Here is a 57,671-nt window from a genome sequence, read left to right as displayed (position 1 = left end):
GTTTCAGCTATGATGACCTCTATTTCTATCACACGAGAAAAAGAATTAGGCACTATGGAGATTCTTTTAGTTTCTCCATTAAAACCATTTCAAGTAATTATTGGAAAAGTATTTCCTTATATTTTTCTTTCCATAATCAATGCAATCGTAATATTAACATTAGGCTATTTTGTATTCAAAATGCCTATAAATGGAAGTATCTTTTTGTTAGCTTTTGAAAGTATATTATTTATCATTTCTGCTCTTTCATTGGGGATATTAATTTCTACCGTTTCTAATTCTCAACAAACCGCAATGATGTTATCATTAATGGGTTTGATGCTACCAGTAATTATTCTATCAGGATTTATATTTCCAATAAATAGTATGCCTTTACCCATGCAAGTAATCAGTAACATCATACCTGCAAAATGGTTCATTATTATTGTAAAAGCCATTATGCTCAAAGGTGTCGGAATTCAATATATATGGAAAGAAACCCTTATATTAATAGGGATGACTGTGTTTTTTATAACATTGAGCATCAAAAAATATAAAATTAGACTAGAATAATAATAGTATCACTGTAAAGGTTTAAAAACAGTCATTGGGATATAAAAATAAATTATGAAAACAATATTATTCATCATACAAAAAGAATTCAAGCAAATTTTTAGAAATAAAAGCATGCTTCAACTTATATTTATATTACCCATTTTGCAATTATTGATTTTGTCAAATGCAGCTACATTCGATGTTAAAAATATTGCGATAACCTTTGTTGACAATGACCAAAGTCGGGAATCAAGAGATTTAATAAATTCGTTTAAATCCTCAACCTATTTTAAAGTTACAGAACCCTATTTTTCTGAAAAAGAAGCTATCCAAGAAATGCAAAAAGGAAAAACCGACATTATTGTAAATATTCCAATTCACTTCAATCGTAACCTTCAAAAAGACCAAAAAACAAGCATTTTAGTTAGTATTAATGCTATAGACGCAGCAACAGCGGGTGTTGAAAATGTATATGTAACACAAATTATAAATACATACAATCAAAACATTCAAATGCAGTCCAACTATTTTTCAGGAAACAAAGAAATACCTCAAAATATTATGGTTATACCGTCTTTTTGGTACAACAAAACCTTAAACTACAAAACCTTTATGGTTCCTGGCATCTTGGTTTTATTGGTTACCATGCTTACTTTATTTCTGTCATCAATGAATATAGTTAGAGAAAAAGAGTTAGGTACATTAGAACAAATAAATGTAACGCCCATAAAAAAGTATCAGTTTATTATTGGAAAATTATTTCCGTTTTGGGTGCTTGGATTAGTGATTTTGACCGTGGGTTTAGTAATATCCAAAGTTGTTTTTAATGTTCCTATGCTAGGTAATATTTTCCTTGTTTATGGATTTACATCAGTGTATTTGCTATTAATTTTAGGATTCGGACTATACATATCTAATCATACCGAAACCCAACAACAAGCTATGTTTATTGCTTGGTTCTTTATGGTAATTTTCATATTAATGAGTGGTTTATTTACACCTATCGAAAGTATGCCAAAATGGGCGCAAAGCGTAACATTGTTAAATCCTATTCGTTACTTCGTTGAGTTTATACGAATGGTTTTATTAAAAGGTGCTGGTCTTAAAGAAGTACTACCTAATTTAGCAGTAATTTTAATTTTTGCAATATTAATTAATGGTTTAGCTGTCTGGAGCTACAAGAAAACGAATTGAGACCAGTGCAAATTAATTCTTTTTTCAATTAAAGTATTTATTAAAAATTTAATAATATCAAATATAATTGTCTTAAATCTTGTTCAAAAAAGTTCGATATGCCTCCACTCTGCTCCACAGAAAACAAAAGCCTGTAAATAATACATTTACAGGCTTTTTCATTTTATTTATAAAGCTATTATTTTAGTTCAAAACGGTCTAAGTTCATTACTTTAGTCCAGGCTGCTACAAAATCATTTACAAATTTTTGTTTGTTATCCGATTGTGCATACACTTCAGCAATTGCTCTTAATTCTGAGTTTGAACCAAAGATTAAATCCGCACGGGTGGCAGTCCATTTCAACTCATTCGTATTCATATTTCTACCTTCAAATAATTCTTGATCATCAGAAGTGGCTTTCCAAGTTGTTCCCATTGCTAATAAATTCACAAAGAAATCATTGTTTAATTTGTCTTTATCTGTAGAAAAAATTCCGTGTTTAGAATTGTCATAATTTGCATTTAAAGCTCTCATTCCACCTACTAAAACCGTCATTTCTGGTGCAGTTAATGTTAATAATTGAGCTTTATCTACCAACAATTCTTCGGTTGAAATAGTAAACTTTGTTTTTAAATAGTTACGGAATCCATCGGCTTGTGGTTCTAAAACCGCAAATGAATTTACATCAGTTTGCTCTTGAGAAGCATCCATACGACCTGGTGTAAATGGAACTTGAATAGAATATCCAGCATTTTTTGCTGCTTGCTCCACCCCTGTATTACCCGCTAATACAATTAAATCAGCTAAAGACACTTTTTTATCTTTAGATTTAGCATTAAAATCAGCTTGAATTTTTTCTAAAATTGGCAATACACGGTTTAATTGTGTTGGATTATTCACTTCCCAACTTCTTTGAGGTTCTAAACGAATTCTTGCCCCATTTGCTCCACCTCTTCTATCTGAACCTCTAAATGTTGATGCTGAAGCCCAAGCAACAGTTACTCTATCTTGAATAGATAATCCTGAAGATATAATTTGTTCTTTTAATGCTTTAATATCTTTATCCGTAACTAATTTATGATTTACTGCTGGAATTGGATCTTGCCATAATAAATCTTCTTTTGGTGCCTCAGGTCCTAAATAAGTAGATTTTGGCCCCATATCTCGGTGCGTTAATTTAAACCAAGCTTTAGCAAAAGCTTCTTCAAATTCTTTTGGATTCTCATAAAAACGTTTTGAAATTTTTGCATATTCTGGATCAAATCTGAAGGATAAATCTGTTGTAAGCATTGTTGGTAAATGTTTTTTATTTGCATCAAATGCATCAGGAATTATAGCTTTCCCATTTTTTGCCACCCATTGATGTGCACCCGCCGGGCTTTTAGTTAATTCCCATTCATTTTCATATAATATTTTGAAAAAACCATAATTCCATTGTGTAGGCTTACCTGTCCAAGTGACCTCTAACCCAGAAGTAATGGCATCAGTACCTTTACCTGATTTATAAGTACTTTTCCATCCCAAACCTTGTTCTTCTATTCCTGCAGCTTCAGGGTCTGCACCTACGTGATGTGCAGGTCCAGCACCATGTGTTTTACCAAATGTGTGACCTCCAGCATTCAAAGCTGTAGTTTCTTCATCATTCATTCCCATTCTACCAAACGTTTCACGAATATCTTTTGCTGCTAAAATTGGGTCAGGATTACCCGCTGGCCCTTCAGGATTAACATAAATTAATCCCATTTGAGTAGCTGCTAAAGGATTTTCCAATTTTCCTTCAGTACTTCTTGCATGATCTAACCATTTGTTTTCTGGCCCCCAATACACGTGAGATTCTGGCTCCCAAACATCTACTCTTCCTCCAGCAAAACCAAATGTTTTGAAACCCATATTCTCAAGAGCAACATTACCTGCTAAAATCATTAAATCTGCCCAAGATATTTTGTTGCCATATTTTTGTTTTATAGGCCATAATAAACGACGTGCCTTGTCTAAGTTCCCATTGTCTGGCCAACTGTTTAAAGGAGCAAAACGCTGTTGTCCTGCGCGAGAACCCCCTCTACCATCTCCAGAACGATATGTTCCTGCACTGTGCCAAGCCATTCGAATCATAAATGGCCCGTAATTTCCAAAGTCGGCTGGCCACCAATCTTGTGATTGTGTCATTAATGCATTTAAATCTTTCTTAAGTGCCTCATAGTCTAAAGATTGAAATTCTTTAGCATAATCAAAATTTGCGCCCATTGGATCTGATAATTCAGAATTTTGACGCAGCACACTTAAATTCAATTGATTAGGCCACCATTGCTTGTTTTTATCCACATTACTACTCCCTTTTGAAGCTGGAGCTGCCGCAGCATGTGGATTTACACCTTTCATAGCTTGATAATCAGCTGTATTAGGACCGCCATGAGCATTTTCTTTGTTCACACTTACTGTTTTACCAGTAACTGGACAAGTCGCGGTTTCTTGCGCTACCGAAAAGATAGACCATAAAAGACCTGTTGTTAGTATTAGTTTTTTCATAAGGTTAATTATTTGTTTTAATTCCCAAATTTCGAACTAATAGCACTAAAATATTATGGCTTGAAAATGTTATTATTTATTTAAGTATAGATTTTATCGATTAATACTCGGGTTTAACCATAAGAAATACTTATAATCAAACAATTAGAAAATTAGCTAATGTATTCATGCACACAAATAATTTAAAATTCATCAAATAAAGGTGTTTTTAAACACTGAGTAATTGCATTTTCAGGCAATTATAATTTAATCCATCTTTTGTTGATTACACCATTTACTCTCTTTTTTAAACTTAAAATAGAATTATACACATGTTGTTTTGAATTCTAACTCGCTCAAGTGGATTTCTATCTTTAAAATAGCATTTTTAAATTTTTCTTTCGATGTCTCAAAACATTTATTTTTTTCAAAAACCAATTTATAATAAGAAATTCCATTTAAAAGATTTGTTTTAAACGTTTCCCATTTTTTTACTTGTTGTGGAGTTATTTCAAGAGCCTCATTAATTTGATTGGTCAAATAAGACACGTACAAATCTAGTTCTTTGATGAACATATTTGGCCGATTAATATGATCTTCTATTTCTTTTTTTCCATAAATATGTTGAATCATATCTTTTAAAGATACCTCTTTTGAAAAGTAAGCCATATTTGGCCCCGGACAAACCACAACCCCTTGCGCTTGACCTTTAATTGGAATTCCTAATTCTAAATGACTTGCATTGGCTAGTCCAACACACAAGCATGATTTTTCTGTTATGGTCGAAAATTCTTTTGCATAAACCTCATGAGAAATTGTATTGCGTATTGCTTCTAACGCTTCAATTTTTTTGTCTTGATGTTTTTTTGATGCGGTACAACTTCCTTCATTTTTATACTCTTTACTTAAGGCTAAATAGCGTTTTGGACAAGAGCTACCTGATTTACCAGAGGCTATTCGTTGTGATTTAAAAAAATCATTGGTTGTTCCTTTGATTGTATTGAATGGAACTCCTAATGGTGATATATTACTCAAATACAAATCTTCTTCTTTAGCATTGGCCAATAAATTTCTTGTTTCCATGTCTACCGATGTAGCCTCTGGGACTAAAAGGAATGGGGAACCCCAACCCACAGCATCTACCTGATAATAATCTAATAAAAACTGATGTTCTTCCGCCGTTCCTACTCCACCTTGCACTGTAATCTTTAAAACTGGAGGAATAGTAGGTACTGCTTTATTTTTTGAAGTCAAAGCCTGAGTAAATAATGCAAAAGCGGACTGAATTAAGTCTTCTCTCTTATTTTTAAATTCTTCTAAAATTGGTCCTAATAAAAATCCATCTGTTGCAAATGCATGTCCGCCGCAATTTAAGCCAGACTCTATTCGATATTCCGAAACCCAAAGTCCTTTTTTTGCTAAAAAATTTCCTTGTATCATCGCCGAACGAAAATCGCTCACTTTAAGAATAATTTTCTTCTGAAATTGTCCGTTTGCATTCGGATAAAAGGCATCAAAAGATTCCATGTAGCTATATAATCTTGGATTCATTCCTGCTGAAAAAATCACTGATGAATTTGTAGTACTATTTACAAAACCTCTTAAAGCAGCATGAGCATCGTTGTAGATAACCGGAAGTTGCTCGTCATCGATAAAATTATCTTTGTCAATTTTAGTCATAATATTCACATCAATGCTTCCTGGAATAAAATAATGATCTAGAATTGTTTTTAATTCCATCATGTTGTTTTTACCAGAAGTCAAGACATGCTCTAATTGAAATTTTAGTAACGAACTTGAAGGTAAAATAGCTATAAATTCTTCTAATTGAATTCGTTTCTCAATTAATTCAGACTTAAACGCTTCAAATTTTTGAGTCACTACTTTATCTAATAAATTCAGATAGTTTGTAATTCGTTTTGCTCTAAAATCTTCTACCTTTTGTGAAATTTCTTCATAGGGATGTTTAAACTTATTAGCGTAAAAAGCGGTCATTTTTTCAATCAAATCGTCATCCATTATGGAAATTACAGAATCAATTCCATATTGCGCAACTCGTACTGGACTATCAATGGTAAAAGCTAATCCCATTACAGGAATATGAAAGCTATGCACGTTTTTGTGTAAAATCATGTATTTGTATTTTTGGATTGTTTGCGTGTAAAATATTTCATATCAAAATAAATAGTGACAAATAAAACACAATCCATTAAATTAATATATGATTATTATCATGCTTTGAAAATAACAAAATTACAGGGAAGTTATTAAAATTAAGGTAAGTAACCCACCAAAACTTAGGGTCAAATATTTCCAAAAAGGATGTGTTGTATTCATTTTCATGAATTGAAAAACAACTAACCAAAATTTAATAAATGCCAAAACAACTACAGTTGTAATTATAATTTCTGGATTAACATTATACACTAAAAAAGTTAGCATTAACGTAAGAGTTACTAATAAAATAAACGTTGAGGAGATAGTATCTTTCATAATTTAATAGTTAAAAAGTTATAGTAATCGGTCTTTTTCAATTGATTATTTAAATTGAGATCTCGTGCTTGTTTTATTGATTTACGTAAAATGGATTCAGAAAGTTTTAAACAAATTAAAAATTTGCCGATGAACCACAAAAAAACATCTAAAGAAGCAGAAAAACATTATAAACATTAAAAAAAAAGACACAACTCCTTTTTCTATTTAAAAAAAAATGAAAATGAATTTGCAAAAATACCTCTCAAATATTTATGAAAAGAGAATAAAGACAGAATAAAATACCATTTATTTATCCTGAGATTCAAGGTTAAGTCGAGTAATTTGAGGAAAATGATCACTTTGAAAAAAGGTATCAATGGATTTGAATTGTTTAACCTTAATTTTGTTTTCAACAAAAATATAATCTATTCGCGCTGGATAATATTTATAATTATATGATTTTCCAAAGCCTACACCTGCTTCTTCAAATGCATCTTTCATATCCCCTTTAATAGTTCTATATACATATGAAAATGCACTATTATTTAAATCTCCACAAATAATTTTGGCATATTTACATGTTTCATAGTGCGATTTTATGAGCTCAGCTTGTTGTTGTTGTACTTTGAATGCTTCACTCAATCTTTTAAATATAAATTTAGACTTTTGTTCGTCTATATTTTCATGAATATCTGTACTAATTTTTATCGACTGTAAATGCATGCTATACACTCGAATTGTATCTTTTTCTTTAATTATGTCAGCAAAAATTACATTATTACTTGAATTTGGAAATTCAATTTCACCTTTGTCAATTATTTTATAGCTGGAATATATTGCTTGACCGTATTTGTTTTTTCCACCGTATAATTTTATGAAACTATATTTAAAGTTAGGAGTAATTACTTCATCATTTGGCGAAAACTCTTGCAAACATAAAATATCTGGTTTTTTATCTTGTATGAGTTTAGAAATTTGTTGAGGCACATCGTCTTTAGGTAACCATTCATACAAATTAAATAATCGAACGTTGTAGCTCATTAATGTAAAATCAGTAGTTTCTTTTGGTAAATTAGTCTCTGAAAACTTATAAAATCTATTAATAAAAGTTATACCTAACAACAAAACCAAACCCGAAAGTAACATATATCGCTTTAACTGAAGCAACCAATAGATAAAAAAGAAAAAATTAAGAAATAACAAGAAGGGTAATCCTAAAGAAAAAACACTCAAAAAAGGAAATGCTTTTGGTGCTAAAAATGGTAACGAATAGGCAATAAATGTAACTATAGTTAGTATTACATTTAAAAAGAACATTATTCTACTCAACCATGATTGCTTTCTCATTTACTTTCCTGCTTTAAAAAGAAACTCTTTTTCTTCTTTTGTTAAACTATCATAGCCCGATTTACTGATTTTATCTAAAATATCATCTATTTGTTTTTGAGTAAAATCTTTCTTTGATGTTGACGAATTTACAACATTTTTTGTTGTATTGCGATGTACTTTCTTAAAAGGTGTTTTGTTTTTAGGTTTAAAGATATTCACAATGGCATCTAAAAACATAGAAAGCGGTTTGGTTAAATCGGTTCCAGATTGTAAGATTTTTATATAAATAAATCCGAACAAAGCTCCACCAAGATGCGCTAAATGTCCACCGGTATTTTCTAAAGGCAATTGAATTAAATCAATAAATAATATTACAAAAGCAACATGCCAAAGCTTCACAATTCCTATTAACGGAATGCGCAACAACATAAAAGGCGCATACGTTGTTGTAGCAATTAAAATAGCCATAATTGCACCACTTGCTCCTACCAACAAACCTGCTTTTCCAATAAAAAAATAGGATAAAACAAAGGTTATTCCGGAGAAAATACCGCCTAAAACATAAATACCAAACAATTGTTTATCGGTAAAATAGGTGTTAAATAATCTTCCGGAAAAATGCAAAATAAGAAGATTAAAAATCAAGTGAAAAATTCCGGCATGAAAAAAATTAAACGTAATTATTGTCCAAGGTTTAATCAAAAACGTATTGATATTAGAAGATAATGCAACAACATCAAAATAATTGAAATCTATTTTTGAGAATTTTAAAACAACATCCAACAGCGTAAAGACTAAAAAAAGACCAATGTTCCAAAAGATTAACTTTTGAACCATGCCTCCTGTTTTGTATTGTAGTTTTAAATCGTCTAAAATATTCATTTTCTGTTTTCTTTGCTCTTTATTCTATTTTCTAAAAACTATCTATCCCAGCGGTTTTTATCAAACTGGTTTTTCTTCCAATACCACATCATAATAAAACCAAATAAAGCCCCACCAACGTGCGCAAAATGTGCGATATTTCCAGCGCCAAAAATCGAATAACCTGTTACACCTGAAAACAAATCTAACAACACAATTACAGGGACAAAATATTTCGCTTTAATAGGAACCGGTATAAACATCAAAGCTAATTCTGCATTAGGAAACATAAAGGCAAAAGCAACTAACAAGCCATAAATAGCTCCAGAAGCTCCAACAGCTTTTCCTAAATATGCCTCAATCATATCTTTAACTGAAGATACGGAAGTAATTTCTTCCCAGCCTTTGTTATACATTCCTTGAGATAGTGTGCTTACAATCTCCGTTTTTTGAACACCATTCTCAATCAACAAATTCAAACCATCATGAAAATAATAATAATTTACTCCTGAATGAATTAAAGCTGCTCCAATTCCACAAGAAAGGTAAAAAAACAAAAACTTTTTAGCACCCCAAAAATGCTCTAAAGCACTTCCAAACGAAACCAAAGCAAACATATTAAAGAAAATATGCATCAAACTTCCATGCATAAACATATGCGTAATGGGTTGCCAGAATTTAAAACCATCGCTCTCAAAATAATGTAGCGATAATAATTCATTGGCTTGTGGCACAAAATAACTTCCTATAAAAAATAAAACATTAATAATTAATAACTGTTTTACGGTATCGGTCATATTATTCATCATAGAGCAAATCTTTTATCTAAATCTTCTACCGTTAAGGTAATAAATGTGGGTTTTTGAAAAGGGGAAACATTTGGGTCTTTACAAGCAAACAATGAATTTACTAAATTTTCTTGCTCTTTCACAGTCATATAAGTTCCTGTTTTTACAGCCAAACTTTTAGCCATCGATTTTGCAATGCTATCACTTTGCGAAAAACTACTTTCCGGAATTTCATTTTGTAAATTACTGATTAATTCTTCTAAAACGATTGAAACTTCGCTTTCTGCCATTAAAATAGGTAAGCCCGAAATTTGAACGGAATCCACATTAAACGCGTCAAAAACAAATCCTGTATTTTCTAATGTAGGTTGTAATTCTTTCAATAACTGCATTTCATCTGACGAAAAATACACTGTTAAAGGAAATAACAATTGCTGACTTGATGCTTTAAAAACAGTAATATTAGTCAAAAATTGTTCATACAAAATGCGTTCATGCGCACGTCGTTGATCAATCACCAACATACCTGATTTTATGGCACTAACAATATATTTTTTATGAATTTGATAGGTTGAAGTTGGTGCACTTTCTACAGTATCTTCGGAAAATAAAGTTCCTGTAACTTCTGCACTTTCAAACGAAAATTGCTCTATTTCTTGAGCTTCTTGTTTTAATCCAACATACAAACTTTCCCAATTTTGCGTTGAAGATTCTTTTTTATAACTTCCAAAAGAAGCCAAAGATTTTGACGGTTTTTCAGTTGCAAACGGATTAAATCCTGAATCTACTTGAATCGTAGGAAAATCAGCTTCTTTATCCTTGTATTGATAGGGCGTGTCTAAATTTGAATCGCGTTCGAAATCTAAAACGGGTGCTACGTTAAATTGTCCTAAACTGTGTTTTACAGCCGACCGCAAAATAGCATATAACGAATGTTCGTCGTCAAATTTTATTTCGGTTTTTGTAGGATGAATATTAATATCAATCGTGTGAGGTGGGACTTGCAAATACAAGAAATAACTTGGTTGATTGCCTTCCTTTAACAAACCTTCATACGCATTCATAATAGCATGATGCAAATAGGCACTTTTGATGTATCTATCGTTTACAAAGAAAAACTGTTCTCCTCTACTTTTCTTTGCAAATTCGGGCTTCCCTACAAATCCTGAGATATTGATTAACTCTGTTTCTTCTGAAACGGGTACTAATTTTTCATTGGTTTTTCCACCAAAAATATTCACAATACGCTGACGGTAATTTGAACTTGGCAAATTATACAATTCGCTTCCATTGTGAATCAACGTAAATGAAATCGACGGATGTGCCATTGCTACACGCTGAAATTCATCCATCACATGTCGAAATTCCACCGTTTCCGATTTCAAGAAGTTTCTTCGCGCTGGAATATTAAAAAACAAGTTTTTAACCGCAAACGAAGTTCCTTTTGGTAAAACTGCCACTTCCTGCGTAATTAACTTACTTCCCTCAATTACAATGTGATTGCCTAACTCTTCTTGGTCTTGTTTAGTTTTCATTTCTACATGCGCAATTGCGGCAATTGAAGCCAATGCTTCTCCGCGAAAACCTTTGGTATGTAAATCAAATAAATCTTCCGCTTGGCGAATTTTAGACGTAGCATGACGTTCGAAACACAAACGCGCATCGGTGGTATTCATGCCTAAACCGTTATCAATTACTTGAACTAAAGTTTTTCCTGCTTCTTTAACGATTAATTTGATATCTGAAGCTTTTGCATCGACTGCATTTTCTAGCAATTCTTTAACCACAGAAGCGGGTCGCTGTACCACTTCTCCAGCAGCAATTTGATTGGCAACATGATCGGGCAAAAGTTGAATAATACTCGCTGCCATTATTTTCTTCTAAAAATTGAAAAATCAAAATCGATGATAAAGAAAAAAATCAACACTAAAATTAATGCAATAATAATAACTCTTGTATTAAACGATCTGTTTTTTCTATTTCTGCTATCATCTCTTGCATCTTTCCAATGCGCTCTAAAATCGTTATAACTAACAGTTTCTCTATCACGACGAATTGCCGAATCAAAATCAAATGGATTATCAACGGTTTTTCCTTGATAATGTCTTGGTGTATAGTTGAACTGCTTATTTTTTTGCAATTTGAATAAACTCTTTCTCATGGTAATCACTTTAATTTTCAAATTTACTGATTTTTGTTGTGTAAATCTGTAATTTTTTGTTAACAAAAAATCCCGATTAAAAAACGGGATTTTTATTATTTCTATTTTGAATTTAGAACTATTTATTATTCAAATCTACCATTTTTATTGCTGCAATTGCCGCTTCAACACCTTTGTTTCCATGCTTTCCACCACTTCTGTCAAGTGATTGTTGCATATTGTTATCTGTTAACACACAAAAAATGGTTGGCACATCATACAAAAGGTTTAAATCTTTCATCCCTTGTGTTACACCTTCGCAAACGAATTCAAAATGCATCGTTTCACCTTTGATAACACATCCTATCACAATTACTGCATCTAACTCCAGTTTTTCGTGCATTTGTCGTGCTCCAAAAATCAGTTCAAAACTTCCTGGAACATTCCATCGTGTGATATTTTCCGGTAAAGCACCGCAATCTGTTAAGGCTGTAAAAGCACCATTATACAACCCTTCTGTAACTTGTTCATTCCATTCTGAAACAACAATCCCAAACCGAAAATCTTTCGCGTTTGGGATTGTGTTTTTATCGTAATTAGATAAATTTTTATTTTCTGTTGCCATTCTTATTCTGTCATTGCAATGAAAGCATCAATATTCATTCCTTCTTTCGAAGTTTCGTATTTTTCTTTAATTTCTACAAATAATTTATGTGCTTCTGCTTTTTTACCTGCAGTTAAATTTAACTGAGCCGCTTTTAACAAATATCTTGGGGTAGTAAAATCATTTTCAGAAGCTTCAGCTGCTTTTTTGTAATACGAAATTGCATCATCAACTTTATTTGTTTCAGAAAAAGCATCACCAATTGCTCCTAAAGCTAATGGTTTTAAAATAGCATCATCCGATTTAAAGTTTTCTAAATAGGTAATTGCATTTTTAAAATCTCCTAAGTTCAAGTATGCCATACCTGCATAGTAGTTTGCTAAATTTCCTGCATCTGTACCAGCATATTGATCGGCAATTCCAACAAATCCTAATTTTCCTTCACCACCTTTTAACGCTAAGTTATATAAAGAATCTGGTTTCGCTGTAGCATCTACTGCTTGTTGAAAATATTGTTGTGCTTGGAAAATTTCGTTGTTTGCTTTCGCTTCTTTCTCTTCAACAACATATTTGTTATACAAAACATAACCAATAGTAGCAATTGCAATTGCCCCAACGATTCCTAAAATCATTTTTTGATTTTTAGCAACCCAGTCCTCCGTTTTAGATGCTGTTTCGTCTAATGTATTGAAAACCTCAGCGGTTGTACTATCTGTAGTATCAATTACTTCTTCTAATTCGTTTTCAACTTTAGCTTCTTCTGGTTTTGGAGCTTTGTATCCTCTTTTGTTATATGTTGCCATTTATATTAAATTTAATGAGGTGCAAAAATATAATTTTTATTAAAATTAAAAACCATTTTAGTATATATTTTTAACAAATTCGATTTACTTTTGCATAAAGTCCTATTTTTAGTCCAAAATCAAAGTATATTTATTGTGTTTTTAAAACAATTATCGCTTCTTAATTATAAAAATTTAGCCCAAATCGAATTTGATTTTGACGCTAAGATTAATTGTTTTGTAGGGAAAAATGGCGTGGGGAAAACCAATATTTTAGATGCTATATATCATTTGGCCTATGGAAAAAGCTATTTTAATCCGTTAGCGGTTCAAAACATCAAACACGGCGAAGAATTTTTTGTAATTGATGCTTTGCTTGAAAAAAACAATAAAGAGGAAAAAATTGTTTGCAGTTTAAAAAAAGGACAAAAAAAAACCATTAAACGCAACGGAAAAGTATACGATAAACTTTCTGAACATTTAGGTTTGATTCCGTTAGTAATTATATCGCCTTCAGATGCTGATTTGATTATTGATGGAAGCGAAACACGTAGAAAATTTATCGATAGTGTAATTGCAACTTTAGACAACTCGTATTTACATTTATTGATTCAATATCAAAAAACGTTAGCGCAACGAAATGCATTATTAAAGTATTTCGCTTTGAATCATACATTTGATGCTGATAATTTATCTATTTATAACGAACAATTAAGCCATTCTGGACAATTGATTTTCGAAAAAAGAAAACAATTTCTTGCTGATTTTATTCCTATTTTTGAAAAACATCACACCAACATTTCGGGTGGAAATGAAAAAGTTGCTTTAAAATATGAAAGTCAGTTGTTCGAAAAAGAATTACATTCACTCTTAGAAGAATCACTACAAAAAGACCGGATTATTCAATATACCAGCGCTGGAATTCATAAAGACGATTTGATTTTTGAAATTGATGGTTTCCCGATTAAGAAATTTGGTTCACAAGGCCAACAGAAATCATTTTTAATTGCTTTGAAATTGGCACAATTCGAGTTCATGAAAAAACAAAGTGGCGAATTACCAATTTTGCTTTTTGATGATATTTTTGATAAATTGGACGAAACACGTGTGCAAAAAATTGTAACCATGGTAAATGATGCCGTTTTTGGACAAATTTTTATTTCCGACACACATGCAGAACGAACGGAATTGATTATCAAAGAAACACATCAATCATATAAAATATTTCCGATTTAAAATTCATAATACTACATTTGAAAAAAATTATTCTACGATGAATATTCAAACCAATTTCTCTTTAAAAAACTATAACACATTTGGGATTGAAGCCAAAGCCAAACAATTTGTTTCAGTAAGTTCGATTACTGAATTGAAAGAAGTGTTGACAGAAAACGACGCTATTTTTATTTTGGGTGGAGGAAGCAATATGCTTTTAACACAGGACATCGAAAAATTAGTCGTTCACGTTAATTTAAAAGGAAGAGAAATTGTTGAAGAAAACGATGATTTTGCCATTGTAAAAGCGCAAGCTGGTGAAAACTGGCACGAATTTGTACTTTGGTGTATTGACCAAAATTTCGGTGGAATTGAAAATTTATCATTGATTCCAGGAAACGTTGGTACAACTCCAATTCAAAATATTGGTGCATATGGCGTGGAAATTAAAGATACGATGTTTTCGTGCGAAGCTTTAAACTTAAAATCGTTAGAACTTGAAACTTTCACTAACGCGCAATGCAAGTTTGAATACCGTGAAAGTGTTTTCAAAAACGAATTGAAAAACCAATATATCATTACTTCAGTCTGTTTTAAATTGACTAAGAAAAACCATAAAGTTTCCACTACTTACGGCGCTATTGAAACCGAATTAAAACAAAACGAAATCGAAAACCCAACTCTAAAAGATGTTAGCAATGCAGTAATTACCATTCGTCAAAGCAAATTACCCGATCCAAAAGAATTAGGCAATAGTGGAAGTTTCTTTAAAAACCCGATTATTACTAAAGAAGCATTTGAAAAAGCAAAAGCACTTCACCCAGAAATGCCACATTATGTAGTTTCTGAAACCGAAGTAAAAGTTCCAGCTGGTTGGTTAATTGAACAAGCCGGTTTTAAAGGAAAACGTTTTGGTGATGCAGGTGTACATAAAAACCAAGCTTTGGTTTTAGTGAATTATGGAACTGCAACTGGAGCTGAAATAGTAGCGCTTTCGAGAAATATTCAACAAACCATTTTAGAAAAATTTGGAATTGCAATAGAAGCAGAAGTAAATATTATTTAAGTCAAATTTCTTTTGTAAATTTGCAGTTCAAAACAAAAAAAAGATGAAACTTGTATTAGTAACCATTGGACTTTTAGGACTTGCGTTTGCAGGTATCGCAATAAAAATTTGGGCAAAAAAAGACGGAAAATTTGCAGGAACTTGTGCAAGCCAAAGTCCGTTTTTAAATAAAGATGGCGAAAACTGCAGCTATTGCGGAAAAACTCCAGAACAAATGAAAGATTGCAACGAAGAATCGCACGCATAATTTTATCCATTTATGATACTAACAATACTCTTAATCGCTTTTGCGGTTATCGTGTTTATTCAATTTATTTATTACCTTTTTATTTTTGGAAAATTCTCATTTGGAAAAAAAGTTGATGGAACTCCGAAACGATTGCCTATCTCAATCATTGTTTGTGCTAAAAACGAAGAAGAAAACATCAAAAAATATTTTCAAACCTTAGTTACACAAAACTACCCTGATTATGAAATCGTTTTAATTGACGATGCTTCGAGCGATGAAACTTTAGAACTTTTTGAAGCATATGAAAAGCAGTATGCGAATGTAAAATTAGTAAAAGTTCAAAATAACGAAGCGTTTTGGGGGAATAAAAAATTTGCTTTAACTTTAGGAATCAAAGCCGCGAAAAATGAATATTTAGTATTCACAGATGCCGATTGCTACCCTGCTTCAAACGATTGGTTGTTGCATATTTCAAGCCAATTTACGAAAGAAAAAACCATTGTTTTAGGTTATGGTGCTTATGAAAAAGTAAAAAATTCGTTCTTAAATAAACTCATTCGCTTTGAAACCGTTTTAACCGCCACACAATATTTTTCTTGGGCAAAAATCGGAAAACCGTATATGGGTGTTGGAAGAAATTTAGCCTACAAAAGAGAAGAGTTTTTTAATGTTAGAGGTTTTATTGACCACATGAAAATTCGCTCTGGTGATGATGATTTATTTATCAATCAAGCAGCTAATCAAAAAAACACAGCTATTTTATACAATCCAGAAAGTTTTACATTTTCGGAACCAAAAACAACTTTTAAATCTTGGGTGTACCAAAAAAGAAGACATGCAACTACTGCTAAATACTACAAAGGATTTGATAAATTTCAGTTGGGTTTATTTTTCTTTAGCCAGTTTTGGTTTTTAGTTTTAGCGATTGTTTTATTAGCGTTTCAATTCCAATGGATGATTGTGACTGGAATAATTGTTTTTAGGTATTTATTCACTTGGATTTCATTAGGCTATGCCGCTGGAAAACTAAAAGAAAAAGATGTGATGTATTGGTATCCAATTATCGAAATTGTACTTATCTTTACGCAACTGAGCGTATTTTTTAGAAACCTCATCTCAAAACCTGTACATTGGAAGTAAATTCAGTTATTATTCAAGAAAACATTGAAAAAGCAAAAAAGGGAGACCAAGTTGCTTTCACATTTTTATTGGATTTTTTCTGGAATGAAGTGTACGGATTCATGCTAAAACGAACCGAAAACGAAACGGACACCGAAGATATTGTCATTGAAACTTTCGCAAAGGCATTTGATAAAATCGCGACTTACAATCCCGAATATGGGTTTAATACTTGGTTGATTGCGATTGCAAAAAATGTTCATATCGACATGCTTCGCAAAAAGAAATCGTCTTTATTTATTGAAATGAATGACGAAGAAGACCATCAAGCCTATAGTGTTGCAGATGACTCCAATTCTGCTGAAGACGAACTAATTATCGAACAAAATTTAGCCCAATTATTACAATACATTAAACAATTGAAACCTGCTTATCAGGAAGTGATTCAAATGCGCTATTTTCAAGAAATGACCTACCAAGAAATGGCAGAACAAATTGATGAACCACTCAACAACATCAAAATCAAACTGCTTCGAGCTAAGAAATTGTTGGCGGAGATTATTTCGGGGAAGTAATTCACTTTTACATTTCCTAAAACTTTCCTAAAGTTTTCTCATTTTCTAAATTCTTACTTCAAAATTCTAAATTTGATATCGTATCTTTGTCCATCAAAATTTTGATTATGGACACGGCTATTGAAAATGTTTTTCCACCAAGAGAACCCAAACCAAAATGGTTGCGCGTAAAATTACCAACCGGTAAAAACTACACCGAACTTAGAGGTTTAGTAGACAAATACAAACTGAATACGATTTGTACTTCAGGGAGTTGTCCTAATATGGGCGAATGTTGGGGCGAAGGAACAGCAACTTTCATGATCTTAGGAAATATCTGTACACGTTCATGCGGCTTTTGTGGTGTAAAAACCGGTCGTCCAGAAACGGTGGATTGGGACGAACCTGAAAAAGTAGCGCGTTCTATCAAAATTATGAACATCAAACATGCTGTAATTACTAGCGTTGATCGTGATGATTTAAAGGATATGGGTTCAATTATTTGGGCAGAAACCGTGAAAGCCATTCGCCGAATGAATCCAAATACAACATTAGAAACCTTAATTCCAGATTTTCAAGGTAACACTAGAAATATCGACAGAATTATCGAAGTAGCTCCAGAAGTAGTTTCGCACAATATGGAAACCGTAAAACGATTGACTCGTGAGGTTCGTATTCAAGCTAAATATGAAAAAAGTTTAGAAGTGTTACGCTATTTGAAAGAGCAAGGCATCAAAAGAACAAAATCGGGCATCATGTTAGGTTTAGGTGAAACGGAAGAAGAAGTGATTCAAGTTTTACACGATTTAGCTGAAGCAAAAGTGGATATTGTTACGATTGGTCAGTACTTACAACCAAGTAAAAAACATTTACCGGTTAAAGAATACATCACGCCAGAACAATTCGCAAAATACGAACAAATAGGAAAAGAATTAGGTTTTAGACATGTAGAAAGCGGTGCTTTGGTACGTTCTTCTTATCATGCGGAGAAACATATTCATTAAAAAAGGTTATGAGGTTAGAAGGTTATACGTTTAAAAGAGTTTCTGAAACTTATAAACTTTATTTCCTTTTAAACTTTTAAACCCATAAACTTTTAAACTAAAGAATGAAAACACGAATTGCTATTAATGGTTTTGGAAGAATTGGACGAAATTTATTCCGATTACTTTTAAATCATCCTACTATTGAAGTAGTTGCCATCAACGACATTGCCGATAACAAAACAATGGCACATCTGGTAAAATACGATAGCATTCACGGAGTTTTAAAGCAAAACGTTTCGTTTTCTGATAATTCAATTAGTATTGACGACAAATCGTATTTATTTTTTCACGAAAGAGATATTAAAAATTTAGATTGGAAGTCGTTAAACATTGATATTGTTATTGAATCGACTGGAAAATTCAAAACATTTGAAGATATTAACCAACATATTTTAGCGGGAGCGAAAAAAGTAATTCTTTCGGCACCATCTGAAGTTGAAGAAATAAAAACAGTTGTTTTAGGTGTAAATGAACACATTTTAGACGGAAGCGAAAGCATTATTTCCAACGCAAGTTGCACCACCAACAATGCGGCTCCGATGATTAAAATCATTCAGGAATTGTGCGAAGTGGAACAAGCGTATATTACAACAATTCACTCCTTTACTACCGATCAAAGTTTACACGACCAACCGCACAAAGATTTACGTAGAGCTCGTGGCGCATCACAATCTATTGTTCCAACAACAACGGGAGCAGCAAAAGCATTGACAAAAATTTTTCCAGAATTAGAAGGAAAAATTGGTGGTTGTGGTATTCGCGTTCCTGTTCCAGATGGTTCATTGACTGATATTACTTTCAATGTCAAACGACAAGTTTCTATTGAAGAAATCAATCAAGCCTTTAAAAAAGCAGCTGGAACAAATTTAAAAGGAATTTTAGATTACACCGAAGACCCAATTGTTTCGGTAGATGTTATTGGAAATCAAAATTCTTGCTTATTTGATGCACAACTTACTTCCGTGATTGACAAAATGGTTAAAATTGTGGGTTGGTATGACAACGAAATTGGTTATTCCTCTCGATTAATTGACTTAATTAGTTTCGTTTCTAAAAAATAAAGTTTTTTTTTATCTGTAAAAAACTTAAATTGCAGGGTTAAAAAGTAATCTTGACTTAAATTGATCAAACAATTTGTAATATTTTTACTATTTGTAACTTTTTCAAGTTACTCACAATCTGTATATAAAGATGTTGCAAAAATAAGTGATAGTACCGATTATTACCTAGAAATTGGACTCTTCAACAAAGAAGACAAAAAATCCTATAAAAGAGCCATTGAATTCACCGAAAAAGCAATTGAATACGCAAAATCTAAAAATCTAAACAATAAATTAGCCGATGCTTACTTGCAATTGGGAAATATTTATTATGATTTAGAAAAAAATAATTTAGCTATTGATTATTTTATTAGAGCGGTAAATACATTTGATAGAGAAGAGCCAAAAACAAACTTAGCACTTTCATATTATGGATTAGGCAAATGCTATTTAAGAAAAGATAATATTAAAGTTGCAGAAATTTACTTTGAAAAAGCAGCTTTATTATATGAAAAATTAAATTTTTATGAAGCAATAGAGTTGATTAATTTACAGAAAGGAATTATCAAAAAAGAAAAAAAAGACTATTCAGAAGCGTCTGCAATTTTATTATCCGTTATTAAAAATTTAGAAGACGATACTTTTTTAAGCACTAAATGTGAAGCCTATTTTCAATTGGGAGAAATTGAAATGGCACAAAAAAATTACACAAATGCTATTCGTTATTATGAAATGGCTAACACTACTAATAAAACCAATAAAAGTGATTTTGAGTGTTCAAAAAAAATTTTAAAACAGTTAAGTAATGCATATGAAAAAACAAATAACACAAAAAAATCTCATTTATATTTAAAAGAATATGCCGCATTAACAGACTCTATTACAAAAAACTTTTTAAGCTTTGATTCTGAAAATATGATTGATAAAATTCAGTTTGACGAGCAATTAAAAACAATTGAACAATTAGACAAAGAAAAGAAAAGCCAACAAAAAACATTGCGTTTTTCAAAGTTAATCAGTATTTTAAGTATTGCATTAATTTCGATTTTATCCCTTTTGAGTTTATCTTTATATAAAAATAATAAGATTAGAATTAGCACTAACAAACTATTAAAAGAAAAAAATAAAGAATTAATTGCCGAAAAAGAACGAGCAGAATTAGCCTCTAAAGCAAGAGCCGATTTCTTATCAACGGTAAGTCACGAATTACGAACACCATTAAATGCAATTAATGGGATTACCTATCTTTTACTTCAAGAAAAACCAAAAGCAAATCAGTTAAATTACTTGAAATCACTAGAGTTTTCAGGAAATTATTTATTAAACTTTATCAACGACATTTTAGAAATTAATCGTTTAGAATCTGATAAAGTAACCGTAGAAAAAATTAGCTTTGACTTAAAAGAACTCATCGAGAATATTACTATTTCATTTAAAGAATTTATTAATGAAAATAAGATTAATTGTCACTTACACATTGACAAATCTATCACAACTAACTTAAAAGGAGATCCTACAAAATTGTCTCAAATTATCATAAATTTATTGAACAACGCTATTAAATTCAGCAAGAATGGAGATGTTTGGTGTACTGTTAAAAAAATCAATGAATCCAATAATGAAATAAAATTATACTTTGAAGTAAAAGATAACGGAATCGGAATTCCTATCGACAAACAAGAAACCATTTTTGATAGTTTTAGCCAAGGCTCGGTTGAAATTAATCGCACATATGGAGGAACTGGTTTAGGACTTTCTATTGTTAAGAAAATTCTTGAATTAATGGGAAGCAGTATTCATTTAAAAAGTGAAAGTGGAAAAGGAAGCACTTTTTCTTTTGAATTAGAATTTGAAAAAGCTACCAAAGATGAAGTTAAACCGGAAGTAAACCATAAAATTGAATACTTAAATCAGAAAAACATTCTGTTGGTTGAAGACAACAAAATTAACCAAATGATAACCCAAAAAATGCTAGAAAAGAAAGGTATTTCATGTGTTATCATAGACAATGGAGAAGATGCGATTGAAAATGCGAAAACCAATCATTATGACCTAATTTTAATGGATGTTCATTTACCTGGCATCAACGGTACTGAAGCCACTACTGAAATTAGAAAGTTTGACACAACAACCCCTATTATTGCCTTAACAGCCATTTCTTTAAATGAAAATAAAGAAATGCTCTTGTCCTACGGAATGAATGAAGTAATTACCAAACCATTTGAACCAGAGCATTTTTATAATGTTGTAACCGCTTATTTAACTAATACTGAGCAATCAAATTCTTAATTAAATTTCTCACATGTGGTTCTGCTTTTTTAGCAGCTTCCAAAACTTCTTCGTGATTTACTTCTTCAATATTTTCTTCATCGCCCATATCAGTAATCACAGAAACACCAAAGCATTCCATATTCATGTGACGTGCAACAATGACTTCCGGAACAGTTGACATTCCAACGCAATCAGCACCTAAGACTTTTACCATTTTATATTCGGCAAGCGTTTCAAAGGTTGGTCCTTGTAAACCCAAATAAATACCTTTTTTTAAATCGATATTCAGTTCATTTGCTACTTCAAATGCTTTTGAATTCATTGCTTTAGAATACGGTTCGCTCATATTCACAAATCTTGGCCCAAAACGCTCATCATTATGACCGCGTAAAGGATGTTCAGGCATCATATTGATGTGATCTGTAATCACAACTACATCACCTACTTTATACGAAGGATTAACACCTCCAGAAGCATTGGATACAATTAGCTTTTCTACTCCTAAATATTTCATTACACGCACCGGAAACGTTACTTGTTTCATATCGTAACCTTCGTAAAAATGAAAACGACCTTGCATTGCCACCACTTTTTTTCCTTCAATTGTTCCAAAAACCAAAGCGCCTTTATGCCCTTGAACTGTTGAAATTGGAAAATTTGGAATATCTGTGTAAGGTAAAGTATGTTCGATGGTTATATCAGCAGTAAATCCGCCCAATCCAGAACCTAAAATCACACCATATTCAGGCGTAAAATTGGTTTTATTTTTAATGAAACTAACTGTTTCTTGAACCTTGTCCCACATAATCTTGTATTGTTTTATCAATAGTTGCATTTATAAAAACCGATTTTATTGGCAAATAGAACAATTGCGTCTTAGGCAATAATCCATTTAAACGAACAAAATCTTTTTCTGTTGTACTAATTTTTCTTCCGTTAGCTTTTGCCAAAATTTGCTCACAATCTTGCTTTGAAAAATGGTGATGATCTGGAAAAACCAATGTTTCATCCATTTCATTTTTTAGAAAATCGAAAAATAGCTTTGGTTTTGCAATTCCAGCAACTAAAAGTTTACTTTCTGATTGAATTTCTGAAACCAATAATTGAGTGTCATTTCCAAAAACATAATCATCATATTCAATAGTTGTAAAATAAACCGATTGCTTCACATTCAACTTTTTTGCAATTTTCTGCTGTGCAAGTTCTGACAAATCCTTTGGACATTTGGTGACAATTATCATATCCGCACGTTTTTTACCAGAAGACGGTTCGCGTAAATTCCCGAAAGGCAAGATATAATCGTCGCAAAACAAATCGTCGTAAGCCGTGAGTAAAATATAAAAGCCTGCTTTTACTTTTCTGTGCTGAAAAGCGTCATCCAATAAAATAACATCTGGTTTATCTTGAAGTTGTACTAATTTTTCAATTCCGTTTTTACGATTGGCATCAACAGCGACTTGAATGTTTGGAAATTTAGAATAAAATTGAAAAGGCTCGTCACCAATTGATGTCGCTGTAGCTTTTTCATCGGCCAAAATAAAGCCTTCAGTTGAACGCTTGTATCCACGACTCAAAACTGCAACTTTATAATTTTCAGAAAGTAAGCGGATTAAATACTCGATTTGCGGGGTTTTTCCTGTTCCACCAACGCTTAAATTCCCTACTGCAATGATAGGAATACCAAACGAATGGCTTTTCAAAATGCCTTTGTCGTAAAGCCAATTTCGGATAAACGTAATGAGCCAATACAAAAAGGCTAATGGGAAAAGTATTTTTCGTAACAAAATCATACTACGAAAGTATACTATTTTATCTTTATAATAAAGTTTATGTGATTTATCATTTCATTTCTAACGAGTATTTTGTTAATTTGTGTAATAATTTACCAAAATCAAACAACATGCAACTTTCCAATATACTTTCTGTTCTTGAAGAAATGGCACCCTTAGGTTATGCCGAAGATTTTGACAATGTTGGGCTTTTAGTTGGAAATCCAAATCAGGAAATTTCAGGCATTTTAGTTTGCCATGATGCTTTGGAATCGGTGATTGATGAAGCGATTGCTAAAAAATGTAATTTGGTGGTTTGCTTCCACCCTATTTTGTTTTCTGGAATAAAGAAAATTACTGGAAAAAATTATGTGGAACGTGCGATTTTGAAAGCGATTAAAAACGATATTGCTATTTATGCTGTTCATACCGCATTGGACAATCATCAAAATGGTGTAAACAAAATTTTCTGTGATGTTTTAGGTTTGAAACATTCCAAAGTTTTGATTCCGAAAGAAAATTATATTCAAAAATTAGTTACATATACTATTCCTGAAAATGTTGAAAAATTGCGAAATGCCTTGTTTGACGCTGGTGCAGGAAAAATTGGCAATTATGAAGATTGCAGTTTTAATTCACAAGGAATTGGAACTTACATGGGAAATGAACATTCAAATCCTGAATTTGGTGAGCGATTTGAATTTGTAGAAACACCAGAAATTAAAATCGAAGTTACTTTTGAAAACCATTTGCAAGGTAAAATTTTGAAGGCTTTATTCAAAAATCATGTGTATGAAGAAGTGGCGTACGAAATCTATCAATTAGAAAACAAACATCAAAATATTGGTTTAGGAAGAGTTGGTGAATTTGAAAATCCGCTATCAGAAACCGAATTTTTACAATTAGTAAAAGAAAAACTACAATGTGAAGGCATCAGACATTCTGCTTTTACAGGAAAATCAATAAAAAAAGTAGCCGTTTTAGGCGGAAGCGGAAGTTTTGCTATTAAAAACGCAATAACCTCAGGAGCAGATGCTTATCTTACAGCAGACCTAAAATATCATCAATTCTACGAAGCTGAAAATCAGTTACTTTTGGCAGATATTGGTCATTTTGAAAGCGAAAGGTATACAAAAAATTATATAGTTGATTTTCTTAAAGAAAAAATCACTAATTTTGCACCCAATTCGCTGCAATGCGGAATTATTTTATCAGAAGAAAATACAAATCCAGTTAAGTACTTTTAAATATGGCAACCATCAAAGAGATAAACGTAGAAGATAAGTTAAGAGCCCTTTATGCTTTACAATTAGTTGATTCTAAAATTGACGAAATCAGAAATGTGAGAGGTGAATTACCTCTTGAAGTAGATGATTTAGAAGATGAAGTAGCAGGACTTTCTACTCGTTTAGACAAATTAAAAAGTGATTTAGAAACAATTGATGACCAAATCAAAGAAAAGAAAAACGCAATCGACGGACACAAAGAATCGATTAAAAAATACTTAGAGCAACAAAAAAATGTTCGTAACAATAGAGAATTTAACTCTTTAACTAAAGAAGTGGAATTTCAGGAATTGGAAATTCAATTGGCTGAAAAACACATTAAAGAAATGAAAGCTTCTATTGAGCACAGAAAAGAAGTTATTGCTCAAACTAAAGAAAGATTAGACGGTAAACAAACGCATTTGAAACATAAGAAAGCTGAATTAAGCGACATTATGGCTGAAACGGAAAAAGAAGAAAACTTTTTAACTGCAAAATCAGCAGAATTAAGAGGTCAAATCGAAGAGCGTTTAATTGCTGCTTACGACAGAATTAGAACAAGTGTTAGAAACGGTTTAGCGGTAGTTTCTATTGAGCGTGGCGCATCTGCTGGTTCTTTCTTTACTATTCCACCACAAACACAAATGGAAATTGCTGCACGTAAAAAAATTATTACAGATGAGCACAGTGGAAGAATTTTAGTAGACGGTTTATTAGCCGACGAAGAAAAAGAAAAAATGGAAAAATTATTTGCAACGATCTAATTGATTCCATAACAATAAATGAAAGTCCTTTTTTTAAAAGGGCTTTTTTTTGTTTTATAGCACAGAGTTAGCAGAGTTTTTTTTAATTTTAATTGTGTTGAAAGAGATACACAGAGATATTTACTATTATAAACTTTTAAGGTAAAATACTTAGCGAACCTTGCGAAAAAACTTTGCGCTCTTTGCGGTTAAAATATTTACACCGAGATTCACTGATATTTTTTGACTTTGATTGTGTTGGAAAGAGATACACAGAGCGCTTAACTTTTTAAAAACTTATAAAGAAACTTTGTGTTACTCTGTGTAAACTTTGAGAAACTTTGTGTAACAAAAAAATCACTAAAAAATTCTATCTTTGCTACATGGAAGAAAATGCAACCCGAATTAATAAATTTTTATCAGAAACTGGTTTTTGTTCACGCAGAGAAGCCGATCGTTTGATTGAACAAGGAAGAGTTACTATTAACGGAAAAGTTCCGGAAATGGGCACAAAAGTGACGCCAAGTGACGAAGTGCGAGTGAACGGAAAATTGATTCAGGAACGCAATGAAAAACCAATTTATTTAGCCTTCAACAAGCCTGCAGGGATTGAATGTACGACCAACTTAGACGTAAGAGACAATATTATTGATTTCATCAACTATCCTGAGCGTATTTTTCCGATTGGACGTTTAGATAAAGCCAGTGAAGGTTTGATTTTTATGACCAATGATGGCGATATTGTAAACAAAATTCTTCGTGCGAGAAACAACCACGAAAAAGAATATATCGTAACCGTAAACCATCCAATTACCGATCGATTTATTGAACGAATGGCAAACGGAATTCCGATTTTGGAAACGATCACCAAGAAATGTAAAGTAGAACAAATTAGCAAATTTGTGTTCCGAATTATTTTAACGCAAGGTTTGAATAGACAAATTCGTAGAATGTGTGAATATTTGGATTATGAAGTAACGGCTTTGAAACGTACCCGAATTATCAACATTTCCTTAGATGTTGCCGAAGGCAAATATCGCAACTTAACTGATGCCGAAGTTGCCGAATTAAACAAATTGATTGAACCTTCTAGCAAAACTGAAGAAGCAAGTTTACCAAGCAATAAAGGGAAATTTACGGGTAAGAGAAATTATGGGGAAAGGAATAGGTAGGAAATAAATCATATAATTTGAAAAAGCATGGGAAATTTTCTCATGCTTTTTTTGCTATGTGGGAACGAGCTTTATGAATATTTTGGCTTGAATTTTTTTTAAACCAAATTAAGATTAGTTTAAAAAAGGAAATATGAGTATCGGAATAAATACGTTTTTATTTAGTGAATTTTGAAGCTCTCCATGAGGCTAACATTTTTTCGCCTTTTGACTGATCGATATACATAATATTAACAGCTAACTCTTTTTTTCCAAATAATCTATTAAACATCATACAGTACATTTCCATTTTATTTGGAAAAATAACTTTCATTTTATATACTTGAAAATCTAAATTATCAATTTTTTCTATTGTATTACTTCTTTCTATTGTTATCCCAGGCATTTGGGCCATAAATGTCTCATACAGAATATCATTTACAGCTTTACACGTCTCTATGTAATCCCCATCAACTGCTACATCAAACGGCTGAAAAGAGGACTCAAAATAGTTTACAGTTCCGCTTTTAAAAACAAATATAGTTTTTGAATGATTGATTATTTCTTCGCCAAAAGTATCTTCAATTGCATTAGCCCCTTTATTTTGCATAGCAATCCATTCCTTTTCTTCGACAGTTTCAAAACCTTCAGGAATTATGATTGTCCAATTAAAATCTTTATTATAAATTTTATTTTCAGTCTTTGATTGTGAAAAACCATGATAAGAAATTAAATTAAAACAAAGGAAAATAAAAAATATTTTTTTCATCATTATTTTTTTTGAAAAAATATTAGACATTGCTAATATATGTTAGTTATTACTGACTTTTAATCACTTATAATCCATGCTCTCTTAACTGGATTAGACTAGGCGAAATTTACAAAATCTTTTCAAATTAAAACACTTTAATACGTAATCTTATAAATATTTAAACAGCTGATTCCATCACATAATCATCCATTACATAACCATTCCCTATTTCGATTACTTCGTCTTTTACAATAGTAAAACCTAACTTTTCGTAGAAAAAACGGGCTTTGTTGTATTTGTTTACGTTTAAAAAAATGGCTTTTTGGTTTTGTGCAATGGCAATTTCAATGGCTTTGTCTATTAATAATTTGCCCAAACCTTTACCTTGTTCGGTAGGCAACACATAAATTTTGTGAATTTTAAGTTTTTGAGAATGGTAACAATTTAATTCGTAGGACAAAAAACCAACGGCTCTTTCAGCATCTTTTAGGAGTAAAAAATGTTGCCCATTTTGGAATTGTGTTTCAAGTGCTTCAAGGCTATAAAACTGCGCTAACATATACTGCAACTGCTCCGGCGAAAGGATTTCTCCATAAGCAGTAGGCCAAATTTCGTAAGCTAATTCAGCTACAATACTTAGTTGTTCTTTTTGTAGTGGTACAATATTCATTTTGCTAAAATAAAAACAAAAAGGGCTAATCTTTTCAGATTAACCCTTTTTTTTATAAAAAACAAAAATTTATTTTTTCATTATTTTAATTTCTGTTTGTTTTCCATCTGCAGTAACTTTTACAATATACATAGCAGCTGCAAATTCAGACATATCAATCTGAGCTTCTAATTGCTTAGGATTTAATTGTCTAATCAATCTTCCGCTTAAGTCGAAAACATTGATCGATTCAATTTCTTTATTGTACTTAATTGTAAATGTATTAACAACAGGGTTAGGATAGTACGTTAAATTAGTTAAATCAAACGAGTTGCCACTTAAAGAAGTAACGTCAACACATGCACTTGTTACAGTACATCCATTCTTAGTAACTTCAACAGCATAACTTCCAATAGCAGTTACTAAATAAGATTGAGACATTGCACCTCCAATTGGAGTAAAGACTCCTCCACCATCACAAGTTACCCATTGGTATGTTGCTCCTGTTTCTGTAGCTGTCAATGTATCACCTGTTTGAGTAGTAGCATCACTTGGCGAAACGTTTATTGTTAAATCTAATGTGCTTGTTACACAGTTTGTAACCGAAGTATAAACTCCTGATGCAGTGTAAGTAGTTCCATTTACTGCCCAAGTATAAGTATCACATACAGAAACAACTTCTGTTGGTAATGTTGAACTTGGTGTGATTGTTAAATCTAATGTACTTGTTACACAGTTTGTAACCGAAGTATAAACTCCTGATGCAGTGTAAGTAGTTCCATTTGCTGCCCAAGTATAAGTATCACATACAGAAACAACTTCTGTTGGTAATGTTGAACTTGGTGTGATTGTTAAATCTAATGTACTTGTTACACAGTTTGTAACCGAAGTATAAACTCCTGATGCAGTGTAAGTAGTTCCATTTGCTGCCCAAGTATAAGTATCACATACAGAAACAACTTCTGTTGGTAATGTTGAACTTGGTGTAATTGTTAAATCCAATGTACTTGTTACACAGTTTGTAACCGAAGTATAAACTCCTGATGCAGTGTAAGTAGTTCCATTTACTGCCCAAGTAAAAGTATCACATACAGAAACAACTTCTGTTGGTAATGTTGAACTTGGTGTGATTGTTAAATCCAATGTACTTGTTACACAGTTTGTAACCGAAGTATAAACTCCTGATGCAGTGTAAGTAGTTCCATTTGCTGCCCAAGTATAAGTATCACATACAGAAACAACTTCTGTTGGTAATGTTGAACTTGGTGTAATTGTTAAATCCAATGTACTTGTTACACAGTTTGTAACCGAAGTATAAACTCCAGATGTTGTATAAGTAGTTCCATTTACTGCCCAAGTATAAGTATCACATACAGAAACAACTTCTGTTGGTAATGATGAACTCGGCGTGATTGTTAAATCTAATGTTTCTGTGTGACATCCAACTACATTTGTATATATTCCACTTGACGTATATGTAGTTCCATTTACTGCCCAAGTATAAGTATCACATGCTGTTGCTATAGTACTATTTGATGTATTTGGGTTTACAATAACATCTACTGTTGCTGTAGTTTCACATCCAGTAGATGGAACCGAAGCAGTAACTGTATAAGTTGTAGTAGCGACAGTTGGAGATTTTACATAAACAGTCGAAGCATTATTCCCAGCCACGTATGCTACAGTTGCAGCCGCATCTGTATATAAATTTGCTATTGGAGACCATTCAATTGTTGTAGGAATAGATGAATCCCAAACAAAAGTTGTGTTTAAGCGATTAACACTTGTTGTTGCAGAAGGTAAAGTTCCAGCAAATCCATCTGAACCACCTGCATTTGTAGTTGATGTAATTGCGGAAACAACTGTATTGCCAGTTGTAGCAGTATATTGAGTAGTAGAATTGTTAATTGAATCTACACCTGTTTGTCTCATATCGACAATAATATTAGAAACACCATCCCAAACATAAGGAGTATCAAAAATAATTGTATTAACACCCACCACGGTAGGATATGTAGCTACACTAAATACTTGCGTTAAACCAGATGAAGTAAAGCCAGTTAATACATTATTAGTTGTATTTCCTAATCTCACTTTAAAATCAGTAACATTATTTGCTGACCCTTGTGCACCAGTTGTAAAACGTAAAGCAGTAATATTTCCCGGTTGAACACCAGCCGCAGTTAATTCAGCTGCAGTATATACCATTTGCACCCAATAGTGTTTAAATCGATTACAAAAAGCTGTTGGTTGACTTGTTGCAGCTGTTAAAGTTGTTGCAGTTCCAACTTGGCTATCAGTAAGCCCTCCTACAGTTCCACCATTTACAACTAGTGTTTGAATTGCATCTACACAAACATTAGCTGGTGAAGGCGTTATTGTCATAGCAGTAGGTCTAGGATTTACTATTACTGAAAAAGTAGTAGTTGTTGAACACAAACTTCCACTTGTTTGAGTAGCTGTTAGTGTATAATTTGTTGAAACAGAAGGATTAAATATCCATCCTGTATTTTCATCTCCTGTAACTCCTATTGATGGTGACCAATTATACGTATTATAATCTCCAACTGTTGAAGTAACCGTAACCGCAGACGTACTATCTGATTCACAGATGGTAGTTGTTGTTGCGCTTAATGTTAATACTGGAGGAGCAGTAACCGAAGCCTGCACTGCAGTTCTAGCAGATTGACAAGCTACTTGTCCACTAAGTTTTAAATTCAAACGAGCAGTTGTAATAGTACCTGATGCAGCTGCAGAACCACTAGTATTAGAATGCACAACCATATTGTTCGTTGTAGTTGTATAATAGGTAATAGCATTATTGGTAATATCTGCTCCATTATACATTACTTCAACAACTATATTAGAGACTCCATCCCAATTAAAAGGGGTGGTAAAGTTTATAGGCTGCTCTCCGGATGCTGTGTGAGTATGAGTCACTGGACCGTAAACAGTTGTATAACTAGATGTAGGAAGCCATGCCGTGGTCATAGTAGTTTGAGAAGTAGTACCAATCTTAACAACAAAATTAGAATTTGTTGCCGCATCTCCTAATGTAGTTGTAAAATAAGACATTGAAGTAATATCTCCTGAACCCAAGCCAGCAGCATTTAATTCGTCTGCTGTATACAATGTTTGTATTCTGTAAGAAGGCCATCTATTAACAAAAGCCGAAGGTTGAGTTGTAGCTCCAGTCAATGTATTAGCCGACCCGATAATTACACTTCCTGAAGTTGAAGTTTCAGCTCCTGCATAATATGTTGTAGTTGTTGAAATAGAAGGAGTTGTAAATGATGCTCCAGATGCTAAAGCAGTTCCACCTGTGGCTGCAGCATACCATTTTACTGTTGCTCCTGCACTTGGAACAGCACTTAAGTCAACTGTTCCTGTTCCACAACGTGTTCCAGGTGTAGTCGCTATAACACTATTAGAGAATGTAATTTGAACCGCAGTTGAAGTTCCTGTAGATGGACCTGCTGAACAAGTTACATCACAAACATAAAATGTTGCTTCTGTTGGTGTCACACTTAATGTAGCACTTGTTGCTCCAGTGATTACCGCATAATTTGTTCCATCGGTAGACGATTTCCATTGGTATGTTATACCCGTACCGGCTGGAATATTTTGTAAACTTAAATTAACTGTTGTTCCCAAACAAATTGCATTTGTAGAAGCAATTGTATTTCCTGGGTTAGGAATTCCACTACATGCGTTTGAGTTAGCATATGATAAATACCCTGTATAGTTAGCACTAGTTACAGGAAAATCTGATGTAATTGTAATTGGAGGACCTGCAACAAATGTAGCAGTACTTCCGAAAGCAGTTGAATATAACCCACTAGCTGTAGGTGCCTGAACTGGTATGTTTGTAGATACTATACCTACATCAGATAGTCTAACATTAATATCTGTAAATGTACCAGAAACGGGTAATGCCTCAAATCTTCTTGTTGCACTTAATCCAACAATAGATGGATCTTCAGTACCTGAATTACTTCCAAATGATTCTGCTTTAAATAAAGCTATTGAAGTAGTAGTTGGAGCTAAAGCTATTGGTGTATATACACCAGACTTTCCAATTGGAAATGATACATAAGTTGAATTTGTATTAGCATTTGCGATAGATCTTGTTAAAGCGCCATCCACATATGCAGTTTCACTACTACCTGTTAAAGTTCCAACCGTTGTTGCATCCCCTAATATTAATGTATTAGAACCTGTAGTAACAATTCCATTAGTTAAAGCTAATGAAGAAACAGTAGTTAAATCACCTCCAGATAACGTAATACCATTTGTATTATTTACTGTTACATTGTTTACCGTTCTTGTACCTGGTATTTCAAAACCTGTCGTTCTCGATACACTTTCTTGTTGATAAATAAGTGTGTAAGTTCCTGTACCTAAATTGAATGTTGGAGCTGCGTCAAAGCTACCACCTGGAGTAGTTAATCCTGCAGAACCAATTTGTGTAGTACAATTTACTGCTGCACCAGTTCCAAAAGTAATTTTATTACTATTTGTTATTGTCCCTTGAAATAAGTTTACTCTTGCTACAATAATAGGATTGGTGTGCGTAATTGTTAAACCAGCCGTATTTTGCATATTCAAAGAGGCAATATTAGTTAATACTGTACCTGAACCAGCTAATGTTTGTGCTGCACTACCAGTAAAGTTTACAAAACTTAATGTACCAGAAGTTCCTGTTAATACACCGTCATTAGTAAATAAATTCCCTCTTTGAGAAAAACCTCCAATACCCGTAGTTGATAATTCTAAAATACCGTTAGCAGCAATTGTTGTATTTCCATTAGCAATTACTGTTCCTGAAGTACTTGAGGCTTGGAATTTACCTTGTGTTATAAAAACATCCCCGTTAACGGTTAATGTTCCAGAAGTTGTTGCTCTAAAAATACCTGTTCCACCGATAACACCCGTTGCTAAAATTGTAAGATTTCCTTGAATAACAGCTGTTGTAGTTGAAGTAAAAGCGCTCATAGTAGCGGTACTTGTAGCACTATTATAAGTAAAATTACCAAAAGTTTGAGCATTATTTGATAAACCAGTGGAAGTTGTCCCACCAGTAATAAAAACATTTGATGACGCACCCCATGTAGCTAATGGCACATATGCGTTAGAAGTTGTAAAGCTAGAATGTGTATAACTACTTCCATTTGCGAAAGATAATGTAGCTGCAGAACCTAATAAACATCCTGAACTTCCAACAATAGAATTGTTTACTACACCTGTAGATGTAACAGTTACTGCTGTTCCTGTTCCTCCAGTTGTATTTATTGTATTTGAAGTTGATGCACTTGCATTGTAAACACCTGCAATAGTTCCAACATTTCCAGAACCTGAAAAAGCAATGGCTGAAGCTTTTGTAGCATTTAATAAATTTAGTGTACTTCCGTTTTCTACGACGAAATCTTCACCAGGTCCACCAGAAATTGTTACAGTTCTAGTTGTTGTAGTTGCAGATTCTAAAGATAAAGTTGTATTACTTATAATTTTTAATTGACCAACTGTTGTTGCCGCTGCTAAACTTATAAAAACATTACCACCTGTCGTAGTAGAACCATCTCCATCAACAATATAAACATCTGTAGTTGCTAAAGTAGTTGGAGTAGTACCTGAACCATCTGCAGCAGTATTCCAATTCGATAAAGTTGCAAAGGCACCAGGAGTTCCAGCGCTTGATGTTCCTACCCAATAATAAGTTGTTGCTGCTGAAGTTGTTTGCATTCCAGTTGTTGCAGCACTTTCAACACCTTCACTAACCGCCACTACTTTCCAATCATAAGTTGTACCTGGAGTTAAACCAGTTGCATTATATGTGTTTGTACCCAATGCTACATTAGCAACAAAATTATAAGTTACTCCTCCATTTGTAGAGTTAAAAACAACATATCTTGCTATTCCTGTTGTTACAGATGCTGCTGTCCAATCTAACGTTGTTGTCGATGCTGTAGTTGCTGAAAAAGTTAACCCTGTAGGTCCTGAAGCAGGAGCTGGAGGGGTAAATGTATAAAATGTATTTGCTAAATTAGCAATTTGAACACTCGCAGCAAATGAGTTCGTAGTAGGTGAAGTTGCTGAAGTATTTTGTGTTGGTGTTACACCAACAGTAATAAAAGCTGAAGAATTTGCAGTATTACTTGAACTATGAAAAATAGATTTTGAAACACTTGAAGTTGATGAGTTTAATATACTTCCATATAAAAAATCAATTACTCCAGTACCTTCATTCAAAACCAATTGCATATTACCTGATGTCTGAGGATCTGTCCAATTGGCATAAAAATTATTCCATTCAATGATTAATTTTCTATTAGGAGCTGAACCAGAAAGAAGGTAAGACATTCCATTACCTGTTTCATTGTCGCCTGCCATAGGAGCAATGGTCACAGTAGATGAAGCATAAGCAGAAATATTTGTTCCACTAATTGCAGTAGCACCAGAATTTGTATGCAATCTTAATTGACCATTACTATTTACACTAAAATGAGAATAATAATTACCCATATAGATAAAGCTAAAACCAATAGGTAAAACTGTACTACCCCAATCATCTTGCACGCCTGTGAATAAAGATGTTGAACCTGTCATGCTATTGAGTGTACTTGTACCTGAAGTTAAGGTATAGTTAGCAGAAGAAGGTTGTCCTTGAGCAAAAATAAAAGAAAACAATGCAAGAAACCCCATTACAAACGAAAACTTGTTTCGTTTTGGAGCTTTGCAAGATGCATCTTTTTGCTCTTGAGAAATTGTTGTTCCTGACGAATTACAAGTAACAACAGAATCGTAATTGTTTATCATAATAAATAAATTAGTATATTAGATGTAATCAACAAATATATTTATATTTTTAAAACAATAACAATTTTGTGCAATTTTTTTATAAATATAACAGATAATTAAAAAAAAATTATCATTAACAACAAAAAACTCTTCGTTTTACTGAAGAGTTTTTTGCTTATGCTTGTCCTGTTGGTCCAAAATTTAATGGAATGGCTGGCTGTTCGCCTTCTTCAATTTTTCCGTGTGCACTTTCGAAACGGTGTATATTTTCACCTAATGCTTTTAATAAACGTTTAGCATGTTGTGGTGTTAATACAATTCTTGATTTTACTTTTGCCTTTGGCACACCTGGCATAATCGCTACAAAATCAACAACAAACTCAGAATTTGAATGATTGATAATCGCTAAGTTTGAGTAGGTTCCTTCGGCAGTTTTTTCATCTAATTCGATGTTGATTTGCCCTTGTGGGTTGTTATTTTCCATATTTTTTATTTAAACATATAAGTCATCTAAGTTTTACTTTAGCGTATATGTATGATTAAGTTCATTTAAGTTTTCAAATCTAGTACAAGATTAAGTATAATTTTTGATTAAAAAAAAACCTAACAAAAATTAATTTGTTAGGTCTTTAGTATTGGAATAGTGCTACTTTTAGTAATTAAATTCTTCTTTAGCAGCAACTAACTCATTGTATTCTTCTTTAGAACCTACTATCATATTGTCATAGTCTCTCATACCTGTACCAGCTGGGATTCTGTGTCCTACGATAACATTTTCCTTTAATCCTTCTAAGGTATCAATTTTACCTGCAACAGCAGCTTCATTCAATACTTTAGTAGTTTCCTGGAACGATGCAGCAGAAATAAATGATTTCGTTTGTAATGATGCTCTAGTAATACCTTGTAATACTGGAGTAGCAGTTGCTGTAATTACATCACGAGCTTCTACTAAGTTTTTATCATTACGTTTTAATAACGAATTTTCATCTCTTAACTGACGTGGAGAAATAATTTGACCCGGTTTTAAATTTTCAGAGTCACCTGCTTCTTCCACTACTTTCATTCCATATAATTTGTCGTTTTCAACAAGGAAATCACTAGTATGTGCTAATTGGTCTTCCAAGAATAATGTATCTCCTGGATCAACAATTCTTACTTTACGCATCATTTGACGGATTACTACCTCAAAGTGTTTGTCGTTGATTTTTACCCCTTGTAAACGGTAAACTTCTTGAATTTCATTTACTAAATACTGTTGAACAGCAGATGGCCCTTGAATTCTTAAAATATCTTCTGGAGTAATTGCACCATCAGAAAGTGGCGTACCAGCTTTCACGTAGTCATTCTCTTGTACTAAGATTTGGTTCGAAAGTTTTACCAAGTATTTCTTCACTTCCCCAAATTTAGACTCAATAGCAATTTCTCTATTTCCTCTTTTGATTTTTCCAAATGTAACTACACCATCAATTTCAGAAACTACCGCTGGGTTAGATGGATTACGAGCTTCTAATAACTCGGTAATTCTTGGTAAACCTCCCGTAATATCGCCTGTTTTAGAAGAACGACGTGGAATTTTTACTAAAATTTTACCTGCTTTAATTTTCTCGCCATCATCTACCATAAGGTGAGCACCAACCGGTAAGTTATATGAACGAATTAATTCGCCATCTTTTCCATAAATCAATAAAGTAGGAACTAATTTTTTATTTCTACCTTCTGAAATTACTTTTTCTTGGAAACCTGTTTGCTCATCGATTTCAACTAAGAATGATTGTCCTTGTTCTAAATCTTCATAAGCAATTTTTCCAGTAAATTCTGAAACAATAACTCCATTATAAGGATCCCATTTACAGATTGTAGTACCTTTTTCAACAACGTCTCCGTCTTTAACAAAAATACTTGAACCATAAGGAATATAGTGTGTATTTAATAAAATTCCGGTTTTAGCATCTACTAATTTTAATTCAGTAGAACGAGAGATAACGATATCCACTGCGTTTCCATCAGCATCTTCACCTTTAACCGTTTTTAAATCTTCAATTTCTAATCTACCAGCAAAACGAGTTACAATACTCGATTCCTCAGAAATACCACCAGCAACCCCTCCAACGTGGAACGTACGAAGTGTTAACTGTGTACCTGGCTCACCAATTGATTGTGCTGCAATAACACCAACTGCTTCACCTTTTTGAGTCATTTTTCCTGTTGCTAAATTTCTTCCGTAACATTTTGCACAGATTCCTTTTTTAGCTTCACAAGTTAATGGAGAACGTACTTCAACTCTTTCAATTGGAGATGCTTCGATTTTCTTAACGATAGCTTCAGTAATTTGCTCACCTGCTTCGATTAGAACTTCGTTATCAAGTGGGTTGATTACATTTTGTAAAGCAACACGTCCTAAGATTCTTTCTCCTAATGTTTCAACAATTTCTTCATTTTTCTTTAAAGCAGAAACTTCGATTCCTCTTAATGTACCACAGTCTACAGAGTTTACAATAACATCTTGAGATACATCATGTAATCTACGTGTTAAGTAACCCGCATCGGCAGTTTTAAGAGCTGTATCCGCAAGACCTTTACGCGCACCGTGAGTAGAAATGAAATACTCAAGAATCGAAAGACCTTCTTTAAAGTTAGAAAGAATAGGGTTTTCAATAATTTCACCACCACCAGCGGTTGATTTTTTAGGCTTAGCCATCAAACCACGCATACCAGTTAACTGACGAATTTGTTCTTTAGAACCCCTTGCACCAGAGTCAAGCATCATATATACCGAGTTGAAACCTTGTTGGTCTTCACGGATATTTTTCATTGCTAACTCAGTTAATTGAGCATTTGCTGAAGTCCAAATATCAATAACTTGGTTGTAACGTTCGTTATTGGTAATAAGACCCATGTTATAGTTTACAGAAATCGCCTCAACTTGTTCTCTGGCATCTGCAATTAATTGTGTTTTTTGTTCAGGAATACGAATATCTCCTAATGAGAATGATAATCCACCACGGAATGCATTTTTATATCCTAGATCTTTCATATCATCTAAGAAAGCTGCCGTTGTAGGAACATCTGTTACCGATAAGATTTTACCAATAATATCACGTAATGATTTCTTAGTTAATACCTCATTAATATATCCTGCTGCTTCTGGCACTACTTCATTAAATAAAACTCTTCCTGCAGTTGTTTGGATAATTTTGTAAACTAATTCTCCATTTTCATTAAAATCTTTAGCACGTACTTTCACACGAGCATTTAATTCTAATTTTCCTTCGTTCAAGGCGATGTTTACTTCTTCTGCAGAATAGAACGTCAAATCTTGACCTAAAATTTTCTTTTCTGGAGTTGATAAACGCTCTTTGGTCATGTAATAAAGACCAAGTACCATGTCTTGAGAAGGAACCGTAATAGGTGCACCATTTGCAGGATTCAAGATATTATGAGAAGCCAACATTAATAATTGTGCCTCTAAAATAGCTTCTGGACCTAATGGTAAGTGAACCGCCATCTGGTCACCATCGAAATCGGCGTTGAATGCCGTACATACTAATGGATGTAACTGGATTGCTTTTCCTTCAATTAACTTAGGTTGGAATGCTTGAATACCTAATCTGTGTAACGTAGGAGCACGGTTTAATAATACTGGATGTCCTTTGATTACATTCTCAAGAATATCCCATACTACTGGCTCTTTTTTATCGATAATTTTCTTAGCCGACTTAACTGTTTTAACAATTCCTCTTTCGATTAACTTACGAATAACGAATGGTTTGTATAGTTCAGCAGCCATATCTTTTGGCAAACCACATTCAAACAATTTCATTTCTGGTCCAACGACAATTACTGAACGAGCAGAATAATCTACACGTTTTCCTAATAAGTTTTGACGGAAACGACCTTGTTTACCTTTTAATGAATCTGATAAAGATTTTAATGGTCTGTTTGATTCTGTTTTAACCGCAGAAGCTTTACGTGTGTTGTCAAATAATGAATCCACAGATTCTTGTAACATACGTTTTTCGTTTCTTAAGATAACTTCTGGAGCTTTAATTTCCATTAATCTTTTTAAACGGTTGTTACGGATGATAACTCTTCTGTATAAATCATTTAAATCTGAAGTTGCAAAACGACCTCCATCAAGTGGAACTAACGGACGTAATTCTGGTGGAATAACTGGAATAACTTTTAAAATCATCCATTCAGGACGGTTTTCTCTGTTATAGTTAGACTCACGGAATGATTCTACAACATTCAAACGTTTTAACGCTTCAGTTTTACGTTGTTTAGATGTTTCATTATTAGCTGCGTGACGAAGACTATATGAAAGTTCATCTAAGTCTGTACGAGCTAATAAATCCATAATACATTCAGCACCCATTTTAGCGATGAATTTATTAGGATCATTATCATCTAAATATTGATTTTCCATAGGAAGTGTATCTAAAATATTTAAATATTCTTCTTCCGTAAGGAAATCTAATCTTTGTAATGATTCACCATCAGCGTTTTTAGCAATACCTGCTTGAATTACTACGTATCTTTCGTAGTAAATAATCATATCTAATTTCTTAGATGGTAAACCTAAAATATAACCAATTTTGTTTGGCAACGAACGGAAATACCAGATATGAGCAATTGGAACAACAAGGTTGATGTGTCCTACTCTATCTCTACGTACTTTTTTCTCTGTTACTTCAACACCACATCGGTCACAAACGATTCCTTTGTAGCGAATTCTTTTATATTTTCCACAAGCACATTCGTAATCTTTTACTGGACCAAAAATACGTTCACAGAAAAGACCATCTCTTTCTGGTTTGTGTGTACGATAGTTGATCGTTTCTGGTTTTAAAACCTCACCTCTTGATTCTCCTAAAATTGATTCTGGAGAAGCTAATCCTATCGTAATTTTGTTAAACCTTTTTATTTGGTTTTTATCTCTATTATTTCTATTATTCATCATAGTTTTTACTATTGATTTACTTGCAATTAAAAATTGATTTTGTACAGACGTTGCACTGCAACGTCTCTAACACGGATTACTTCTCTAAACTTCAAACCTAAATTTTGAAGTGCTAGTTATTGTATTTGACACAATAAATTTTGTCTGTACAATAAAAAATCGGAACGGTTTACGGTTATAAATCCTTAAAAACTTAATTTTGAAAAAGTATTCAGTTTTCAGTCGCAGTTTTCAGATTGAACTGCATACTGCGACTGTGACTGTTTACTATAATTATTCTTCTAATCTGATGTCTAATCCAAGACCTTTTAATTCATGCATTAATACATTGAATGATTCAGGTAATCCTGGTTCTGGCATTGCTTCACCTTTAACGATTGCTTCGTAAGTTTTAGCTCTACCTATAACGTCATCTGATTTAACAGTTAAAATTTCTCTAAGTGTACTTGATGCACCGTATGCTTCAAGAGCCCAAACCTCCATCTCTCCAAAACGTTGACCTCCAAATTGCGCTTTACCTCCTAAAGGTTGTTGCGTAATTAATGAGTATGGACCAATAGAACGAGCATGCATTTTATCATCAATCATGTGTCCTAATTTCAACATGTAGATTACACCCACGGTTGCTGCTTGGTGGAAACGTTCTCCTGTTCCTCCATCATACAAATACGTATGCCCAAATCTTGGAATTCCTGCTTCGTCTGTTAGTTCATTAATTTGGTCGATTGATGCCCCATCAAAGATTGGTGTTGCATATTTTCTACCTAATTTTTGTCCAGCCCATCCTAAAACCGTTTCATAAATCTGACCAATGTTCATACGAGATGGTACTCCAAGTGGATTCAATACGATATCTACTGGTGTTCCGTCTTCTAAGAATGGCATATCTTCATGACGAACGATTTTTGCTACAATACCTTTGTTTCCGTGACGTCCTGCCATTTTATCACCCACTTTTAACTTACGTTTTTTAGCGATGTAAACTTTAGCAAGTTTCAAAATACCTGATGGTAATTCGTCTCCCACAGTGATGGTAAATTTCTCTCTTCTTAACCAACCTTGTAAATCGTTTAATTTGATTTTGTAGTTGTGAATCAAGTCGTTTACCATTGCATTAGTATGGTCGTCTGTTGACCATTGCCCTTTTGTTAAGTGCGCAAAATCTTCAACAGCTTGTAACATTTTTTTAGTGAATTTTTTACCTTTTGGCAATACTTCTTCACCTAAATCATTCATAACTCCTTGTGAAGTTTTTCCATCAATGATAACAAATAATTTCTCAATTAATTTGTCTTTTAATTCATTGTATTTAACTTCAAATTCGTTTTCTAATTTGTCAACGTCTTCTTTATCTTTCGAACGTTTTCTCTTATCTTTTACTGCTTTCGCAAATAATTTTTTATCTAAAACTACACCGTGTAATGATGGAGAAGCTTTTAATGAAGCATCTTTAACATCACCTGCTTTATCACCGAAGATAGCTCTTAAAAGTTTTTCTTCTGGCGTAGGATCTGATTCTCCTTTTGGTGTAATTTTTCCGATTAAAATATCGCCAGGTTTTACTTCGGCACCAATTCTAATCATTCCGTTTTCATCTAAATCTTTAGTAGCTTCTTCAGAAACGTTTGGAATATCATTTGTTAACTCTTCGTTACCTAATTTAGTATCACGAACTTCTAACGTATAATCGTCAATATGCAATGATGTAAAAATATCATCACGAACTACTTTTTCAGAAATTACGATTGCATCCTCGAAGTTGTATCCTTTCCATGGCATAAACGCCACTTTCAAGTTTCTTCCGATTGCTAATTCTCCATTTTGAGTAGCATAACCCTCACATAATACTTGACCTTTTTCAACTCTATCCCCTTTTCTTACGATTGGTTTTAAGTTGATACAAGTACTTTGATTGGTTTTTCTATATTTGATTAATTGATACGTTTTTTCGTCTGCTTCAAAGCTAACCATGCGCTCTTCTTCAGTTCTGTCATATTTGATAGTGATTTTATCAGCATCAACATATTCAACAGTTCCGCTGCCTTCAGCGTTGATTAATACTCTTGAATCAGAAGCAACTTGTCTTTCTAAACCAGTTCCAACAATTGGAGCTTCAGGACGTAATAATGGAACGGCCTGACGCATCATGTTAGATCCCATCAATGCACGGTTCGCATCATCATGTTCTAAGAAAGGAATTAATGAAGCTGAAATAGAAGCAATTTGATTTGGAGCAACGTCTGTATAGTGTACAGCTGTTGGTTCAACTACTGGAAAGTCACCTTCCTCACGCGCAATAACATTATGCGCAGTAATTTTACCTGTAGCATCCATTTCAATGTTTGCTTGTGCAATCATTTTTCCTTCTTCCTCTTCTGCACTTAAATAAATTGGAGTTGACTCTAAATCTACTACACCATTTGTTACCTTACGGTAAGGTGTTTCGATGAATCCCATTCCGTTTACTTTAGCATAAACTCCTAATGAAGAAATCAAACCAATGTTTGGTCCTTCAGGGGTTTCAATAGGACAAAGTCTTCCGTAGTGTGTATAGTGAACGTCACGCACCTCGAAACCAGCTCTTTCTCTAGATAAACCTCCAGGTCCAAGGGCAGATAAACGACGTTTGTGTGTAATCTCTGCTAATGGATTGGTTTGATCCATAAACTGAGATAACTGGTTTGTTCCGAAGAATGAGTTAATTACTGATGATAATGTTTTAGCATTAATCAAATCAATAGGTGTAAACACCTCGTTATCACGAACGTTCATTCTCTCACGGATAGTTCTTGCCATACGAGCTAAACCAACACCAAATTGTGCTGATAATTGCTCTCCAACAGTTCTAACACGACGGTTTGATAAGTGATCAATATCATCAATCTCTGCTTTTGAGTTGATTAATTCGATCAAATATTTTACAATTGTAATAATATCTTCTTTTGTTAAAACTTGTTTTTCCATAGGAATATCAAGATTTAACTTTTTGTTCATTCTGTAACGACCAACTTCACCTAAGTTATAACGTTGATCAGAGAAGAATAATTTATCTATAATACCACGAGCCGTTTCCTCATCAGGCGGTTCCGCGTTACGTAATTGTCTGTAAATGTGTTCAACAGCCTCTTTTTCAGAGTTTGTTGGGTCTTTTTGTAACGTATTGTGAATAATGGTATAGTCAGTAGCGTTATTATCTTCTTTGTGTAAAAGAATAGTTTTAACGTCTGCTTCGATTATTTCTTCGATATTATCTTTGTCAAGAATTGTATCTCTATCAAGGATAATTTCATTACGTTCAATTGAAACCACTTCACCAGTATCTTCATCAACGAAATCCTCATGCCAAGTGTTTAAAACACGTGCAGCAAGTCTTCTTCCAGCATATTTTTTGATACCAGTTTTAGACACTTTAATTTCTTCAGCAAGGTCGAAAATTTCCAAGATATCTTTATCTCTTTCAAATCCGATAGCTCTAAATAAAGTGGTAACAGGTAATTTTTTCTTTCTATCGATATACGCATACATTACGTTATTGATATCGGTAGCAAATTCAATCCATGATCCTTTAAAAGGAATAATTCTAGCCGAATATAGTTTAGTACCATTCGCATGAAAAGATTGTCCAAAGAAAACCCCTGGAGATCTATGTAATTGAGATACAACAACACGTTCTGCTCCATTGATAACAAATGTACCGCTTGGAGTCATGTATGGTATTGTGCCTAAATAAACATCTTGTACAATAGTTTCAAAATCTTCATGTTCAGGATCTGTACAATATAATTTAAGTCTAGCCTTTAAAGGTACACTATGTGTTAGACCTCTATCAATACACTCTTCGATAGTATATCGAGGTGGATCAACAAAATAGTCAAGAAATTCTAACACAAAATTATTTCTTGTATCAGTTATTGGAAAATTTTCCATGAAGGTATTATACAGCCCTTCGTTGCCTCTTTCGTCAGATTTTGTTTCTAATTGAAAAAAATCTTTAAACGATTTCACTTGAATATCTAGAAAATCTGGATATTGTGGAATGTTTTTTGTCGAAGCAAAATTTAATCTTTCAGTCTGATTAGCAATCATCAATGGATAAAATTTTGATTTAAAAAAAGTAATTTTTTGTGTAAATACACTGTTTTAATAATACTTCCTTTTTAATAACCAATACATCTTTAAAATAAACCAGGAAATTTAGTTTAATTTTTTTCTTCGTTATTGGTTACTTTTTTGTGTATAAAAAATACAATAATTTAATATACGCAAAATGGTTTAGGTCTTTGAGAACACTCTCAAGACCTAAACCTAGCTTATTTATGAGTATAAATTATTTTAACTCAACTACAGCTCCTGCTTCTTCTAAAGCTTTCTTAAGACCTTCAGCCTCATCTTTAGAAACACCTTCTTTTACATTTGTTGGTGCAGCATCAACTAAATCTTTAGCTTCTTTAAGACCTAAACCAGTTAATTCTTTAACCGCTTTAACAACTCCTAATTTAGAAGCACCAGCTTCTTTTAATACTACTGTAAATTCAGTTTGCTCAGCAGCAGCACCAGCATCTCCACCACCAGCAGCAACTACAACAGCTGCAGCAGCAGGCTCGATACCATACTCATCTTTTAATATTGTTGCTAATTCGTTAACTTCTTTAACTGTTAAGTTAACTAATTGTTCTGCGAATTGTTTCAAATCTGCCATTTTTTCTATCGTTTAAAATGTTTTGTAAAAATATAATTTATTATGTGCGTACTTATTATTCTGCTCCTTCTTCCTTGTTCGGTTGATTTTTAAGAGCTGCAATAACTCTTTGAGCAGGAGATTGTAATAATCCAATGATTTCTCCGATAACTTCTTCTTTAGATTTAATAGCAACTAAGCTATCTAATAAGTTGTCTCCGATATAAATTTCTTGGTTAATATAAGCTCCTTTAAAAAGTGGTTTTTCACCTTTCTTACGGAATTCTTTAATGATTTTTGCTGGTCCATTAGCGGTATCAGCAATAAACATAGAAGTATTTCCTTTAAGAACTGTAGATAAATCACCAAAGTCGCTATCCGAAGCTTCCATTGCTTTTTCAAGTAATGTATTCTTCACAACTTCTAATTTAATTCCAGCTTTAAAACAAGCTCTTCTTAAGTTTGAAGTAGTATCTGCATCTAGTCCTGAAATGTCTGCTAAATAGATAACATTAACATCCGCTAACTGTGCAGTTAAATCTTTAATCGCGATTGATTTTTCTTCTCTAGTCATACTAAAAATTTTTAACTACCAATTATACTGCTTTAGGATCTAAAGCAATAGCAGGACTCATTGTACAAGATAAGTGAATAGACTTAATATATGTACCTTTAGCTGCAGTTGGTTTTAATTTGATTAATGTTTGAACGATTTCGTGTGCATTGTCATAGATTTTATCAGCATCAAAAGATACTCTACCTATTCCAGCATGAACGATACCAGTTTTATCAACTTTGAAATCGATTTTACCAGCTTTTACTTCAGCAACAGCTTTAGCAACATCCATAGTTACAGTTCCTGTTTTAGGGTTTGGCATTAAACCTCTTGGTCCTAAAACACGTCCTAATGGACCTAATTTACCCATAACAGCTGGCATAGTGATAATTACATCAATATCAGTCCAACCGTCTTTGATTTTTTGAAGATAGTCATCTAAACCTACGTGGTCTGCACCAGCAGCTTTAGCTTCCGCTTCTTTATCTGGAGTAACAAGAGCTAAAACTCTTACATCTTTACCAGTTCCGTGAGGTAATGTTACAACCCCTCTTACCATTTGATTCGCTTTTCTAGGATCTACACCTAATTTAACTGCGATATCAACAGACTCGTCAAATTTTGCAGAAGCAACTAATTTAATTAATGCAGAAGCATCTTTTAAACTGTATAGTTTATTCTTCTCAATTTTTGCTGCAGCCTCTTTTTGCTTTTTTGTCAATTTTGCCATTGTCTAATTCTTTTAACGATTAAAAAGGAGCATTCCCTGTTACTGTTATACCCATAGATCTAGCTGTACCTGCAATCATACTCATAGCTTTCTCTAATGTAAATGCATTTAGATCGGCCATTTTGTCTTCAGCAATAGCTTTAATTTGGTCCCAAGTAACACTTGCAACTTTTTTACGATTTGGTTCACCAGAACCAGACTTTAGTTTTGCTGCTTCTAATAATTGAATTGCAGCAGGTGGCGTTTTAACAACAAAGTCGAAAGACTTGTCTTTATACACAGTAATTTGTACTGGTAATACTTTGCCAGGTTTATCTTGTGTTCTAGCATTGAACTGCTTACAGAACTCCATGATGTTAACCCCAGCAGCCCCCAAAGCAGGTCCAACCGGTGGCGATGGATTCGCTGCACCTCCCTTAACTTGTAGTTTAACTACTTTACTAACTTCTTTTGCCATTTTTTAAAAAAATTTAGCACATCTATCAATTGGAAGCGATTGATGTGATTTATATATGTAACGAAAATTATACTTTTTCAACTTGCATAAAACTTAACTCTAAAGGTGTTTTTCTTCCGAAAATTTTCACCATTACTTCAAGTTTACGCTTTTCTTCATTTACTTTTTCAATAGTTCCATTAAAACCATTGAAAGGACCATCGATAACTTTTACAGTTTCTCCAGTTGAGTATGGAATAGAAACACTATCTTCTTTAACTGATAATTCATCCACTTTACCTAACATTCTGTTTACTTCAGATTGTCTTAGCGGCACTGCATCTCCTCCTTTAGTTTCTCCAAGGAAACCAATAACCCCAGGAATTGATTTAATGATATGAGGAATTTCTCCAGTTAAATTTGCTTCAATCATTATATAACCAGGAAAATATACTTTTTCTTTGGCGATCTTTTTACCATCTTTAACTTGAACAACTTTTTCAGTAGGAACTAAAACCTGAGAAATGTAATCTGCCATACCTAAGCGAGCAGTTTCAGTTTCTATGTAAGCTTTAACTTTGTTTTCCTGACCGCTTACAGCTCTTACCACATACCATTTATTCACATTATTGTCAGCCATTTCTTGGTATTATTTTATAATGTTAAAAAAACCTTCAAGAGCTTTAACAAACAATTCATCAACACCCCATGTTAATAGAGCGAAAACTATTGAAAAAACAGCAACAATAATTGTCAAACGTTGAACATCAGCCCAAATAGGCCAAGTAACATTTGATTTTAATTCTTGAAATGCTTCAGATATGTAATTAACTACTTTTGTCATTTTAATCTTTATTTGCACGGGCGGAGGGATTCGAACCCCCATCAATGGTTTTGGAGACCACTATACTAGCCCTTGTACTACGCCCGTTTGTTAAAAAAACCAGCAGCGTACTGCTGGTTTTAATTATTGTTGACTTATAATTAGTCTAAAATTTCAGTAACCTGACCAGCACCTACTGTTCTACCACCTTCACGGATAGCGAAACGTAAACCTACTGATAAAGCGATAGGACTTAACAATGTAACATCAATAGTTAAGTTATCACCAGGCATAACCATCTCTACACCAGCTGGTAAAGAAATAGTACCCGTTACGTCAGTTGTACGCACATAGAACTGAGGACGGTAGTTATTGTGGAATGGAGTGTGACGTCCACCTTCTTCTTTTTTCAAGATATACACCTCTGCTTTAAAGTGAGCGTGTGGTTTAACAGATCCTGGTTTAACAATAACCATTCCTCTTTTGATATCTTCTTTAGCGATACCTCTTAATAATAAACCAACGTTATCACCAGCTTCACCTCTATCAAGGATCTTACGGAACATCTCAACTCCTGTAATAGTAGAAGTTAATTTATCAGCTCCCATACCAATGATTTCAACTGGATCTCCTGTATTAGCAACTCCTGTTTCGATACGACCTGTAGCAACAGTTCCACGACCAGTAATTGTAAATACGTCTTCAACTGGCATTAAGAAAGGTTTTTCAACGTCACGAACTGGCAATTCAATCCAGTTGTCAACTGCTTCCATTAATTCCATGATAGTAGCAACCCATTTTGGATCACCATTCAATCCACCTAAAGCAGAACCTTGGATAACTGGACCATTATCTCCATCATATTGATAGAAAGATAATAAATCTCTAATTTCCATTTCTACTAATTCTAATAATTCAGCATCATCAACCATATCCACTTTGTTCATGAATACAACCATTCTAGGCACACCTACTTGACGTCCTAAAAGGATGTGCTCTCTTGTTTGTGGCATAGGACCATCTGTAGCAGCAACTACTAAGATAGCTCCGTCCATTTGAGCAGCACCTGTAACCATGTTCTTAACGTAATCCGCGTGACCTGGACAGTCAACGTGAGCGTAGTGACGATTAGCTGTAGAATATTCTACGTGAGATGTATTAATAGTAATACCTCTTTCTTTTTCTTCTGGAGCATTATCAATTTGATCAAATGATTTTGCTTCTGATAAACCAGCATCAGCTAATACTTTAGTAATTGCAGCTGTTAACGTAGTTTTACCGTGGTCAACGTGTCCGATAGTTCCAATATTTAAATGGGGCTTCGAACGATCAAAGGTTTCTTTTGCCATGATTTAATAATTTAATCTTAGTTATATATTAGTGTTCAAAAAATAAACTTTTTTAAGAGCCAATGACGGGAATTGAACCCGTGACCTCTTCCTTACCAAGGAAGCACTCTACCCCTGAGCTACACCGGCTTTTGTGTATTCAGAAGTTAGCCATCAGAATTCAGAAAACCAAATCCTTCTTTCTAAATTCAAAATCTCGTGGGGAGAGCAGGATTCGAACCTGCGAAGACGTAGTCAGCGGATTTACAGTCCGCCCTCGTTGGCCGCTTGAGTATCTCCCCAAACCTTTTACATTCAGTTGCTTATAACTTTGAGCCGATGGAGGGACTCGAACCCACGACCTGCTGATTACAAATCAGCTGCTCTAGCCAGCTGAGCTACACCGGCAACTTAAATATAAAAAGTCCGCTATTTCTAACGGACTGCAAATGTATAGAATTTATTTTTGAATCAAAACATTTTTTATCTTTTTTTTTAGAATATCAAATTGCTCTTAATTTTTCTTTTCGTTTTACAATTACTCGTTCTAAAGAATCTACCGCTAAATCAACTCCTTCTTCAAATGATTTTGCTGTTTTTTTAACTACAAAATCGTCTCCAGGAACATTAATTTTTATCTCAACTGTTTTATTTTCTTTATCACTTGTGTTTTCTAATCTTAAAAAAACATCTGCCGAAATAATTTTGTCATAATACTTTTCTAGTTTATCTAACTTTTCTTGAACAAAATCGACTAGCTTTCTGTCTACATTAAAATTTACTGCTTGCAAATTAACTTTCATATCTTAACGATTAATAGGTTATACAATTGAGTTATTATTTATTTCTAGGATGCGCTTCTTGATATACTTTTTTTAACTCAGCCAAACTGCTGTGCGTGTAAATTTGGGTGGAAGACAAACTAGCGTGTCCTAATAACTCTTTTACTGAATTTAAATCGGCTCCATTATTTAGCAAATGTGTTGCAAATGAATGCCTAAGAACGTGTGGACTTTTCTTTGTTTTTTGTGACACAGTACTAAAGTACTCATTTATTAAACGATAAACAAACGATTCACTGACTTTATTTCCATTTTTAGACAAAATTAACATCTCTTTTTGGTTAACATGCTCTAAATGATTTCTTTCGTGTTTATAGGCTTCTATTAACTCAATAGTACAATTCAAAAGCGGAATTATTCTTTCTTTATTACGCTTACCTATTACTTTAATAGTCTTTTGAACTGTATTAACATTATTCAAGGTTAGATTTATCATTTCAGCTCTACGAATTCCCGTTGTGTAGAACAACTCAATAATTAATTGGTTTCTGATTCCCTCAAAATCATTAGAATAAGAATTAAATTCAAAAACATCTTGAAGTTCTTTTTCAGAAAAAGGAATTTGAACTTTTTTAGCCGTTTTTAAGGATTTATGCTTCAATAAAGGATTTATCGAAATTTGCTTTGTTTTTAAAAGAAACTTATAATATGATTTTAAAGAAGAAATTTTTCGATTTACAGAAGTAGCCGAAATATTATTTTCTATCAAAACCACAATCCAACTTCTTACTTGGGAATAATTTATCTCTTCCAAGCTTAAGCTATCATGAAAATCATTTAAATAAATTTGAAAAGCTTGAACATCTGAAATGTATGCTTGCACAGTTAAAGGAGAGTAGTTTTTCTCTTTAACCAAATAATCTTGAAAAGGTTGAATGTTTGATGCCATAAAAAAACCGCTAAAAACAAAGTTACACTTTATTATTTAGCGGTTGATATAGTTATTCAAAAAAAATACTAACTTTCTAAGTTGTCTTTCATGTTTTGAATATAAGCTGCTTTTTGAATTTTAGCTCTGTTTACAACAGATGGCTTAATGAAAGCTTGACGTGCACGTAACTGACGAACAGTTCCTGTTTTATCAAATTTTCTTTTATAGCGCTTTAATGCTCTATCGATATTTTCTCCGTCTTTAATTGGTATAATTAACATAATATTGACACCTCCTCTCGTTAAGGGTGCAAACTTATAAAATAATTATCAATTATGAATTATGAATTATGAATTATTTTACTGCTGGTGTATAATTTTGTTTATCAATAATCATTTTGGATAGGATTTCTTTCAAAATTTCTGAAGTTCCACCACCAATTGGCCCTAAACGACTATCTCTCAATAAACGTGCTAAAGGATATTCTTCCATGTAGCCATATCCGCCAAGCATTTGTAAACAACTATAAATAGTTTCGTCGGCTACTTTTGTTGATTTCAATTTTGCCATAGTAGCTTCTTTAACTACATATTCTTTTTTATCTAATCGAGCTACGGCAGCATAATTGAAAACTTTGCAATGCTCAACATCTGTTGCGTGCTCAACCATAGTATGTCTTAATGCTTGAAACTTGTTGATTGTACTTCCAAAAGCTTCTCTTTGTGACATATATTCAATTGTATATTCGATTGCAAATTCGGCTCTTGCATGCGCATTGATTGCCATAATTAAACGCTCAAAAGCAAAATGTTGCATAATGTATGGAAAACCTTTTCCAGCTTCACCCATTAAATTTTCTGCAGGAATTTCGACATTATCGAATGCTATTTCAGCAGTATCCGAAGCTCTCCAACCTAATTTATCCAATTTTGTAGCTGAAATTCCTTTTAGATTTGTATCCACCAAGAACATACTAATACCTTTATTACCTAGTTCAGGACTTGTTTTTGCAGCTACAACATAATAATCTGCATAAACTCCATTTGTAATAAATGTTTTTGAACCATTAATAATGTATTTATCTCCATTTTTAACAGCTGTAGTTCTCATGCCCGCAACATCACTTCCTCCAAAAGGCTCTGTTACACATAACGCACCAATTTTTTCACCTGTAATACTTGGTACTAAATAATCTTGTTTAATGCGTTCACTTCCTTCGGCATTCAAATGCGTCATAGCTAAATAAGCATGAGCCCACATAGCCGCAGCAAATCCAGAAGATTTTATTTTTTGAAGTTCTTCTAAAAAAACAACTGTATAAAATAAATCTAAATTCATTCCACCATAAGCTTCAGGATAGTTGATCCCAAAGAAGCCCATTTCTCCAAATTTTTTCCATATAAAACGCTCAATTGTTCCTGTTTTTTCCCATTTTTCGATATGAGGAACAACTTCTTTATGTAAAAAATCTCGTAAACTAGCTCTAAATAATTGATGTTCTTCTGTGAAATAATTTGAATTCATATAAAATAATAGTGTTTAATTTTATTGTATTTTTTTAGAATTCCAAATATAAGGCGATTATTTTTATTTTTTCGTTAGGCATTCCCTTAATTTTTGTTAAATCCGCAATTTCTTTGATTCCGTTGTTCATAGTTCTGTAAACAACAATTTCTTTTGCAAGTGCATAATTAAAATACGGAAATTTTGCCAATTCTTTCATTGACAAATCATTGATTGCTATTTTTTTGATAGAAGTGTTATTTTGAACAAAAAAACGTTTTTGCAAGTCTTCTATAGCTTCTGGGCTAATTCCCCAGATAAATTGAAATTGTTCCATACTTACAAATCCTCCAAGTTTTTCTTTTTCAACAAGAATCTTGTCAGCTAATTTTTCGCCAATTCCATAAACCGCAATTAAATCTTCTCGAGTTGCTAAATTAATGTCTTTTTGAACAATAGTATTTTTCTCTTTAGGAAGAAACTTATGGAATTTTTCTGATGTACTAACAGACTTGTTCACAACCCAATCAGGAAATTTAAAATAGGGTGAAATCTTATGTAAGACTTCATCAGAAACCTTAGTTACTTTTTGAAAATCTTGTGAAGAATTAATGTATTTGTTTTGGTTTCTGAATTGATGCAAACGATCAATTTCAGCAACAGACAAACCTAACTTATATCCTTTGTAATCGGTTATAAAATTTGGATTGAATGGATAAATTGTATCTTTTTTTGTGGCAGAAATTTGTTTTAAACTATCAATTTCATTTTGAACTAACAACCACGATTTGTCTTCTTTGATTGCTTTTCTCTGAAATAAATTTTCGGATAGAAAAAAATAAGACAATTGTCCAAAAAGAATGAGTATCAATAACAAAAAAATCCCACTTCGGTGTTCTCTTGAAAACATGAAGTAGGATTTTATTTTGTTCATTTTATTTTGATTTATTCGTTTTTACGTACTAATTCCTCATCATTTTCCTCATAAGAATCTGGTTCTTGTCTTGGTGGAGTTGTTAAAACTTTATAGAAAAAATATGCTGTAAAACCTATTACAATGCCTTGTGTAAGTAACATTGTTATTAATGCTGTTGAATTCATGATGTTGCTCTCCCTTCTTTAACACGTTTTTTATATGCGATGAAAACTAATAAACTAATAAAAATAAATAACCCTACTAATAAGAATCTTGCCATATTAAGATAGAAAATTTTATCTTCTAGAGCTGCAATTTGAGTAGCGTCAGTAGCAGCTGCAATTTGTTCGTGAATTCCTGCATGTGTTATCGTTTTAATAATCGAACCATTATCTAAATTCCATCCATTTCCTGACAATAAATTACTCACATTTCCTGACCAATCATTATTTAAAGGTTTGAATAATGACCCAAGGAAAATGATGATCAACATTAAAGGAGTTACATATTTAATGATATATTTATACACATTTGGCACTTTAATATCAGCACCACTAGTAATTTCTCTCCATCCTTTATCCATTCCAAAAATCCAAGAAAACAAAATGGTTTCTAACATTGCGAAAACTACTAAACTAACAGTTCCTGCCCAATAATCATATTCATCAAAAACACCTTGTTGATAAAAAATAACTGTTGGAAGACCTAGAATTAATGCCATTGCACCAAAAGACCAAGCCCCTTTGTTTCTTCCCCAACCAAATTCGTCTCTCATGAAGCCCATCCAAGGAGTTCCCATTGCCAATGAAGAGGTTATCCCTGCAAAAAACAATAATCCAAACCACATTACACCAGCTACAACCGAAAGTACTTCTCCCCACTGTTGGAATAAGTATGGCATTGTTTGAAACGCCATTCCAAATCCAGCATTTTCTTTAACCCAATCCAAGCCTAAATAACCAGCAGCGATAGGAATTACGATTAATGATCCTAAAACTACTTCTACAAATTCATTCATGAATCCTGCAGAAACAGCGTTTAAAGCAATATCATCTTTTGGTTTCACATAAGCAGCATAACAATGAATTGTACCCATACCTACTGAAAGTGTAAAGAAAATTTGACCAGCTGCTGCCATCCAAACCTTTAAATCCCAAAGCGATTCATATTGAGGTGTCCACAAGAAATTCAGACCATCCCAAGCATTAGCATCTGGAAATTGTTCTGAGGCACCACTTGTTCCTAATGTTAATGCTTTTATAGCTAATACAACACCGAATAAAATCAACAATGGCATTCCAATTTTTGCAACCTTTTCAACACCACTTAATCCTTTTGAAAGAATAAATGTATTGATTAACAAACAAATTATATAGAAAACTACTGCTTCATATGGAATTCCAGTAGTTGAGACTCCAATATCTACATATGAGGTAAAAAATGCTGAAACTTCAGCTTGACTCATTCCTGAAAAAGTTCCTATGACTGAATGAAACATGTATGACATAGTCCAAGACTCAATATAGCAATAATAAGCAACTACTGCAATATTGGTAAAGATTCCGAAAACACCAATATATTTCAACAAACGACCTTTAACCATAGAATCTAAGATATAAGGCGTACTATGATTTCCAAATTTACCACCAAATCGGCCTGAGGACCATTCAATAAATAACAAAGGAATTCCCATCAATAAAAAACACACTAAATAAGGAATAATAAAAGCTCCTCCTCCATTTTGTACCGCTTGAACTGGAAATCTTAAAAAATTCCCTAATCCAACAGCATTTCCGGCCATGGCTAAAATAAGTCCAACACGTGAACCCCACGATTCTACTTTTGCAGTCATATAATTATATTGGTTGTTAATTTTTCAAAGATAATAAAACTATCTAAAAAACAAATAAAAGTTACAGTTAATGAAATTTTACAGATCAAAAACTGAACTTCTTTTAGCTTTTATCAAATCTTTTAGTTTTAAAAGGAATGCTAAGGTTAAATAAAATCCAAAACCTAATCCTACAGTTACAAACGAAATATATATAAAAAACAAGCGCACATTTGTAGCACGCATACCCAATCTATCAGCTAAACGACTTGCTACAAAAAAACCGTGTTTTTCAAAAAAATGTAATATATTTTTTACCATCGATTTGCAATAATTTTCAAAAATACAATTAATTTTTAAGTAAATGAATACCTATTGCACACTGTAAACATTTTTTATGATCACAATATTCTTTTTTCAATTGCAATAATGATTGTGTTTGAAATGCATTTTCAGCAATTATTCCAATAGTAGCAAATCTATCTACAATTATATTCTTTTCAGGCTGAATTGCTTCAATCAATTCAATAATCTCTGTGGAACTTTGTTTTTGAATGCTTTGCTCATAAGCAAATCGAATAGGAAGTATCGTATTAATCAAAATTAAATCGATAAATGAATTGGTCATTTTTTTCTTTTTTAAAACACTGGTTTTATCAAAATTATAGTGTGTTTCCCAATAGTTACTTACTTCAACTTTAAACAAATCATAGAGTTCAGAAATCACATTAAAACTAATGATTTTTGAAAACAAATTGTGCTCTTTGAAATACAACGCAGCCAGTTGTGCTAATCGAATAGTTGGAAAATTATCAGGTCTGTGCTTAAAAAATTCAACTTTATCAAATACATTTTTAGTAATTTTATATTTCTTAATCAGATAGTTATAATCTTGTTGCAACTTATTAGTGTAATTATCTTGAAAATTAGCTTCCAACATATTAGCTTGTCCAAAAAACAAAGCTTCTAAGTTTTCAATAGCAAACGATTCTTTTCGTATGACAGAAAAAGGAATTGATTTTGCCATGTTTTGAAACAAAATACCATTTGTATTTAAACCAAAATTCTTAGCTAATAAGCAAAATAAAATCGCTTCCCAATCGTTATTTGAAACTTGTAACAATTGCTTAATTTCAGTTGCTTTTCGTTCTAAACGCTCAAAATACAAGCGCTCTTGCCAATTTCTAAGAATAAAATCATTTACTTTACTGATATCATTTTCGCAGTAAATCCAAGCTTTTTGAGTAGTTAATGACTGATACTTATGTAAATCAGTTAATTCAACATATTTTTTTAGTTCTAAGGTAGGAACTTCAGTATTATTTTTTCTAAAAATAGGTATATCATACTCCCAAACAACATGTAAAATAACAGAATCATAATTAGTATCTTTTTCATGATTATGCAAATACCAATCAGACGATTTGAGATGAATTTCAATATTTCCAGCCCATTTTTGATTACCAATAATAAGTTGTGCATTGAAAAAATCAGGACCAGTTTGTTGCAAATATTGACCTGAATTTAGAATCTGAATAGATTCTCCTGTAGTAGTTTGTAATTGTGTAACAGCAAATTTTTTATGCTGCCACACGTGGTGCAAAAAATCTTCTTTCATTCTGTATGGCGTATATAATTGAAAAACAAAGATAAAAAATTATATTTGCTGAACAACTTAACTTTTATGAAAAAAATCTTAACCTTCACGTTTTTAAGTCTTTTCGTTTTTATTCAAGCACAAACTGGCGCAAAACCACCAAAAGGATTAAAAATAACTTACATCAAAAGTTCAAACGGAAAGCTTATTGAAAATCAAGATGCGATTTTGGTTTTTACCAATGCATTAGAAACTCTAATTTCATCAGAAAAAATGAATTCTGGCAAAGCTGCATACCCATTTGAACAGTCACTAATCAATCGTTCTGAAAATAAAATTATTCAGGTAACTCAATTAAAAAAAGACAAATCTGTTACTTCGGTTGATAGTCTTTCTTTAGCGAAACAAAACTTTGAATTTTTAGCAGAAACCAAAACTATTTTAGGATACAAATGCCAAAAAGCAAAAACAATAATCAATTCAAACACTATTGAACTTTGGTACACGAATGAATTGCAAGTTAAAGGCGCTCCAACTTCTTTAGGTCAAAATATTGGTTTGGTTTTGGAAATGGTTCGTAATGGAAATTTTGTGATTTCGGCTACTAAAATTGAAAAAATAAAATCGGTTAGTCCAACTTTAATTTTACAAAGCAGCACTACTAATAGTCCTATTTTAGATGGATTGACTTATAAAGATTTAGTTTGGAAGAGTCGTTTTACTACAATAAAAGTTTTTGAAAATGAAATCATAAATTTTTCAGACACTTCAAAATCAAACGACAGCATTTTACGATTTGCAAACGGAACTATTATCTTGAAAAAAATTACATTTCCAGAAATTAAAAAAGGAGATTTAGTCTTTTTAGATTTAGCTGAACAATCTAATGGTGATGCTTATGACAGAACGGGTTCGGTTTTTGTAATTCCCCAAGATAAAAAGCAATCTTTTTTTGATGGTTTGCAAAACGGAAGTAAAACGTTACCAATTTATGAAAACGGTAATGGAAAACAATATCAAGGTGTTGTAGCTACGAATGAATATGCTCCAATTATTGAATTAATGCGCTTTTTTACCCCATTTGGAATTAAGCAATACAACTACATTCAATTGAAAGACAAAACTTGGCACGAAACGGTTCCATATCGAATGGATATTACCGATTTAAAATCCAATTTATCTGGAAAAACTGTTTATGTTGGTACATTCATTGGCAACTATGATAAAGGCGGACACAAGATTTCGATGCATATTACCATTAATCCAAGCGAGAGTTCATTAGACAAAACCAATATTTCTATTCCGTTATTTAATACCACAAACGTTATGGAAATGGCAGGTCAGGAATATGCTACGATGTTTAATCATGAAAAAGGTTTGGAAGTTACTTTCAATTTAGACAAAGAAATTAAAAACGCCAAATTGCGTTACATTACCACTGGACATGGTGGCTGGGAAAATGGAGACGAATTTGTTCCAAAGAAAAACACCATTATTTTAAACGGAAAAGAAGTGTTTTCATTTATTCCTTGGCGACAAGATTGTGGAGGATATCGTTTATTTAATCCTGCTTCTGGAAATTTTAATGACGGATTATCATCTTCTGATTTAAGTCGTTCAAATTGGTGTCCAGGAACAGCAACGAATCCGATTTATATAGAATTAGGAGATTTAAAAGCGGGAACACATACTATACAAGTTAAAATTCCACAAGGTCCAAACGAAGGCGGAAGTTTTAGTTC

Annotated in this window: 48 protein-coding genes and 4 tRNA genes (2 of these 52 only partly in view); 14 read left to right on the top strand and 38 right to left on the bottom strand. The window is 32.8% G+C overall.

All coding sequences use genetic code 11. The features are described from left to right. Together OLM52_RS14175 and OLM52_RS14170 are read left to right on the top strand one after the other, a co-directional pair. Window positions 1-552, top strand: the end of a protein-coding gene (locus OLM52_RS14175; RefSeq protein ID WP_264549123.1) for an ABC transporter permease. 555 nt of this gene lie to the left of the window's left edge; 552 of the gene's 1,107 nt are visible here — the last part of the coding sequence; its start codon lies off the left edge, out of view; its stop codon occupies window positions 550-552. Window positions 553-606: 54 nt separating this feature from the next. Next, window positions 607-1,728 carry an ABC transporter permease gene (locus tag OLM52_RS14170; RefSeq protein ID WP_264549122.1) on the top strand — a complete coding sequence of 374 codons (1,122 nt, stop codon included), beginning with the start codon at window positions 607-609 and terminating at the stop codon, window positions 1,726-1,728. A gap of 178 nt (window positions 1,729-1,906) precedes the next feature. Here the strand turns inward: OLM52_RS14170 and katG are convergent, their stop codons facing one another. The 10 genes from katG to OLM52_RS14120 all read right to left on the bottom strand — a co-directional run bounded on the left by katG (window position 1,907) and on the right by OLM52_RS14120 (window position 13,213). After that, entirely contained in the window at window positions 1,907-4,234 is a 2,328-nt protein-coding gene (katG, locus tag OLM52_RS14165) for a catalase/peroxidase HPI (RefSeq protein WP_264549121.1), read from the bottom strand. A 303-nt stretch (window positions 4,235-4,537) separates the two neighbouring features. Beyond that, complete coding sequence (locus OLM52_RS14160) at window positions 4,538-6,346, bottom strand: hypothetical protein (protein WP_413614416.1); 1,809 nt, start codon at window positions 6,344-6,346, stop codon at window positions 4,538-4,540. A 120-nt stretch (window positions 6,347-6,466) separates the two neighbouring features. Further along, window positions 6,467-6,706: a cytochrome C oxidase subunit IV family protein gene (locus tag OLM52_RS14155; protein WP_264549120.1), complete on the bottom strand. Its 240-nt coding sequence runs from the start codon at window positions 6,704-6,706 to the stop codon at window positions 6,467-6,469. A gap of 288 nt (window positions 6,707-6,994) precedes the next feature. Next, window positions 6,995-8,035: an endonuclease/exonuclease/phosphatase family protein gene (locus tag OLM52_RS14150; protein ID WP_264549119.1), complete on the bottom strand. Its 1,041-nt coding sequence runs from the start codon at window positions 8,033-8,035 to the stop codon at window positions 6,995-6,997. Continuing rightward, window positions 8,036-8,899 (bottom strand): rhomboid family intramembrane serine protease, encoded by an 864-nt coding sequence (locus OLM52_RS14145; protein WP_264549118.1) that lies wholly within the window; start codon window positions 8,897-8,899, stop codon window positions 8,036-8,038. A gap of 38 nt (window positions 8,900-8,937) precedes the next feature. Further along, the gene (locus OLM52_RS14140; protein ID WP_264550560.1) at window positions 8,938-9,684 is read right to left on the bottom strand and encodes a rhomboid family intramembrane serine protease; all 747 of its coding nucleotides are present in this window, start codon (window positions 9,682-9,684) and stop codon (window positions 8,938-8,940) included. Then, window positions 9,684-11,537 carry a DNA mismatch repair endonuclease MutL gene (gene mutL / locus OLM52_RS14135; RefSeq protein ID WP_264549117.1) on the bottom strand — a complete coding sequence of 618 codons (1,854 nt, stop codon included), beginning with the start codon at window positions 11,535-11,537 and terminating at the stop codon, window positions 9,684-9,686. The genes OLM52_RS14140 and mutL overlap by 1 nt, the downstream gene beginning before the upstream one ends. Further along, complete coding sequence (locus tag OLM52_RS14130) at window positions 11,537-11,827, bottom strand: hypothetical protein (protein WP_264549116.1); 291 nt, start codon at window positions 11,825-11,827, stop codon at window positions 11,537-11,539. Before OLM52_RS14130 ends, mutL begins: the two co-directional genes overlap by 1 nt. Window positions 11,828-11,945: 118 nt before the next feature. Next, on the bottom strand, window positions 11,946-12,431 hold the full coding sequence (gene ribH / locus OLM52_RS14125; RefSeq protein ID WP_262318217.1) for a 6,7-dimethyl-8-ribityllumazine synthase: 486 nt from the start codon (window positions 12,429-12,431) through the stop codon (window positions 11,946-11,948). A 2-nt stretch (window positions 12,432-12,433) separates the two neighbouring features. Beyond that, a complete protein-coding gene (locus tag OLM52_RS14120) occupies window positions 12,434-13,213 on the bottom strand; it encodes a tetratricopeptide repeat protein (protein WP_264549115.1) in 780 nt (259 codons plus the stop codon). Window positions 13,214-13,348: 135 nt separating this feature from the next. Between OLM52_RS14120 and recF the strand changes: the two genes are divergently transcribed. From recF to OLM52_RS14080, 8 genes are all read left to right on the top strand, one after another. After that, window positions 13,349-14,428, top strand: a complete 1,080-nt coding sequence (recF, locus tag OLM52_RS14115; RefSeq protein WP_264549114.1) for a DNA replication/repair protein RecF — start codon at window positions 13,349-13,351, stop codon at window positions 14,426-14,428. 1 nt (window position 14,429) lies between these two features. Next, the gene (gene murB, locus OLM52_RS14110; protein ID WP_264550559.1) at window positions 14,430-15,473 is read left to right on the top strand and encodes a UDP-N-acetylmuramate dehydrogenase; all 1,044 of its coding nucleotides are present in this window, start codon (window positions 14,430-14,432) and stop codon (window positions 15,471-15,473) included. 43 nt (window positions 15,474-15,516) lie between these two features. Beyond that, window positions 15,517-15,720 carry a membrane or secreted protein gene (locus tag OLM52_RS14105; protein ID WP_133610600.1) on the top strand — a complete coding sequence of 68 codons (204 nt, stop codon included), beginning with the start codon at window positions 15,517-15,519 and terminating at the stop codon, window positions 15,718-15,720. Between the two features lie 12 nt (window positions 15,721-15,732). Next, complete coding sequence (locus OLM52_RS14100) at window positions 15,733-16,842, top strand: glycosyltransferase (RefSeq protein ID WP_264549113.1); 1,110 nt, start codon at window positions 15,733-15,735, stop codon at window positions 16,840-16,842. After that, the gene (locus OLM52_RS14095; RefSeq protein WP_073580296.1) at window positions 16,833-17,396 is read left to right on the top strand and encodes an RNA polymerase sigma factor; all 564 of its coding nucleotides are present in this window, start codon (window positions 16,833-16,835) and stop codon (window positions 17,394-17,396) included. The genes OLM52_RS14100 and OLM52_RS14095 overlap by 10 nt, the downstream gene beginning before the upstream one ends. A 107-nt stretch (window positions 17,397-17,503) precedes the next feature. After that, the gene (lipA, locus tag OLM52_RS14090; protein WP_264549112.1) at window positions 17,504-18,379 is read left to right on the top strand and encodes a lipoyl synthase; all 876 of its coding nucleotides are present in this window, start codon (window positions 17,504-17,506) and stop codon (window positions 18,377-18,379) included. Between the two features lie 104 nt (window positions 18,380-18,483). Then, complete coding sequence (gene gap / locus OLM52_RS14085; RefSeq protein ID WP_264549111.1) at window positions 18,484-19,482, top strand: type I glyceraldehyde-3-phosphate dehydrogenase; 999 nt, start codon at window positions 18,484-18,486, stop codon at window positions 19,480-19,482. 60 nt (window positions 19,483-19,542) lie between these two features. Beyond that, entirely contained in the window at window positions 19,543-21,750 is a 2,208-nt protein-coding gene (locus tag OLM52_RS14080) for an ATP-binding protein (RefSeq protein ID WP_264549110.1), read from the top strand. Here the strand turns inward: OLM52_RS14080 and OLM52_RS14075 are convergent. Beyond that, window positions 21,725-22,537, bottom strand: coding sequence for a purine-nucleoside phosphorylase (locus OLM52_RS14075; RefSeq protein ID WP_264549109.1), 813 nt, complete (start codon window positions 22,535-22,537; stop codon window positions 21,725-21,727). The genes OLM52_RS14080 and OLM52_RS14075 overlap by 26 nt on opposite strands. Beyond that, entirely contained in the window at window positions 22,509-23,522 is a 1,014-nt protein-coding gene (gene lpxK / locus OLM52_RS14070; protein WP_264549108.1) for a tetraacyldisaccharide 4'-kinase, read from the bottom strand. Before lpxK ends, OLM52_RS14075 begins: the two co-directional genes overlap by 29 nt. A 110-nt stretch (window positions 23,523-23,632) precedes the next feature. Here lpxK and OLM52_RS14065 point away from each other — a divergent pair, with 110 nt between their 5' ends. From OLM52_RS14065 to rluF, 3 genes are all read left to right on the top strand, one after another. After that, window positions 23,633-24,748, top strand: a complete 1,116-nt coding sequence (locus tag OLM52_RS14065; protein ID WP_264550558.1) for a Nif3-like dinuclear metal center hexameric protein — start codon at window positions 23,633-23,635, stop codon at window positions 24,746-24,748. 2 nt (window positions 24,749-24,750) lie between these two features. Continuing rightward, window positions 24,751-25,530: a zinc ribbon domain-containing protein gene (locus tag OLM52_RS14060; RefSeq protein ID WP_264549107.1), complete on the top strand. Its 780-nt coding sequence runs from the start codon at window positions 24,751-24,753 to the stop codon at window positions 25,528-25,530. A gap of 362 nt (window positions 25,531-25,892) precedes the next feature. Then, window positions 25,893-26,681, top strand: coding sequence for a 23S rRNA pseudouridine(2604) synthase RluF (gene rluF, locus OLM52_RS14055; protein WP_264549106.1), 789 nt, complete (start codon window positions 25,893-25,895; stop codon window positions 26,679-26,681). 157 nt (window positions 26,682-26,838) lie between these two features. Here rluF and OLM52_RS14050 read toward each other — a convergent pair whose 3' ends face one another. From OLM52_RS14050 to OLM52_RS13925, 26 genes are all read right to left on the bottom strand, one after another. Further along, window positions 26,839-27,429, bottom strand: coding sequence for a hypothetical protein (locus OLM52_RS14050; RefSeq protein WP_264549105.1), 591 nt, complete (start codon window positions 27,427-27,429; stop codon window positions 26,839-26,841). Window positions 27,430-27,589: 160 nt separating this feature from the next. Then, entirely contained in the window at window positions 27,590-28,081 is a 492-nt protein-coding gene (locus tag OLM52_RS14045; RefSeq protein ID WP_264549104.1) for a GNAT family N-acetyltransferase, read from the bottom strand. 69 nt (window positions 28,082-28,150) lie between these two features. After that, window positions 28,151-34,876, bottom strand: coding sequence for a T9SS type A sorting domain-containing protein (locus OLM52_RS14040; RefSeq protein ID WP_264549103.1), 6,726 nt, complete (start codon window positions 34,874-34,876; stop codon window positions 28,151-28,153). Between the two features lie 157 nt (window positions 34,877-35,033). Further along, window positions 35,034-35,342 (bottom strand): DUF3467 domain-containing protein, encoded by a 309-nt coding sequence (locus OLM52_RS14035; protein ID WP_008256595.1) that lies wholly within the window; start codon window positions 35,340-35,342, stop codon window positions 35,034-35,036. Window positions 35,343-35,510: 168 nt separating this feature from the next. Further along, window positions 35,511-39,818: a DNA-directed RNA polymerase subunit beta' gene (rpoC, locus tag OLM52_RS14030; protein ID WP_264549102.1), complete on the bottom strand. Its 4,308-nt coding sequence runs from the start codon at window positions 39,816-39,818 to the stop codon at window positions 35,511-35,513. A 273-nt stretch (window positions 39,819-40,091) separates the two neighbouring features. Continuing rightward, entirely contained in the window at window positions 40,092-43,904 is a 3,813-nt protein-coding gene (gene rpoB, locus OLM52_RS14025; protein ID WP_264549101.1) for a DNA-directed RNA polymerase subunit beta, read from the bottom strand. Window positions 43,905-44,145: 241 nt separating this feature from the next. After that, complete coding sequence (rplL, locus tag OLM52_RS14020) at window positions 44,146-44,517, bottom strand: 50S ribosomal protein L7/L12 (protein WP_008256592.1); 372 nt, start codon at window positions 44,515-44,517, stop codon at window positions 44,146-44,148. Between the two features lie 55 nt (window positions 44,518-44,572). Continuing rightward, on the bottom strand, window positions 44,573-45,070 hold the full coding sequence (gene rplJ, locus OLM52_RS14015) for a 50S ribosomal protein L10 (RefSeq protein ID WP_008256591.1): 498 nt from the start codon (window positions 45,068-45,070) through the stop codon (window positions 44,573-44,575). A 22-nt stretch (window positions 45,071-45,092) separates the two neighbouring features. Further along, window positions 45,093-45,782, bottom strand: coding sequence for a 50S ribosomal protein L1 (gene rplA, locus OLM52_RS14010; RefSeq protein ID WP_264549100.1), 690 nt, complete (start codon window positions 45,780-45,782; stop codon window positions 45,093-45,095). Between the two features lie 19 nt (window positions 45,783-45,801). Beyond that, complete coding sequence (rplK, locus tag OLM52_RS14005) at window positions 45,802-46,239, bottom strand: 50S ribosomal protein L11 (RefSeq protein ID WP_008256586.1); 438 nt, start codon at window positions 46,237-46,239, stop codon at window positions 45,802-45,804. A 67-nt stretch (window positions 46,240-46,306) separates the two neighbouring features. Next, window positions 46,307-46,858, bottom strand: a complete 552-nt coding sequence (gene nusG, locus OLM52_RS14000; protein ID WP_262318236.1) for a transcription termination/antitermination protein NusG — start codon at window positions 46,856-46,858, stop codon at window positions 46,307-46,309. Between the two features lie 9 nt (window positions 46,859-46,867). Next, entirely contained in the window at window positions 46,868-47,062 is a 195-nt protein-coding gene (secE, locus tag OLM52_RS13995; protein ID WP_264549099.1) for a preprotein translocase subunit SecE, read from the bottom strand. A 15-nt stretch (window positions 47,063-47,077) separates the two neighbouring features. Continuing rightward, a tRNA-Trp gene (locus OLM52_RS13990) sits at window positions 47,078-47,149 on the bottom strand. A 53-nt stretch (window positions 47,150-47,202) separates the two neighbouring features. Next, the gene (tuf, locus tag OLM52_RS13985; RefSeq protein ID WP_008256583.1) at window positions 47,203-48,390 is read right to left on the bottom strand and encodes an elongation factor Tu; all 1,188 of its coding nucleotides are present in this window, start codon (window positions 48,388-48,390) and stop codon (window positions 47,203-47,205) included. 57 nt (window positions 48,391-48,447) lie between these two features. Continuing rightward, a tRNA-Thr gene (locus tag OLM52_RS13980) sits at window positions 48,448-48,519 on the bottom strand. A 70-nt stretch (window positions 48,520-48,589) separates the two neighbouring features. Then, window positions 48,590-48,671, bottom strand: a tRNA-Tyr gene (locus OLM52_RS13975). Between the two features lie 32 nt (window positions 48,672-48,703). After that, a tRNA-Thr gene (locus OLM52_RS13970) sits at window positions 48,704-48,777 on the bottom strand. 95 nt (window positions 48,778-48,872) lie between these two features. Then, window positions 48,873-49,172 (bottom strand): ribosome hibernation-promoting factor, HPF/YfiA family, encoded by a 300-nt coding sequence (hpf, locus tag OLM52_RS13965; protein WP_264549098.1) that lies wholly within the window; start codon window positions 49,170-49,172, stop codon window positions 48,873-48,875. A 34-nt stretch (window positions 49,173-49,206) separates the two neighbouring features. Beyond that, window positions 49,207-50,100, bottom strand: a complete 894-nt coding sequence (locus OLM52_RS13960; protein WP_264549097.1) for a tyrosine-type recombinase/integrase — start codon at window positions 50,098-50,100, stop codon at window positions 49,207-49,209. Between the two features lie 68 nt (window positions 50,101-50,168). After that, window positions 50,169-50,363: a 30S ribosomal protein S21 gene (gene rpsU, locus OLM52_RS13955; RefSeq protein ID WP_264549096.1), complete on the bottom strand. Its 195-nt coding sequence runs from the start codon at window positions 50,361-50,363 to the stop codon at window positions 50,169-50,171. 73 nt (window positions 50,364-50,436) lie between these two features. Then, window positions 50,437-51,606, bottom strand: a complete 1,170-nt coding sequence (locus OLM52_RS13950; protein ID WP_264549095.1) for an acyl-CoA dehydrogenase family protein — start codon at window positions 51,604-51,606, stop codon at window positions 50,437-50,439. 34 nt (window positions 51,607-51,640) lie between these two features. Then, complete coding sequence (locus tag OLM52_RS13945) at window positions 51,641-52,519, bottom strand: ComEA family DNA-binding protein (RefSeq protein WP_264549094.1); 879 nt, start codon at window positions 52,517-52,519, stop codon at window positions 51,641-51,643. 11 nt (window positions 52,520-52,530) lie between these two features. Next, window positions 52,531-52,662 (bottom strand): hypothetical protein, encoded by a 132-nt coding sequence (locus tag OLM52_RS13940; RefSeq protein ID WP_264549093.1) that lies wholly within the window; start codon window positions 52,660-52,662, stop codon window positions 52,531-52,533. 20 nt (window positions 52,663-52,682) lie between these two features. Next, entirely contained in the window at window positions 52,683-54,353 is a 1,671-nt protein-coding gene (locus tag OLM52_RS13935) for a sodium-dependent transporter (protein WP_264549092.1), read from the bottom strand. A 78-nt stretch (window positions 54,354-54,431) separates the two neighbouring features. Then, complete coding sequence (locus OLM52_RS13930) at window positions 54,432-54,653, bottom strand: PspC domain-containing protein (protein WP_262318246.1); 222 nt, start codon at window positions 54,651-54,653, stop codon at window positions 54,432-54,434. A 28-nt stretch (window positions 54,654-54,681) separates the two neighbouring features. Beyond that, entirely contained in the window at window positions 54,682-55,950 is a 1,269-nt protein-coding gene (locus tag OLM52_RS13925) for a DUF2851 family protein (RefSeq protein WP_264549091.1), read from the bottom strand. Window positions 55,951-56,016: 66 nt separating this feature from the next. Here OLM52_RS13925 and OLM52_RS13920 point away from each other — a divergent pair, with 66 nt between their 5' ends. Then, window positions 56,017-57,671: the 5' portion of a GLPGLI family protein gene (locus tag OLM52_RS13920; protein ID WP_264549090.1), read on the top strand. Its footprint extends 34 nt past the window's final position; only the first 1,655 of its 1,689 coding nucleotides appear in the window; the start codon lies at window positions 56,017-56,019; its stop codon lies off the right edge, out of view.

This window comes from Flavobacterium sp. N2820 (assembly GCF_025947285.1).
Classification (GTDB): Bacteria; Bacteroidota; Bacteroidia; order Flavobacteriales; family Flavobacteriaceae; genus Flavobacterium.
This window is presented reverse-complemented; position numbering and strand designations above follow the sequence as displayed.

What these genes read in the sequence shown, in the direction of transcription:
- ribH (WP_262318217.1), bottom strand. Translation starts at nt 12,431, where the DNA reads ATGGCAACAGAAAATAAAAATTTATCTAATTACGATAAAAACACAATC.
- hpf (WP_264549098.1), bottom strand. Translation starts at nt 49,172, where the DNA reads ATGAAAGTTAATTTGCAAGCAGTAAATTTTAATGTAGACAGAAAGCTA.
- OLM52_RS13945 (WP_264549094.1), bottom strand. Translation starts at nt 52,519, where the DNA reads ATGAACAAAATAAAATCCTACTTCATGTTTTCAAGAGAACACCGAAGT.
- OLM52_RS14155 (WP_264549120.1), bottom strand. Translation starts at nt 6,706, where the DNA reads ATGAAAGATACTATCTCCTCAACGTTTATTTTATTAGTAACTCTTACG.
- OLM52_RS14045 (WP_264549104.1), bottom strand. Translation starts at nt 28,081, where the DNA reads ATGAATATTGTACCACTACAAAAAGAACAACTAAGTATTGTAGCTGAA.
- secE (WP_264549099.1), bottom strand. Translation starts at nt 47,062, where the DNA reads ATGACAAAAGTAGTTAATTACATATCTGAAGCATTTCAAGAATTAAAA.
- OLM52_RS14160 (WP_413614416.1), bottom strand. Translation starts at nt 6,346, where the DNA reads ATGATTTTACACAAAAACGTGCATAGCTTTCATATTCCTGTAATGGGA.
- OLM52_RS14130 (WP_264549116.1), bottom strand. Translation starts at nt 11,827, where the DNA reads ATGAGAAAGAGTTTATTCAAATTGCAAAAAAATAAGCAGTTCAACTAT.
- rplJ (WP_008256591.1), bottom strand. Translation starts at nt 45,070, where the DNA reads ATGACTAGAGAAGAAAAATCAATCGCGATTAAAGATTTAACTGCACAG.
- OLM52_RS13925 (WP_264549091.1), bottom strand. Translation starts at nt 55,950, where the DNA reads ATGAAAGAAGATTTTTTGCACCACGTGTGGCAGCATAAAAAATTTGCT.
- lipA (WP_264549112.1), top strand. Translation starts at nt 17,504, where the DNA reads ATGGACACGGCTATTGAAAATGTTTTTCCACCAAGAGAACCCAAACCA.
- rpoC (WP_264549102.1), bottom strand. Translation starts at nt 39,818, where the DNA reads ATGATGAATAATAGAAATAATAGAGATAAAAACCAAATAAAAAGGTTT.
- OLM52_RS14150 (WP_264549119.1), bottom strand. Translation starts at nt 8,035, where the DNA reads ATGAGAAAGCAATCATGGTTGAGTAGAATAATGTTCTTTTTAAATGTA.
- rpsU (WP_264549096.1), bottom strand. Translation starts at nt 50,363, where the DNA reads ATGTTAATTATACCAATTAAAGACGGAGAAAATATCGATAGAGCATTA.
- OLM52_RS13950 (WP_264549095.1), bottom strand. Translation starts at nt 51,606, where the DNA reads ATGAATTCAAATTATTTCACAGAAGAACATCAATTATTTAGAGCTAGT.
- lpxK (WP_264549108.1), bottom strand. Translation starts at nt 23,522, where the DNA reads ATGATTTTGTTACGAAAAATACTTTTCCCATTAGCCTTTTTGTATTGG.
- OLM52_RS13960 (WP_264549097.1), bottom strand. Translation starts at nt 50,100, where the DNA reads ATGGCATCAAACATTCAACCTTTTCAAGATTATTTGGTTAAAGAGAAA.
- OLM52_RS14100 (WP_264549113.1), top strand. Translation starts at nt 15,733, where the DNA reads ATGATACTAACAATACTCTTAATCGCTTTTGCGGTTATCGTGTTTATT.
- rplA (WP_264549100.1), bottom strand. Translation starts at nt 45,782, where the DNA reads ATGGCAAAATTGACAAAAAAGCAAAAAGAGGCTGCAGCAAAAATTGAG.
- rplL (WP_008256592.1), bottom strand. Translation starts at nt 44,517, where the DNA reads ATGGCAGATTTGAAACAATTCGCAGAACAATTAGTTAACTTAACAGTT.
- gap (WP_264549111.1), top strand. Translation starts at nt 18,484, where the DNA reads ATGAAAACACGAATTGCTATTAATGGTTTTGGAAGAATTGGACGAAAT.
- OLM52_RS14065 (WP_264550558.1), top strand. Translation starts at nt 23,633, where the DNA reads ATGCAACTTTCCAATATACTTTCTGTTCTTGAAGAAATGGCACCCTTA.
- OLM52_RS14120 (WP_264549115.1), bottom strand. Translation starts at nt 13,213, where the DNA reads ATGGCAACATATAACAAAAGAGGATACAAAGCTCCAAAACCAGAAGAA.
- rluF (WP_264549106.1), top strand. Translation starts at nt 25,893, where the DNA reads ATGGAAGAAAATGCAACCCGAATTAATAAATTTTTATCAGAAACTGGT.
- OLM52_RS13935 (WP_264549092.1), bottom strand. Translation starts at nt 54,353, where the DNA reads ATGACTGCAAAAGTAGAATCGTGGGGTTCACGTGTTGGACTTATTTTA.
- rplK (WP_008256586.1), bottom strand. Translation starts at nt 46,239, where the DNA reads ATGGCAAAAGAAGTTAGTAAAGTAGTTAAACTACAAGTTAAGGGAGGT.
- OLM52_RS14170 (WP_264549122.1), top strand. Translation starts at nt 607, where the DNA reads ATGAAAACAATATTATTCATCATACAAAAAGAATTCAAGCAAATTTTT.
- nusG (WP_262318236.1), bottom strand. Translation starts at nt 46,858, where the DNA reads ATGGCTGACAATAATGTGAATAAATGGTATGTGGTAAGAGCTGTAAGC.
- tuf (WP_008256583.1), bottom strand. Translation starts at nt 48,390, where the DNA reads ATGGCAAAAGAAACCTTTGATCGTTCGAAGCCCCATTTAAATATTGGA.
- OLM52_RS14035 (WP_008256595.1), bottom strand. Translation starts at nt 35,342, where the DNA reads ATGGAAAATAACAACCCACAAGGGCAAATCAACATCGAATTAGATGAA.
- OLM52_RS14140 (WP_264550560.1), bottom strand. Translation starts at nt 9,684, where the DNA reads ATGAATAATATGACCGATACCGTAAAACAGTTATTAATTATTAATGTT.
- OLM52_RS14145 (WP_264549118.1), bottom strand. Translation starts at nt 8,899, where the DNA reads ATGAATATTTTAGACGATTTAAAACTACAATACAAAACAGGAGGCATG.
- OLM52_RS13940 (WP_264549093.1), bottom strand. Translation starts at nt 52,662, where the DNA reads ATGTTACTTACACAAGGCATTGTAATAGGTTTTACAGCATATTTTTTC.
- OLM52_RS14050 (WP_264549105.1), bottom strand. Translation starts at nt 27,429, where the DNA reads ATGAAAAAAATATTTTTTATTTTCCTTTGTTTTAATTTAATTTCTTAT.
- mutL (WP_264549117.1), bottom strand. Translation starts at nt 11,537, where the DNA reads ATGGCAGCGAGTATTATTCAACTTTTGCCCGATCATGTTGCCAATCAA.
- OLM52_RS14105 (WP_133610600.1), top strand. Translation starts at nt 15,517, where the DNA reads ATGAAACTTGTATTAGTAACCATTGGACTTTTAGGACTTGCGTTTGCA.
- OLM52_RS13930 (WP_262318246.1), bottom strand. Translation starts at nt 54,653, where the DNA reads ATGGTAAAAAATATATTACATTTTTTTGAAAAACACGGTTTTTTTGTA.
- OLM52_RS14075 (WP_264549109.1), bottom strand. Translation starts at nt 22,537, where the DNA reads ATGTGGGACAAGGTTCAAGAAACAGTTAGTTTCATTAAAAATAAAACC.
- OLM52_RS14060 (WP_264549107.1), top strand. Translation starts at nt 24,751, where the DNA reads ATGGCAACCATCAAAGAGATAAACGTAGAAGATAAGTTAAGAGCCCTT.
- OLM52_RS14040 (WP_264549103.1), bottom strand. Translation starts at nt 34,876, where the DNA reads ATGATAAACAATTACGATTCTGTTGTTACTTGTAATTCGTCAGGAACA.
- katG (WP_264549121.1), bottom strand. Translation starts at nt 4,234, where the DNA reads ATGAAAAAACTAATACTAACAACAGGTCTTTTATGGTCTATCTTTTCG.
- rpoB (WP_264549101.1), bottom strand. Translation starts at nt 43,904, where the DNA reads ATGATTGCTAATCAGACTGAAAGATTAAATTTTGCTTCGACAAAAAAC.